This is a genomic window from Winogradskyella sp. (assembly GCF_025210595.1).
In the GTDB taxonomy this organism is placed as follows: Bacteria; Bacteroidota; Bacteroidia; order Flavobacteriales; family Flavobacteriaceae; genus Winogradskyella.
This window is the reverse complement of sequence record NZ_JAOARH010000066.1, coordinates 1-45,084: the sequence shown is the minus strand read 5'-3', so window position 1 is coordinate 45,084 and position 45,084 is coordinate 1. Positions and strand designations below refer to the sequence as shown.

The 45,084-nt window shown below is 30.3% G+C and carries 40 protein-coding genes and 3 tRNA genes; 23 read left to right on the top strand and 20 right to left on the bottom strand.

Translation table 11 applies throughout. The annotated features are described in order from the left end of the window. Both N4A42_RS07140 and N4A42_RS07135 read right to left on the bottom strand, forming a co-directional pair. On the bottom strand, nucleotides 1-1,034 hold a 1,034-nt coding region (locus tag N4A42_RS07140; RefSeq protein WP_294071935.1), incomplete at its 3' end, for a hypothetical protein. Between the two features lie 204 nt (nucleotides 1,035-1,238). Further along, nucleotides 1,239-2,576, bottom strand: coding sequence for a microtubule-binding protein (locus N4A42_RS07135; protein WP_294071932.1), 1,338 nt, complete (start codon nucleotides 2,574-2,576; stop codon nucleotides 1,239-1,241). Between the two features lie 610 nt (nucleotides 2,577-3,186). Between N4A42_RS07135 and N4A42_RS07130 the strand changes: the two genes are divergently transcribed. Beyond that, entirely contained in the window at nucleotides 3,187-3,354 is a 168-nt protein-coding gene (locus N4A42_RS07130) for a hypothetical protein (RefSeq protein ID WP_294071929.1), read from the top strand. A gap of 6 nt (nucleotides 3,355-3,360) precedes the next feature. Continuing rightward, complete coding sequence (locus tag N4A42_RS07125; RefSeq protein ID WP_294071926.1) at nucleotides 3,361-3,561, top strand: hypothetical protein; 201 nt, start codon at nucleotides 3,361-3,363, stop codon at nucleotides 3,559-3,561. A 47-nt stretch (nucleotides 3,562-3,608) separates the two neighbouring features. Here N4A42_RS07125 and ettA read toward each other — a convergent pair whose 3' ends face one another. The 6 genes from ettA to N4A42_RS07095 all read right to left on the bottom strand — a co-directional run bounded on the left by ettA (nucleotide 3,609) and on the right by N4A42_RS07095 (nucleotide 7,950). Beyond that, nucleotides 3,609-5,300: an energy-dependent translational throttle protein EttA gene (ettA, locus tag N4A42_RS07120; RefSeq protein ID WP_294071923.1), complete on the bottom strand. Its 1,692-nt coding sequence runs from the start codon at nucleotides 5,298-5,300 to the stop codon at nucleotides 3,609-3,611. 35 nt (nucleotides 5,301-5,335) lie between these two features. Beyond that, nucleotides 5,336-5,518, bottom strand: coding sequence for a CAL67264 family membrane protein (locus tag N4A42_RS07115; RefSeq protein ID WP_294071920.1), 183 nt, complete (start codon nucleotides 5,516-5,518; stop codon nucleotides 5,336-5,338). Nucleotides 5,519-5,700: 182 nt separating this feature from the next. Continuing rightward, nucleotides 5,701-6,573 carry a pirin family protein gene (locus tag N4A42_RS07110; protein ID WP_294071918.1) on the bottom strand — a complete coding sequence of 291 codons (873 nt, stop codon included), beginning with the start codon at nucleotides 6,571-6,573 and terminating at the stop codon, nucleotides 5,701-5,703. A gap of 41 nt (nucleotides 6,574-6,614) precedes the next feature. Next, nucleotides 6,615-7,061 (bottom strand): MarR family winged helix-turn-helix transcriptional regulator, encoded by a 447-nt coding sequence (locus N4A42_RS07105; protein WP_294071915.1) that lies wholly within the window; start codon nucleotides 7,059-7,061, stop codon nucleotides 6,615-6,617. Then, the gene (locus N4A42_RS07100) at nucleotides 7,054-7,590 is read right to left on the bottom strand and encodes an NADPH-dependent FMN reductase (protein WP_294071912.1); all 537 of its coding nucleotides are present in this window, start codon (nucleotides 7,588-7,590) and stop codon (nucleotides 7,054-7,056) included. The genes N4A42_RS07105 and N4A42_RS07100 overlap by 8 nt, the downstream gene beginning before the upstream one ends. 6 nt (nucleotides 7,591-7,596) lie before the next feature. Continuing rightward, nucleotides 7,597-7,950 (bottom strand): DoxX family protein, encoded by a 354-nt coding sequence (locus tag N4A42_RS07095; RefSeq protein ID WP_294071909.1) that lies wholly within the window; start codon nucleotides 7,948-7,950, stop codon nucleotides 7,597-7,599. Between the two features lie 186 nt (nucleotides 7,951-8,136). On the opposite strand from N4A42_RS07095, the gene N4A42_RS07090 reads away from it, so the two are divergent. Next, entirely contained in the window at nucleotides 8,137-9,780 is a 1,644-nt protein-coding gene (locus tag N4A42_RS07090; RefSeq protein WP_294071906.1) for an acyl-CoA carboxylase subunit beta, read from the top strand. 66 nt (nucleotides 9,781-9,846) lie between these two features. On the opposite strand, the gene N4A42_RS07085 is transcribed toward N4A42_RS07090, so the two are convergent. The 6 genes from N4A42_RS07085 to N4A42_RS07060 form a co-directional block, all read right to left on the bottom strand. Continuing rightward, the gene (locus N4A42_RS07085; protein ID WP_294071903.1) at nucleotides 9,847-10,029 is read right to left on the bottom strand and encodes a hypothetical protein; all 183 of its coding nucleotides are present in this window, start codon (nucleotides 10,027-10,029) and stop codon (nucleotides 9,847-9,849) included. Nucleotides 10,030-10,129: 100 nt separating this feature from the next. Beyond that, on the bottom strand, nucleotides 10,130-10,492 hold the full coding sequence (locus N4A42_RS07080; RefSeq protein WP_294071900.1) for a methylglyoxal synthase: 363 nt from the start codon (nucleotides 10,490-10,492) through the stop codon (nucleotides 10,130-10,132). Further along, nucleotides 10,493-11,356: a BadF/BadG/BcrA/BcrD ATPase family protein gene (locus tag N4A42_RS07075; RefSeq protein ID WP_294071897.1), complete on the bottom strand. Its 864-nt coding sequence runs from the start codon at nucleotides 11,354-11,356 to the stop codon at nucleotides 10,493-10,495. A gap of 76 nt (nucleotides 11,357-11,432) precedes the next feature. Further along, complete coding sequence (gene gap / locus N4A42_RS07070; RefSeq protein WP_294071894.1) at nucleotides 11,433-12,434, bottom strand: type I glyceraldehyde-3-phosphate dehydrogenase; 1,002 nt, start codon at nucleotides 12,432-12,434, stop codon at nucleotides 11,433-11,435. 70 nt (nucleotides 12,435-12,504) lie between these two features. Next, a complete protein-coding gene (gene pfkA / locus N4A42_RS07065) occupies nucleotides 12,505-13,491 on the bottom strand; it encodes a 6-phosphofructokinase (protein ID WP_294071891.1) in 987 nt (328 codons plus the stop codon). A gap of 135 nt (nucleotides 13,492-13,626) precedes the next feature. Continuing rightward, nucleotides 13,627-18,027, bottom strand: a complete 4,401-nt coding sequence (locus tag N4A42_RS07060) for a translocation/assembly module TamB domain-containing protein (protein ID WP_294071888.1) — start codon at nucleotides 18,025-18,027, stop codon at nucleotides 13,627-13,629. Between the two features lie 169 nt (nucleotides 18,028-18,196). Here N4A42_RS07060 and tsaD point away from each other — a divergent pair, with 169 nt between their 5' ends. From tsaD to N4A42_RS07015, 9 genes are all read left to right on the top strand, one after another. Next, nucleotides 18,197-19,219, top strand: a complete 1,023-nt coding sequence (gene tsaD, locus N4A42_RS07055) for a tRNA (adenosine(37)-N6)-threonylcarbamoyltransferase complex transferase subunit TsaD (RefSeq protein ID WP_294071885.1) — start codon at nucleotides 18,197-18,199, stop codon at nucleotides 19,217-19,219. A 106-nt stretch (nucleotides 19,220-19,325) separates the two neighbouring features. Further along, entirely contained in the window at nucleotides 19,326-19,955 is a 630-nt protein-coding gene (locus tag N4A42_RS07050) for a peptidylprolyl isomerase (RefSeq protein WP_294071882.1), read from the top strand. After that, on the top strand, nucleotides 19,955-20,659 hold the full coding sequence (locus N4A42_RS07045) for a 16S rRNA (uracil(1498)-N(3))-methyltransferase (protein ID WP_294071879.1): 705 nt from the start codon (nucleotides 19,955-19,957) through the stop codon (nucleotides 20,657-20,659). Before N4A42_RS07050 ends, N4A42_RS07045 begins: the two co-directional genes overlap by 1 nt. Before the next feature lie 208 nt (nucleotides 20,660-20,867). Beyond that, nucleotides 20,868-21,659, top strand: a complete 792-nt coding sequence (locus N4A42_RS07040; protein WP_294071876.1) for a hypothetical protein — start codon at nucleotides 20,868-20,870, stop codon at nucleotides 21,657-21,659. Nucleotides 21,660-21,675: 16 nt separating this feature from the next. Then, on the top strand, nucleotides 21,676-21,864 hold the full coding sequence (locus N4A42_RS07035; RefSeq protein ID WP_294071873.1) for a hypothetical protein: 189 nt from the start codon (nucleotides 21,676-21,678) through the stop codon (nucleotides 21,862-21,864). Nucleotides 21,865-22,006: 142 nt separating this feature from the next. Next, on the top strand, nucleotides 22,007-22,648 hold the full coding sequence (locus N4A42_RS07030) for a DUF4159 domain-containing protein (RefSeq protein ID WP_294071870.1): 642 nt from the start codon (nucleotides 22,007-22,009) through the stop codon (nucleotides 22,646-22,648). A 66-nt stretch (nucleotides 22,649-22,714) separates the two neighbouring features. Further along, a complete protein-coding gene (locus N4A42_RS07025; RefSeq protein ID WP_294071867.1) occupies nucleotides 22,715-23,224 on the top strand; it encodes a TrmH family RNA methyltransferase in 510 nt (169 codons plus the stop codon). A 29-nt stretch (nucleotides 23,225-23,253) separates the two neighbouring features. Next, entirely contained in the window at nucleotides 23,254-24,348 is a 1,095-nt protein-coding gene (locus tag N4A42_RS07020; protein WP_294071864.1) for an AI-2E family transporter, read from the top strand. Nucleotides 24,349-24,355: 7 nt separating this feature from the next. Further along, on the top strand, nucleotides 24,356-25,537 hold the full coding sequence (locus N4A42_RS07015; protein WP_294071861.1) for a class I SAM-dependent methyltransferase: 1,182 nt from the start codon (nucleotides 24,356-24,358) through the stop codon (nucleotides 25,535-25,537). Here the strand turns inward: N4A42_RS07015 and N4A42_RS07010 are convergent. Together N4A42_RS07010 and N4A42_RS07005 are read right to left on the bottom strand one after the other, a co-directional pair. After that, nucleotides 25,524-25,937, bottom strand: a complete 414-nt coding sequence (locus N4A42_RS07010; protein WP_294071858.1) for a hypothetical protein — start codon at nucleotides 25,935-25,937, stop codon at nucleotides 25,524-25,526. The genes N4A42_RS07015 and N4A42_RS07010 overlap by 14 nt on opposite strands. A gap of 127 nt (nucleotides 25,938-26,064) precedes the next feature. Continuing rightward, a complete protein-coding gene (locus tag N4A42_RS07005) occupies nucleotides 26,065-26,658 on the bottom strand; it encodes a hypothetical protein (protein ID WP_294071855.1) in 594 nt (197 codons plus the stop codon). A 139-nt stretch (nucleotides 26,659-26,797) separates the two neighbouring features. Between N4A42_RS07005 and N4A42_RS07000 the strand changes: the two genes are divergently transcribed. The 11 genes from N4A42_RS07000 (at nucleotide 26,798) to N4A42_RS06950 (ending at nucleotide 40,803) form a co-directional block, all read left to right on the top strand. Continuing rightward, nucleotides 26,798-26,881, top strand: a tRNA-Ser gene (locus tag N4A42_RS07000). Between the two features lie 26 nt (nucleotides 26,882-26,907). Further along, a tRNA-Pro gene (locus N4A42_RS06995) sits at nucleotides 26,908-26,982 on the top strand. A gap of 7 nt (nucleotides 26,983-26,989) precedes the next feature. Further along, nucleotides 26,990-27,063: transfer RNA gene (locus tag N4A42_RS06990), tRNA-Arg, on the top strand. 503 nt (nucleotides 27,064-27,566) lie between these two features. Continuing rightward, nucleotides 27,567-29,645, top strand: a complete 2,079-nt coding sequence (locus N4A42_RS06985) for an AAA family ATPase (protein ID WP_294071852.1) — start codon at nucleotides 27,567-27,569, stop codon at nucleotides 29,643-29,645. Beyond that, entirely contained in the window at nucleotides 29,630-31,633 is a 2,004-nt protein-coding gene (locus N4A42_RS06980; protein WP_294071849.1) for a UvrD-helicase domain-containing protein, read from the top strand. Before N4A42_RS06985 ends, N4A42_RS06980 begins: the two co-directional genes overlap by 16 nt. A 35-nt stretch (nucleotides 31,634-31,668) precedes the next feature. Then, nucleotides 31,669-32,988, top strand: a complete 1,320-nt coding sequence (locus tag N4A42_RS06975; RefSeq protein ID WP_294071846.1) for a hypothetical protein — start codon at nucleotides 31,669-31,671, stop codon at nucleotides 32,986-32,988. Then, nucleotides 32,961-33,611, top strand: a complete 651-nt coding sequence (locus N4A42_RS06970; protein ID WP_294071843.1) for a hypothetical protein — start codon at nucleotides 32,961-32,963, stop codon at nucleotides 33,609-33,611. The genes N4A42_RS06975 and N4A42_RS06970 overlap by 28 nt, the downstream gene beginning before the upstream one ends. Next, a complete protein-coding gene (locus N4A42_RS06965) occupies nucleotides 33,608-36,820 on the top strand; it encodes a hypothetical protein (protein WP_294071840.1) in 3,213 nt (1,070 codons plus the stop codon). The genes N4A42_RS06970 and N4A42_RS06965 overlap by 4 nt, the downstream gene beginning before the upstream one ends. Nucleotides 36,821-36,822: 2 nt before the next feature. Then, a complete protein-coding gene (locus tag N4A42_RS06960; protein ID WP_294071837.1) occupies nucleotides 36,823-37,779 on the top strand; it encodes a hypothetical protein in 957 nt (318 codons plus the stop codon). 35 nt (nucleotides 37,780-37,814) lie between these two features. After that, nucleotides 37,815-39,491, top strand: a complete 1,677-nt coding sequence (locus N4A42_RS06955; protein ID WP_294071834.1) for a PIN-like domain-containing protein — start codon at nucleotides 37,815-37,817, stop codon at nucleotides 39,489-39,491. A gap of 304 nt (nucleotides 39,492-39,795) precedes the next feature. Next, complete coding sequence (locus tag N4A42_RS06950; RefSeq protein ID WP_294071831.1) at nucleotides 39,796-40,803, top strand: hypothetical protein; 1,008 nt, start codon at nucleotides 39,796-39,798, stop codon at nucleotides 40,801-40,803. A gap of 151 nt (nucleotides 40,804-40,954) precedes the next feature. Here N4A42_RS06950 and N4A42_RS06945 read toward each other — a convergent pair whose 3' ends face one another. The 4 genes from N4A42_RS06945 to N4A42_RS06930 all read right to left on the bottom strand — a co-directional run bounded on the left by N4A42_RS06945 (nucleotide 40,955) and on the right by N4A42_RS06930 (nucleotide 44,734). Beyond that, a complete protein-coding gene (locus N4A42_RS06945) occupies nucleotides 40,955-42,370 on the bottom strand; it encodes a hypothetical protein (RefSeq protein ID WP_294071828.1) in 1,416 nt (471 codons plus the stop codon). Then, nucleotides 42,360-42,680: a helix-turn-helix domain-containing protein gene (locus tag N4A42_RS06940; RefSeq protein ID WP_294071825.1), complete on the bottom strand. Its 321-nt coding sequence runs from the start codon at nucleotides 42,678-42,680 to the stop codon at nucleotides 42,360-42,362. The genes N4A42_RS06945 and N4A42_RS06940 overlap by 11 nt, the downstream gene beginning before the upstream one ends. A gap of 74 nt (nucleotides 42,681-42,754) precedes the next feature. Then, nucleotides 42,755-43,408 carry a hypothetical protein gene (locus N4A42_RS06935; RefSeq protein WP_294071822.1) on the bottom strand — a complete coding sequence of 218 codons (654 nt, stop codon included), beginning with the start codon at nucleotides 43,406-43,408 and terminating at the stop codon, nucleotides 42,755-42,757. Nucleotides 43,409-43,432: 24 nt separating this feature from the next. Continuing rightward, a complete protein-coding gene (locus N4A42_RS06930) occupies nucleotides 43,433-44,734 on the bottom strand; it encodes a phage integrase SAM-like domain-containing protein (RefSeq protein WP_294071819.1) in 1,302 nt (433 codons plus the stop codon). Nucleotides 44,735-45,084 lie beyond the last annotated feature (350 nt).

Genomic DNA, 45,084 nt, shown 5'->3' with positions numbered 1-45,084 from the left:
TTTAAATCAGAAATCTGAACAGGTGGAATTGCCAACTTATTCATAACCTCTGGTGTTTTATTATATAGCAATTGTATAATTCTGTGTGGCGCAAACACATAGCGTTGTCTAAAAGGGCTAGCCCATTTTTGAAAGGTTTTCTTATTAAAAAAGCCACCTTCCTTAAACTCGCTTTGAGACTTTAATTCATCTATTTTAAATGATACTACAAAAGATTCTAAAGGAATTGTTTTCCTGGTAATTCCATCTAAAATAGCATGTGTTATTTCATTTTCATCTTTTGCGAACACATTATGAATTGGTCCTAAATCTATTCGCTTAATTAACTTAGGGAATACTTTAGGTAAACGCTTGTCTATACCATAAGCCATAGTACCTAAATCCATTTCACGATCTGACGTGTTTTTTAAAACTGTATAGATTTCGTCTTTATAAGCTTGTACATCTCTTCCGTCATAATTAAAATACATGTAACAAATAAATGGTCTGTTATGTGTTACATCATAAAAACTCCAACTCACCAAATGCTCTGCTGGTGATCCATTGGGAGCATTTATAATTTTGCCCTGTACAAATCGATTAAAAATGTATTCTTTCTTAGCAGAAGTGTAATATACTATCGATGAAGCCTGAAACAATTTGCGCTTAGAAATAGATTCTTTTTTACGCATTAGCGTATCTAAAAACTCATCTTTTAAAACATCTATATCTGTAAGTCTGCTTAAAAATTCTTCTCTAAGTTCTAAATCATTAAATAAATAGCGAAATTCTAAATAATTAGGAAAACCAGAATCTGTAAGATCTATTTTCATATTCTCCTCATCATCATACATATACTTAACACGCATAGCTTCTATTGAATATAATAACAAGTCTGTATATTGCTTAAACAATAAAATTTCTTGTTGATTAAGTATTTGTTTTTGCTGTACAGCAGTGATTAGCTCCTTGAGTGAAAAGTCTATCATTTTATGATAGAAAATATACTGATCTTTAGAATCTAATATTGCGGAATCTAATGGAGTTACAATCATTGATTCTGATTATTTGCTTTAAAGATTAAATTTTTCTTTACAGATATGTCTTTGGGTATTAACCTTGGTTAGTCCATCTTTTGAAATTGTGTTTTCAATAATATTACTACATTCAGAATGGTCATTTGAATTATTAATAAACAAAACTATAGTAAGGGTAATGCTTATTATTGCTAACACAAAGAATATTGTACTTTTCATTTACTATCCTAACAAATCATCTTCATTAGCTTCTGGTTTAGGCTCACTAGCTGGTTCACCATCAGAAGGCACATTAGGATCTGCGTTATAATATTCGTCAAAAATTTCTTTCATATCTATACCATAACGATCTGCAAAGTTTTTCTGAATTTCGGCATCTTTAGATCTAATATCTTTTAAAGCTTCTGCATAGCTTCCGTAAATACCTTGCATCACTTTTTCGTGAACTGGTATATTATCCATCATTTCTTGACGTGCCTTAGCACTAGCTGTATGCATAGCTGCTAATGTTTCGCCAATATGTTCATCTGTTTTAACACCTAAGTGTTCTAATATTGCTGCAAACTCTTGATCTGTACGAGCTTTTAGTGCTACCACATAACCATCATAGTATTTTAGACGTTCGTCTGTATCTGATTTTAACTTGGCACGATGCGTTTGTAAATTACTGCGTAAAGACGTTAAAACTTTAATCGTTAAGTTATGCTTGTGTACAAAACTATCTTTAGAGGCTGCTAATGTGGTATAGGCATTTTTAAGTCCTTCTAGTTCTTCTACTTTCTGCTCTAGTTGTGTCACTTTTTCTAGTGCTTCAGAATATTCTGGCGATTGCTTATCAGCAACTTCTTCTAAGGCTTGTCTAGCTTGTTTTAATAAAGCATACTGTTCTTCGAGCCTAGCTTCAACTTCTTCTTTTTTCTGTAGTGCTTTAGTATGATTATTACTTGCCTCTACTATTGCTGTTTTAAGACTCTCTTCAACTTCTTTGATTTCTAGTTCTCTGTCTTTTAAACGCTTAATTGCGGCCTGACTTTTAAAAGACAATTCATTTAACAAAGTTTGCACATCAGCAGTTTCAATTCTTTCTTGAAACATAGCTTTTGCTCTATTATCTGCACCATCGCGTTGTTTTTGTGCAGCTTTTAATTCGTCTTCTGCTTTTTTAATTTTAGATTTTCTTCCCCAAAGATTATTCCACCAAGTGTCTGGTTTTGCGTTTGCATCCTCTAATTCTACTTTAGCACGCTCTAATCGTTTAACGGCATCATCAATTATTTTTTGCTCAGCTGCATTAAGCGCAGAGAACCCTTCAAACATAATACCCACTTCATCTTGATAGTCTGTTAAATCTTTAATAGCATCTAACAATGTTGTTCTGTCCTTCTCTGCCATATCCACAACATTATCTAAAGTAGCATTTAATATCTTTTGACGACTTTCTGGATCATCTTCTTGAGCCAATTTAGACTTCATTTGGTCTATGGCTTTTCCCCAGTTTACATCAACTTTTTCTGCTTTTTCTTGTGAGTTGGTTTCTAATAAATCAAAATCATCAGACATATTGTATAGTGTTATTTAGTTGAACAATTTTTTCGGATAAGCAATTTCGGTATTTTTTTAAGACTTTAAAAACTTTGTCTGTAAATTATAGGTATGATTTGCATCAAAAATGTTACAATATAGTATTGCACTTATAAACAAGTTATAAAATTGCTAATTGTTTGGCAGTAGATCCTTTATAATTGCTTTGGATTACTAAACTTCATTACTTAGCCTGCTGTTATATATTTCTAACTTTCTTAAAAGTTACTTCCACTATTAACATTTAGTGTAATTAATCTAGTTATAATCTCATATTTACATTTAAGATAACTTAACAAAAACTAAAAATTAATATAATAATGAATTAACAATGTTTATATGTTAAATTTTTATGCAACTTATAAATTAACAAACCTTGTCTTTCACCCTAAAATACTGCGTTTTACCGAACATATTAATCATTTAAACGGAATATTCATTTAAAACAAAATTGTAATTTATTTAAAATTAAGCTTTTAACTTCATTTTTTTTTCTATATTAGCATCATAGAACCCAAATCTAATTATATTAACCATGCTTAACAGATTGCTTTCCAAGGCTTTAATAGTAACTACCACTCAATTAACTATGATACTTATAGCCGTTGCATCTATTTTTATTATTTTCATTATAATCGCTATTATAAAAATGTATAAGTTAAAAGCTGAGAATAAGAAATTAATGAATACTAATGCATTTAAGGAGTTTGAAGAAAATGACCAAGAATATACAGGTCATCTATATGGTGAAAATTAAAGAATAATGGAATATATTTTTCTATTTATTTTTTTGATATTATTTGCTGTTTTCGTCATTTTTTCAAAATCTGATTTATATGCACATCAACACGATGCTGCTCACAAAAAAGAATTGGAAAACTTTAATTCTAATTATAAAGCATTAGAAGAACTAGACGTTAGCAAAAACAACTATAAAATTAACAACAATCATTTATACCAATAAAAAAGCCAGCTAATGCTGGCTTTTTTCATATAACAAGTTCATTAAAATTACCTTACTAACTTTTTATATTTTATACGTTTTGGCATTAAATCACCACCCAAACGTTTCTTTTTATTTTCTTCATAATCACTAAATCCACCTTCAAAGAAATAAACTTGTGAGTCGCCTTCAAATGCCAAAATATGTGTACATATACGATCTAAGAACCATCTATCGTGGCTGATTACAACTGCACAACCTGCAAAGTTCTCTAAACCTTCTTCCAATGCTCGTAGTGTATTTACGTCCAAATCATTGGTTGGCTCATCCAATAACAATACGTTACCTTCTTCTTTTAGCGTCATTGCTAAATGCAAACGATTACGCTCACCACCAGATAATAGGTTCACTTTTTTGTTTTGTTCGCTACCAGAGAAATTGAAGCGACTTAAATAAGCTCTGGAGTTTACTTGTTTTCCACCCATCATTACTAGCTCTTGCTCATCACTAAAGTTTTGCCAAATGGTTTTTTCAGGATCTATATTAGCATGCTTTTGATCTACGTATGCTATCTTAGCTGTTTCACCAACTTTAAACTCACCTTTGTCTGGTGTTTCTTCTCCCATTATCATTCTAAAAATTGTGGTTTTACCAGCACCATTTGGTCCAATAACACCTACAATTCCTGCTTGTGGCAAATTGAAGTTTAAATCATCATACAATAATTTATCATCATATCCTTTTGCAACACCTTTGGCTTCAATAACATTTGTACCTAATCGTGGCCCATTTGGAATATAGATTTCTAGCTTCTCATCTAATTGTTTTTGGTCTTGACTCATTAATTTATCATAGTTCTTCAAACGTGCTTTTTGCTTTGTTTGACGACCTTTTGCACCTTGACGTACCCACTCTAGCTCTCGTTCTAAAGTTTTTTGACGTTTTGAAGCTGATTTACTTTCTTGTGCTAAACGTTTAGATTTTTGATCTAACCAAGACGAGTAGTTTCCTTTCCAAGGAATGCCTTCTCCTCTATCTAATTCTAAAATCCATCCTGCAACATTATCTAAGAAGTATCTATCGTGCGTTACTGCAATTACAGTACCTTTATATTGAGCTAAATGATGCTCTAACCAATGTACAGATTCTGCATCTAAATGGTTGGTTGGCTCATCTAATAATAGTACATCTGGTTCTTGTAATAATAAACGACATAAAGCTACACGACGACGCTCACCTCCAGAAAGTACGCCAATCTTTTTGTCACCATCTGGCGTACGCAAGGCATCCATAGCAATTTCTAACTTGGTATCTAATTCCCAAGCATTAGACGCATCTATTTGATCTTGTAATTCTGCTTGACGATTCATTAGCTTTTCCATTTTATCAGGATCACTATACACCTCTTCTAGACCAAACATATCGTTTATTTTGTTGTATTCATCAAGAATAGCAACCGTTTCTGCGGCTCCTTCCTTTACAACTTCTAAAACTGTTTTTTCTTCATCTAATTGCGGCTCTTGCTCTAAATAACCAACAGTATAACCTGGCTTAAACACCACATCTCCCTGATAATTCTTATCAACACCTGCTATAATTTTTAACAATGTTGATTTACCAGAACCATTAAGTCCTAGAATTCCAATTTTAGCACCATAGAAAAAACTTAGGTAAATATTTTTTAATACTGGTGTATTTGCAGATTGAAATGTCTTGGTTATACCAGACATTGAGAAAATTATTTGTTTATCGTCACTCATGTTTTGTTAAAATTTTTGATTGTTAGAGAGAAGAATTATACTCTTCCCTTTAAAGCATTAAATACCCAAGCATTTGCAAAAAAGCCTACACCAACGGCTGCAAATCCCCAGCCTGCAACATCATCATACCTAAAAGCACCAAGTGCTATTAGTCCTAGTCCTACAAGAATCATAATTGTAGTAGCCCATGCCAATACCGTATTTTTATTCATCGCCATTTTCTTATTATTAATTTTAGATAGTTAGTTTGTACAAATATCGTGAAAATAAAGAATTTCTTAAAACCATATTAGCTTAAGATAAATCACAAAAATTTGATAGCTTAATCTTGCAATTAAGATTGAAAAATGGAATTAAACAAAGAGAAGCATCTTAAAAAATAAAATGCTTCTCTTAAATATTAACTAACTGGCAAAAATCCCATTTTACCCATTTGGTAATCTCGCATAGCTTCTAACAATTCTGTTTGTGAGTTCATTACATAAGGTCCATAGGTTGCTACAGGCTCGTTTATAGCTTCACCAGATAAAAAGAGTAGTTTACTATTTGCTTCGGCTTTAATGTGTATGCCTTCACCATCTTGCTGAAACTCCATAAACTGGTTTTTGTTGATTTCTAAAGCTTCAACAGTGTTAACAATTACCTTTCCGTTAAGCAAATACAATAAACTTTGATGTGTATTACTATATGGTATTTTAAATTCACCTCCAACTTTAGCATCAATCATAAAGGCATTAACTCTAGTTTGCGTTAAAATCTTTCCGAAGCTATTATGAAGTTCGCCAGCTATAATAGTCGCTTCAACTTTTCCATCCTCAGAAACTACTGTATTAAATTCATCCTTAGCAACATGTTGGTAATTGGGTTGCATCATTTTTTTATCAGCAGGTAAATTTAACCACAATTGAATGCCTTCTAGCGTACCACCTTTTTCAACAAAGTCTTTTGTTGGCCCTTCAGCATGAATGATACCACGACCAGCTGTTGTCCATTGTACATCACCTGCTTTTACAATGCTTTCATTTCCTAGAGAATCTCTATGCAATTGTTCTCCTTGCACTAAAAACGTTACAGGCTCAAATCCTCTATGTGGATGTGGTCCTAAATCGAAAGGATTATTAGTTTCTGAAATCTCATATGGCCCATAATGATGCAGTAGCACAAATGGATCTACCATTTGAATATGCTGCGTTGGAAAAGGTTGACGTAAGCGCACTGGTCCCATATTTACAAAATGGCTTTTGCCAGCACGTTTAATAGTATTTAGTTTCATTTTTATGTTTTTATTTTCAGAAACCATTTACTAAAATGCAACTAAACGCTTCTAATTTTATCTAGTAAATTGCTAAGTTGCGTTCCTTCGGTTTCTGTTAAGTTATTTAAAAAATCATGTTGATCATCATGCGTATCTATCGTTTTTAAAAGTTCTAAACCTTGATCTGTTATAGAAATATGAACCACACGCCTATCATTAGGGCAAGCAATACGCTCAATCAATTGTTTATCTATTAATTTATCCATTAAACGCGTAACATTTGGTGAGCGCTCTATCATGCGTTCTTTAATCGTCTGCACCTTTAAAGGTAATTTTGCACCACGCAAAATGCGCAAAATATTGTATTGCTGTGGCGACAAACCAAAAGGTTTAAAAAAGGCATTTTGCTTACTATTTATCCAATTTGCGGTATAAATAATATTTAAAAACGCTTTAACCTTATCGTTAGGGAATTTAGAATTAATTTCTTCTGAAAAATTAGCCATTGATTGCTGCCGTAAAGGTCTTTATTTGATTAGACAACTTGGTTTGCAAGTCTGTGTTTTTGAGTCCTTCATCAGAAAAATTCTCTGAAAATGATGGCAAAGAGAATTCCGCTACAATATTTCCTCCCATGTAAGGGAAACGTCCCTTTGCTACTTCTAAAACCGTTGCACCACCTCTTGCACCTGGCGAAGTTGCCATTAAAAGCATTGGAATATCACTCCATAATTTACCATCAATTCTAGACATCCAATCAAATAAATTCTTAAAAGCAGAAGCATAAGCTCCATTATGTTCTGCTAATGATAATACAATACCATTTGATGATTTTATTTTATCTAAAAACAATTGTGCATTCTCTGGAATACCATATTCCATTTCATAATCAATGCCATACATTGGTAACTCAAAATCGTTTAAATCTAAAACTTCTACCTCAGTATTTGTTAATTGATTTGCTGCATAAACAGCGAGTTGTTTGTTTATAGAATTCTTACTATTACTTCCGCCAAAAGCTATTACTTTATTCATTATTTATTAATTTATTCGTTTGTTAAAAATATAAGACACTATCAATAATATTAGAGCTACAACTGCACCTGTTTGTTCTCCATCTCCAATCATGTAATGTGCGAAAAATGCTAATATAAAAGCGAAGAAAAATCCAGCATAAGCCCATTCTTTTAATACTTTAAAATTAGAGTTCCATAAAGCAAATACACCTAATAATTTAGCAATACCATAAGGGTAAATGATATAAGATGGATAACCGAATTTATTGAACATACCAACAACTTCTTCATGGTTAAAAAAATACATTCCTGCTGAAAACAACATTAATAAACTCAATAAACCTGTAGCAACGTAAAATATAATTTTGTCTCGTTTCATTTTAATTTGTTTTTAAATTATGGTACAAATATATAGAAATTCAATTTATATTCCAAGGAATATATTTCCGTGTAATGTTTATTTTGAAAAATTAAGCACAAATATTTTATACAATGTTTTGTAAATTCGTGCAGATTAAATAATAAATCAAAATTTAAAAAGACACCCTGATTACAGGTAATTTGTATGGATATTGAATTCAATAAAAACGAAGATCACAATAAACTTCTACTTTCAGATTTAAAAAGACGTTTGGCTAAAGTTAAACTTGGCGGAGGTGAAAAAAGCATTGAAAAGCATCATAGCAAAGGAAAAATGACTGCCAGAGAGCGAATAGATTATTTATTAGACCCAAAATCTAAATCTATAGAAATTGGTGCGTTTGCTGGTGAAGGTATGTATAAGGATTATGGTGGTTGTCCATCTGGTGGTGTGGTTGTAAAAATTGGTTATGTAAAAGGGAAACAATGTATCGTAGTTGCCAATGACGCTACTGTAAAAGCTGGAGCTTGGTTTCCTATTACTGGTAAAAAGAATTTGAGAGCTCAAGAAATTGCAATAGAAAACAAACTTCCTATTATCTATTTGGTTGATTCTGCAGGTGTATTTTTACCAATGCAAGACGAAATTTTCCCAGACAAAGAACATTTTGGTAGAATATTTAGAAATAATGCCGTGATGAGCAGTATGGGAATTACCCAAATTGCTGCCGTTATGGGAAGTTGTGTTGCTGGTGGTGCATATTTACCAATTATGAGTGATGAAGCTTTAATTGTGGATAAAACTGGTAGTATCTTCTTAGCAGGAAGTTACCTTGTAAAAGCTGCAATTGGCGAAACTATAGATAACGAAACACTTGGTGGTGCAACAACGCATTGCGAAATTTCTGGTGTAACCGATTATAAAGCTAAAGATGATAAAGATGCTTTAGATACCATCAAAAATATTGTAGATAAAATTGGAGATTTTGACAAAGCTGGTTACAACCGTATAAAATCTAAGAAACCAAAAGAAAATCAAGAAGATATCTATGGTATTCTACCAAAGAGTAGAGCTGATCAATATGATATGAATGATATCATTAAGCGATTAGTTGATAATTCTGAATTTGAAGAGTACAAAGCTGGTTATGGGCAAACTATAATTACAGGTTATGCACGTATTGATGGTTGGGCTGTTGGTATTGTTGCTAATCAAAGACAAATTGTAAAAACCAAAGGTGCAAAAACCAAACCTGCCGAAATGCAATTTGGTGGAGTCATTTATAATGATAGTGCTGATAAAGCTACACGTTTTATTGCCAATTGTAATCAAAAGAAAATTCCATTAGTATTCTTACAAGATGTTACAGGCTTTATGGTAGGCAGCAAATCTGAACATGGCGGCATTATTAAAGATGGTGCTAAAATGGTAAATGCTGTTAGTAATTCTGTAGTGCCAAAATTTACTATTGTTATTGGTAACTCTTATGGCGCAGGTAACTATGCCATGTGTGGAAAAGCTTATGATCCTAGATTAATTGCAGCATGGCCAAGTGCTGAGCTTGCTGTTATGAGTGGTAAATCTGCTGCAAAAGTTTTATTACAAATAGAAACTGCTTCGCTAAAGAAAAAAGGAGAAACTATCACTAAAGAAAAAGAAGAAGAACTCTTTAATAAAATAAAATCGAGATACGATGACCAAGTGTCTCCTTACTATGCTGCTGCTAGAATTTGGACAGATGCTGTGATTGACCCTTTAGATACCAGAACATGGATTAGCATGGGAATAGAAGCTGCCAACCACGCTCCCATTGAAAAACCTTTTAATTTAGGTGTGTTACAGGTGTAACAAAACATAAACAACAAAAAAAAGAGCGCATATAATGCGCTCTTTTTTTTATCTAATAAAACTGAATTAGTGTGTTAAACTTTCTCTTTCAGCTTTCTTTTCTGCTTTAATTTCTTTAAAACGCTCTATTGCTGATCCAAAAACCCAATAAGGGATTACAAAAGTTAAAAGGAATATCATTAACCAAAATCCTATTGTTAATATGGTTAAAAACGCTAAAAATCCTAAATACTGGTCAAATTCGAACATAATTACGTGTCATTTTTAAAGATTGTACAAAGATATAACCAAATAATAAGTTTTACAATAGCCAAATTGAGATTTATTAACATTTAAATGAACAAAATATTTAAATGCTTTTAATTAATAACTCAGCAGTAGCTGGGTTTGTTGCTAGCGGTACATTATGCACATCGCATAAACGCATTAGCATAAGAATATCTGGCTCATGAGGGTGCTTATCTAATGGATCTCTAAAGAATAAAACCATATTACAACTCCCTTCTGCAACTCTTGTTGCTATTTGTGCGTCTCCTCCTAAAGGTCCTGATAATAAAACATTAACTTTAAAGCCGGCTTCTTTAACCTTTTTACCTGTTGTACCTGTAGCTATTAGAGAAATGTTTTTTTGATGCAACACTTCACTATGCGAATTTAAAAACTGAACCATCTCAGCTTTTTTACCATCGTGAGCAATAATGGCTATTTCCATCTATAAATTGTTAATATGATAATCTACTAAGCCTTCAATAGGTCTTCTTACAAAATTTCCAACTTTAAAATCATACTCTTTAGCGACCTCTTCAATCTCTTCTTTTGAAAAATAAGCAATAGAACCTGCAAAATGTACTGGTATTCCTGAGCTTAATTCTTCTTTAAACTGAAGTATCATATGCTCAGTAAATTGACGCAATCCTTTTTTAATTAATTCTTTAATATAATCGGAATCCTTATTAAGAAACATAAACTCAGCAAAACTCGCTAAATATGCATTAGGATTAGGTTGTTTGTATAAATTATATTTTATGTAATCTGCATCTACATTATACTTATGATCGAATGCTAACTTTAATGTATGTGGCATAACATTAAAATAATAATCACGAATCAATTCCTTACCGTAATAATTACCACTTGCCTCATCCATTATGGTATAGCCCAAGCTCTTAACACGTTGGTACAAAATATTACCATCAAAATAACTACAGTTAGAGCCTGTTCCTAAAATACAAACTACGGCTTCTTCATTAACAGAATTAATTGTTGCTCTTACCGCAGCCATAGTATCTTCTTGTACATCTGCTTTTGCATTAGGAAATATTTCTTCTAAAATATTCTTAAGCATAGCTTTTGGCTTATCGGTACCACAACCAGCCCCATAAAAAAACACATGCTCTACTTCATTACTCATAGACATGAGTTCGTCATTATCCCGAATGATTTTTTTAAGCTTTTTTTCGGTTAAAATTGCAGGATTTAATCCTTTGGTTCTCATCTTTTTGGTTTCAAGATTGCCATTTTTATTTATTGCAATCCAATCACATTTTGTAGAACCACCATCGGTAATTAAGATCATAAGGTTAAAATTAAAAATTCCGTAAGATTATTAATAAAGTTAATCCTACGGAATTTCTGAATTAATAATATAAGATTTATAAAGAATTTATCTTCAATGCTAAATCTACTAATTTATACGAATATGCAAATTCATTATCGTACCAAGATACAAGTTTGAAAAATTTTGAATTTAATTCAATTCCTGCACTAGCATCAAAAATACTTATACGTGTATCACTAACAAAATCTTGAGACACAACTGGTTCTTCTGTATAACCCAACACACCTTTCATTGCTCCTTCTGATGCTTTTTTAAATGCTGCTTTTATTTCTTCTAGAGATGTTTCCTCTTTAGTTCTCACAGTTAAATCTACAACAGAAACGTCTGCGGTTGGCACTCTAAATGCCATACCAGTAAGTTTACCGTTCAATTTTGGAATTACTTTACCAACAGCCTTTGCTGCACCTGTTGTAGTAGGTATAATATTATTAATAGCTGATCGTCCTATTCTATAATTTTTACGTGAAGGACCATCTACTGTTAATTGTGTTGCTGTAGCTGCATGTACGGTAGTCATTAAAGCTTCTTCTATACCAAAATTATCGTCGATAACTTTTGCTACAGGCGCTAAACAATTTGTAGTGCACGATGCACAAGATACAATTGTATGCTCTGCTGTTAATTCATCATCATTAACTCCCATTACAAACATTGGCGCATCTTTACTTGGCGCAGATATTGCAACTTTTTTTGCTCCAGCATCGATATGATATTGTGCTGTTTCTAGTGTTTTAAAAATTCCTGTACACTCAGCAACAACATCTGTATCTACCTCATCCCATTTTAAATTTTTAGGGTCTCTTTCTGCTGTAACACGAATTGTTTTACCATCTACAACTAAATTGCCATCTTTTACCTCTATTGTTCCATCAAAACGGCCATGAACAGAATCATACTTTAGCAAATATGCTAGATGCTCTACATCTAATAAATCATTAATAGCAACTACATCTACATCTGGACGTTTTACTGTTGCTCTAAATACTATTCTACCTATTCTTCCGAATCCGTTAATTGCTAATCTTAAATTTGACATTTTTTTTTGTTTAAAGTTTTTTAAATTCAAGGTTTATAATTGATATAAACATTAAATTTTGAATTTTGAATTATATTGTCATTATATCTGAAACTCTTAGTAGTTCCATATCAATTTTTGATTGTCCTTTTATGGCCTGCTCAAATGGTGTTAAATCCATAGTATCATTTTTTAAACCAACCATATAGTTGCTTTTCCCTATGATAAGGCTTTCTACCGCTTTAACTCCCATTCGACTCGCTAAAACACGATCGAAACAAGATGGGTTCCCGCCTCTCTGCATATGTCCTAGTACAGAAACACGAACTTCATATTCTGACATATTTTCTTCCACATAATCTGCTAGCTCAAACACATTTTTACCAATTTTATCTCCTTCAGCAACCACAACTATACTCGAAGATTTACCAGACTGTTTACTTCGGCGTAAAGATTCTAATAATCGATCTAAACCCAAATCTTCTTCAGGAATTAAAATTTCTTCAGCACCAGCACCTACACCAACATTAAGTGCTATATGACCTGCATCTCTTCCCATAACTTCAACAAAGAATAATCTGTTATGCGAACTGGCTGTATCTCTTATTTTATCAATTGCATCTACAACTGTATTTAAAGTTGTATCATACCCAAGCGTATGTGTTGTTCCGTAGATATCATTATCTATTGTACCAGGAATACCAATTACAGGAAAACCAAACTCTTGGTTAAAAACCATGGCACCTGTAAAACTTCCATCACCTCCTATAACTACAAACGCATCTATACCTGCTTTTTGTAATGCATCATGTGCTTTTTGTCTACCTTCTTTTGTCCTAAATTCTTTAGAACGTGCAGATTTTAACATGGTACCACCCTTATTAATAATTCCTTTAACACTACGAGCATCCATTTTTTCAAAATCACCTTCAATCATTCCCTGATAACCTCTATAAATACCGTAACATTCTAAGCCATGGAAAGCACAAGTCCTTACCACAGACCTTATTGCAGCGTTCATGCCTGGTGAATCTCCACCAGATGTTAAAACACCTATTTTTTTTATTGTACGTAGCATATTTTTTTTATTCTATACAGTAAAATTAATAAACTATAAACGGAATATAATGACTATTGTCATAAAAAAAACAGACTCACAAAAACTCAAACGTTTTCGTTAATAACTATTTCTGAAAAATTGAAAAAAGTGATATTAAGACTTAGATTTTGTCTTCTTTTTTTTCATTGTAATGTAGTCTGGCATAAGGTCATCATCCTCTTCTTTTTCTTCTTCTTTCTTTACCGGTTTATCTTTTCTATTTTTTCCAGAGAAAATAATATCGATAAGTTCTTTAAACGTATCAAACTCTACATTATAAGACAAACCAACCCCTTGTGTATAACCAATTTCTTCCCCAAAGTTTCTAATTGTATTTTCTCTATTAAAAACTTTTGCTCTAAAGGTACCATCTTCATTTAACAACCAATCTATTTGTACATCTCCTCTAATTGTAGTTTGTTGTGCACTGCCAAAAGGAACACCTACTTTACCATTTATTAATATTTTATCTGATATTTTGGTTTGTAATGTAAGACCTACTCTACTATTGGTTTGCAACTCTGGTGTGTCTTGACCTAATTCTACATCAATACCAACCTTTAAACCATCATTATCACTCCCTAATAAATTATTGACAATACCTGTTAATCGTTCGGCTATAGTGCCCGAAAAATTAACACCTGCTAAACCACTAGCGAAACTCCCTGTTGTTAAAAAATATAAAGCTTGGTTATCGCGCTCATCTTTAGAGGACAATCTGTAATCTAGCTCTGATTTCACAGTTGAATTTACTGTTGGGAACCTAAAATTAAACTCAGGATCTGGTTGCTCTAACTGACCTGTAAGGTGTATTTCTACTTCAACTGGTATGGTTTGATTAATAGGATTATCTAATAAAACTGAAGGGTTTGCAGAACCTTGATAAACCGCTTTAATGTCTATTTGTGCTTTCATAGGATCACCTTCCCATTCTAAAACACCACCTGGCTCTACATTAAATCTTTTTTCAACCAGTCCACGATATTTAAAATTATAGGTTCCTTCATATACTGTAAAATCTCCCCACATATCAAAAGTACCATTGGTATTAATGAAAAAACCTAAGTTACCTTCTCCTTTTCCTTTTATTGTACTTCCTGAATCTTTATCGATAACAATTTCTATTACGGCATCTTGTGTTACATTTAAATCAAAATCTAACACTAATCCTTTAACTGAAATTTGTTCTTGTATTTCTCCATTAATCCTTGCCATTTTTTCTTCAGGTGTAAGGAAATGGATGAATGAATTATCACCAAAACTCTCAGAATCATTTAAGGGTATAAAAAATTCTGTTCCAGCTTCGGTTTTACCATCATCTACATCAATCACTAATTGATCTGTAGGACCTTTTATCTCTGCTGTACCAGATATAAAACCTGTTCCGTAATATAATTCGTCTTCAGATTCTTCTGTGTTTAAAACTAACAAACGATCTGTACTTAGATCTAAACCCAATTTCCAGTCAGAAAAATTATTATGTTCTATAAATCCATTAAGGTAACCTCTAGAGAAATACTTAGAATCTGTCATGGCTACATTATTGAAAATAAACTGCTGGTTTCGTAATGACACCTTAGAGTCAAAATCGAAACCATAATCTACATTAAGATATGGTATGGATAAACCTGCTCTATCTAACAATAACTCACCATCAATACTTGGCTTTTTAAGACTACCTGTTACTTTAGCATTACCAGAAACCAAACCTCTAATATTACTAATAACTCCTTCCCCTAAAGGATTTAATGGGTCTAATAAAAATTCTTCGAATGCAACATCTAAATTAATGGTAGGGTTTTGTTTGACTACATCAACGCTTCCTCTGGCTAAAAAAGAGGTTAGATTATCATTAACCAAAGAAACATCTACCTTATAATTTGTTATGGAATTGTTGCCTTCTAACTTTGCATTTAATTTTCCAAGATTGTAATCATTTACATTAAGATTATTTACTTCTATATTAGATTTAGGTAAATAAATTCCATCGTTTTGTAAAACGCTTAGTTTTCCGTTAACAGTACCATCTAAAGCCAAACTATCTATATGTGGTGTAATCTTATCTAGCTCCACATCTTTAAAATCTACTTTAAGATTTTTGTTTTCTTTATCAGTAATAGTACCCGAAAGTTCTATTTCTTCATTACCTTGATTTATGGTTATAGGAAAAATATCGAAAGCTGTTAGAGTCCTATCAAACCTAACTTTATTAAAATTATTCTTTTCTGAATTAATCATCCAATCATGCCCTTTAAAAAGCATATCAGATTTTCTAAAACCTAAAATAGATTTATTGGCTTCGTCTATTGTATAAAAAAGATTAAGGTCAAATCTGTCTTTATTGCTTTTTCCGCCTTTAAACTCAGTTTTTATAAGAAGTGTATCTCTTTTGGTTACATTGATTAGTGTAAAATCTGAAGCATCATATACACCAGCACTTAAACTGTCTATTTCTATAAATGTGTTATACAGAGGGTTGCTATTATCTACACTAACATTAATATCATTTACAAAATAATCCTGAAATTTTATCTCAGGTGAGTTAAAGGTGAGTTCAAATCCTTTTTCGTCGGTTTCTATTCTACCTTCAACAAAGGTGTTCTTACCCAAATACAAATCTTTAAAGAATACAGCAGCAATTTTTGAATAGATATTAAATCTAAAATCAATGTACTGTCCCTCATCAACTTCAAAAGGAATATAGTTAGCATAGATACTACCTATCGAATTTTCAGCGAGTTTTAAAACATCTTCAATCTTAAATTTTCCTTTTACACTTCCGTTAACAATATCTGGTGAATTAATAGAGATTGTACGTTCATCACCCTTAAATGAAGACACAATATCAAAATCTTGAAAACTATATCTGTTATCCTGATTTTTATAGGTAGTGTTCTTTATGTTTATTGCACCACTTACATCATTATAAGTAGAACCTGTTGCGGTTATATTAACCAGTCCTCTAAATTCAGATATACTATCTCTTGTTACAAAATTGAGTGCTCTTAAATCTGCATAACCAACATTAGCTTTAAAATCGAATTTCTTTTCCGCTTCAACAAAATCAACTAACCCGTTAAAGTTTAATTGTAGATTAGGATCATCTGCTAATAGTTTTCCATTAAAAATCTTATTGCCAAGATTACCAGAAACATGCACACCTTGATAAGTGTAATCGTTATATTCTAAACTAAAAACGTCACCTTCAATATCTGTACGTAAATTGTTTAATACAAAACCTTTACCATCTACATCGAGGTTAGCAGAAACAAATTTTGCCTTAGGATCATTTATAAGCTGACCAATATCAAACTGATCAAAAACAACATTACCAATATAACTTGCTTCATCTATATCATCTATTTCGGTTAATTTTAAATCAGATTTCACAAATCCTAAGTCTGTATCTATTGCTAGATCTGCATCAATACGATTTGCTGTTATATGAGATGTTCCTCGAGCTCTAAAATTACCTACCTTAGAAAAAAATGATGGTATAGCATTACCCAAAATTTTAGGAAGCAACGCTGTTAAATCGTTATAATTTGAAGCTAAATTTTTAAAATTACCATCTAAAGAAAAACTATCTTCTTCTCTATTAAACAAACCTTTAAAATTAACATCTCCTATAATTCTTGTATTTCTTGTAGTACTAACATTAAGGTTTTTGGCAGTAAGATTATTTAACGTACCTGATAAATCTGCATTAAAACTTGCACGCTGATTAACACCAAATTCATCAAAAAACACATTTAGTTCTGTGAGTGAAACTTCAGAATCCTTAAAACTTGCTGTTACATTTACCTTATCTGTAAAGTATTTTAAGTCTTCTCGTTTATAATCAAATCTTAAGTCGCCTTTTAATTCAGAATTCTCAGTCTTTATCTTAAGATCGCCAAAATTCATATGATGCAAAGTGTACTCAAAATTTGCCATTAAATTATCTACAGCAATACCTCTACTATCTTTAAAACTGAATTTATTAATACGAGAACTTACGTCTGGTCCATAAATTAAAAAATTAGTTGTATTTGCATTGAGCTCTGTAAATACAAAGATTTTAGGATTTTCAAGATTTTCATCTGTGAGCTTAAAAATACCATCTTCTATAGACACATCGCTAGACGACAACAAGAACTTACTAGGTCCTACTCTTGGGTTATCGTCATCGAATTTTTCTACAAAAACATCTAGATTGGTGTCTCTTTTTCCTTTATAGGTCTTTAAATTGAAAACCAAATCATGAATATCTATATCGCCAAAGTTGAGTTTGCTATTGTAAAGGTTTTTAAAACTTATAATAGAACTGTTTAGCTCACCAATACTAATTAAAGTATCCTTTTTGTAATCTCTAATTAAAATTTCTTTGAGCTCTATATCACCATTGAGCTGAAGACCAACTTTACCAATATTAATATCGGTTTTAAAATCTTCATTTAATCTTTCGGTAGCGTATTTACCAAGTTTGGTTTGTACGGCAGGAATCCCAACAATTAAAAAAACAATAAGAAACAACAACAGAATTATACCTGCTATTTTACCTATTATTTTGAGTATTCGTTTGATAGAATTTATACTTATTAATTGATGAAATCTTCACTACCTTTGCCTATACAATACGTTAACAAGTATTGTTTTAGACTACGTCTGGTAAAATTAACAATTATTGTGCCCTTTTTAGTTAATGAAAAAAGAAAATATTTACATTCTTGGTATTGAATCTTCTTGCGATGATACATCGGCTGCTGTATTATGTAACGACACCATTTTAAGTAATGTTGTAGCAGACCAAAAAATACATACAGAGTATGGCGGAGTTGTGCCAGAACTAGCATCTAGAGCGCATCAGCAAAACATAGTTCCGGTTGTGCATCAGGCATTAGAAAAAGCTGGTATTACTAAAGATCAATTAAGTGCTATTGCTTTTACTCGTGGTCCTGGTTTAATGGGTTCGCTTTTAGTTGGCACTTCTTTTGCTAAATCTTTAGCCTATGGATTGGATATTCCGTTGATTGATGTTAACCATATGCAAGCGCATATTTTGGCACATTTTATTGAAGAAGAAGACCATAAAAAACCACCCTTTCCTTTTTTAGCAATGACTATTTCTGGTGGACACACACAAATTGTAAAAGTTACCAGTCATTTTGAAATGGAAGTTTTAGGCGAAACCATTGATGATGCTGTTGGTGAAGCTTACGATAAAAGCGGAAAAGTATTAGGATTGGGTTATCCTGCTGGTCCAGAAATTGACAAACGTGCACAGTTAGGAAACCCTAAAGCTTATAAATTTACCAAACCAAAAGTAGATGGTCTTAATTTTAGTTTTTCAGGATTAAAAACCGCAATCCTTTATTTTGTACAACGCGAAACTAAAGCCAATCCAAATTTTGTGGAAGAAAACCTAAATGACATCTGTGCTTCCATTCAGTATACTATTATTGGTATTTTAATGGATAAACTAAAACTTGCCGTAAAGCAAACAGGCACAAAACACATTGCTATTGGTGGTGGTGTTTCTGCCAATTCTGGTATAAGACAAGCCCTTAAAGATGCTGAAAGCAAACATGGCTGGACGACTTACATTCCTAAATTTGAATATACTACAGACAATGCTGCTATGATAGCTATTGTTGGTTATTTAAAATACTTAGAAAAAGATTTTTCAGATTTTGATGTGATGGCTACAGCTAGGTTGAAGATATAAATTGTTAAAACATCTGTTAATAAGCTCTAAGGTTTTAGTTCAATTCAGTTTTAAAATTTAGTTGTTTTGTAAGTACTCCAAATCTTACTAAACACATATATTTATTATGAAACAGTTATTACTAGCATTATTATTAGTTCCGTTGTTAAGTTTTTCGCAAGAATCTTTAGAAAAAGAACTCGATTCTATAAACTCTATTGAAGAAGCAAAATCCTTTGCTAAAACCTATAAAAAAGCTAACAAGAGTAAAGTATTTACTTTTAACAAAGAAAAGCATAAAACACGCTTGGCAGATGATTTATTTAAGCTCTCTGAAGGAAACACAAAAACTGTCAAAAACGAAAACAAAAAGACAGTATATAAAGTTATAGCTAAAAGTAAAACACCTCATTACAAAGTACGATATATCTTTTTTGATGGTAACAAATTGACTTTAGAAGAAATTAATGCTAAACGCTATAAAATTATATCTCAATACCAAAAAGGCTATACATTTAGTAAACTAGCAAAAATTCACTCTATGGACATAAACGCTAAACGAGGCGGAGATTCTGGCTGGTTTCCTGAAGGAAAAATGCATCCAAAATTTGAAGAAGCTGTTAAAGAAAATGACAAAAACACTATTTTTACTCTAGATATAGAAGATAAAAAATGGCACTATATTATTCTTAAAACACAGCCAAAAAAAATAATAGAAGAAATTACAGTTTTACAATATTCTGAAGCCATAGATTAATGCAATTATTCTACAACCCAAATATATCAGAAAATGACAATATGTTCAGCTTCGATAAAGACGAAAGCAGACATATTGTAAAAGTACTTCGTAAAAAAATTGGAGATCAATTACACATTACTAATGGAAAAGGCTGGTTATTTAACGCTGAATTAACCTTAGCTGACACCAAACATTGTGCTGTAAATATTTTATCTAAAAGCCTTCAATCAAAAAAAGATTATACTTTACATTTAGCGGTAGCTCCAACAAAAATGAATGATCGTTACGAATGGTTTTTAGAAAAAGCTACCGAAATAGGTATTGACGAAATTACACCAATCATTTGTGATAATAGCGAGCGTAAAATGGTGAAATTAGAACGTTTTGAAAAAATCATTCAATCTGCAATGAAACAATCTTTACAATGTTATTTGCCAAAACTAAATACTCCTATTTCGTTTAAGAATTTTATACGTCAAGATTTTTCTAGTCATAAGTTTATAGCGCATTGCGAAGACACAGACAAAAGATCTTTAAAATCACAGTTGAGAGCAAACGAAGATTATATTATACTCATTGGACCAGAAGGCGATTTTAGCGTTAAAGAAATTGAAATAGCTTTAGCAACTGAATACACACCAATAACCTTAGGAAATACACGTCTTCGTACAGAAACAGCTGCAATTACAGCATGTCATTCGGTGGCTTTTATTAATGAATAATAAATAAAAATCTTATCGTCGATTATTTCCACTCCATTACTTAAAAGCCTCTTTATTTTTGTAAAAATATTAATAACAAAAATGAACAAATCATGGCATTACACAAAGACTACGAGTACACACAAGCAGATTTAGACAATCACGCAAATCAACTAAATCCTAATAACGACGAATATTGGAATTCTAGAGAAGAAAATTAAAATACATTATGCCTCAAAAAAAATCTTTAAAGGAAAATGACGTTTATGAGTCCTTATTAAATCTAAAAATTAAAAATCCATACTATTACAAACAGCATGGCATTACTTTAAAATTTGTTATTATCTCGTTTTTTTGCTCAAAAATTGAAAGCATAGAACGAAACATCATTTACATTCTTTATATAGCTAATGTTATAAAGCATGAAGAATTAAAAGTATATAAAGATAAGATTAATCAACAGGTTTTAAAAAAGCTTTTAAAACATCTTATTGGGAATGAAAAAATCATGTATAAAAAAGATTTTAGAGAAATGATAGGCATAAAAAGCTCAGAAACTTTTAAAAATTATTTCGATGATTCATCAGCTTACAAAACCTACGTTACTGAACACTCTAAATATTTAAAAACTTTAGACCCTAAGACGCGTAAGCTTACTTTAAATGAAATTTTAGAACTCTTAGAATTTTGGCAAGGCATAGATAAAAAAGGGCGTATTCAAGCTTATACAAAAGAAGAACTAGGTGAACGCCTTTTTGAAAATTACAGTAAAAGCTATCAAAAAGAACAACTAGAGTTACTCTTAGACGAACATATTACAAATCATACTTATAATGAAGAATATTCTAAAACTGAATATTACAAAGCTCATGATTTCATAAAACCAGAAATAGTAATCAATTTTCTAAATGAACTACGTTACGAAACAGATATAAACCTAGAAGAAGACACTTATGGAGAAGAGCACGAATTATTCTTTTTATTCGGATTATATATTATCAAAACTTTTAAACTCAAATAAAAATATAAACTTAAAAATGAAAAAACAAAATCATAACGCAGATATAAAAAACCCTAATAAAGGCACAACAGGCACTAATATAACATATAAAAAAATGCTCATAAACAGAGAAAAACAACTAAAATTACACAAAGAAAAACCTCAAGATATTATTGACGAAGGTGAATATTTAGATGAAGGTTACTTTGCTTTTCGTGACGAATAACCCTCTAAATTGTATCAATTAAAATCGCTATTCAGTACAAAAATGTGCTTCTAGCGATTTTTTCTGTTAAAGAAAACAAATAAGCGTTTTAGTTTAAATATATTCCTTTAACTTTGAATAATACACCTACGCACCAAGTAATATGAAATTTATAGTTACAATCTACTTTATACTAACTACTACAGTACTTTTAGCCCAAGATGTAGCTGTTTTAAAATACAAAGGTGGTGGTGATTGGTACAGTAATCCTACCGCATTACCCAATTTGGTAAAATATTGTAATGACAATATAGACACCAACATTAACGAAAACATACAGACTGTAGAAGTTGGTAGTACAGATATTTTTCAATTTCCGTTGTTGCATATGACAGGTCATGGCAATGTATTTTTTAGTGATGATGATGCCGAAAACCTAAGGAATTATCTGATTTCTGGTGGATTTCTTCATATCGATGATAATTACGGAATGGAGCCTTATATTACCAAAGAATTGAAAAAAGTATTTCCAAATAATGAATTAAGAGAAATCCCTAAAGATCACGAAATATTCAATACGGCATTTAACTTTCCTAACGGTTTACCAAAAATCCATGAGCACGATGGAAAAGCACCACAAGCATTTGGTATTTTTCATGAAGATAGACTTGTTTTATTATTTACTTTTGAAAGTGATTTAGGTGATGGTTGGGAAGATGCAGAAGTACACAATGACCCAGAAGAAGTACGTGAAAAAGCTCTTAAAATGGGTGCTAATATTGTGAAGTATGCTTTTACTAATTGACGATTATAGATTGACTAATGTCGAATAATGTAAATCTAAAATTGTAATTCTAAATCAAAAATCTATTTGCAACTCACCCACTACACTTCTAACTTTAAAAAACAAAAGCATCCTATTACATTAGTTTGCGAAAACATTACTAATGCACCAAATATTGGCTCTCTGTTTCGCACAGCTGATGCTTTTAATATTGAAGAAATAGTATTTTGTGGTAATAATATTCCAATAGGAAAACGCATGAGCAAAACATCGCGTTCTACTGAGAAATATGTCAATTTTAAAGCGGAACAAGATATAAATGACACCATACAACAATTAAAAAACACACATTACATTATTGCCTTAGAAATTACTGAGAACAGTATTGAATTGGGCAAATTCTCATTAAGCAATAATAAACCAATAGCGTTAATACTTGGTGATGAAAATTTTGGTGTTTCAGAATCTGTTTTAAAGCTATGTGATGCCATAATACATATTAACATGTATGGCAACAATAGTAGTATGAATGTGGTACAAGCTACAAGTATTGCGCTTTACGAAATTACCAATCAACTTAATTCTAAAAATTTGTAACGCTGAATTAAATTCAGCATCTTTGAGTTATGAATTCAAAAATCATTGCAAACGGTATTCTTAGAGCTTTAGGTATTCTTTTAGCTATTGTATTGATTTTATTTTTTCTTTACAAAATACAATCTGTAATCGTTTATATTGCTGTAGCTGGTGTTATTTCGTTAATTGGGAGACCTATTGTATTATTTTTAAGACGCAAACTTAAATTTAAAAACACATTAGCTGTAGTAGTAACTATGTTACTATTTATAGGATTACTAATAGGCTTATTATCTCTATTTATTCCACTTATAAAAGATCAAGGTAAAAGTTTGGCTCTGTTAAACTCTGAAGAGTTCAATAAAAACATCAATTATATATATGAGCAATTGATAGATTATTTTGAATTTAACAATATAAATATTGAAGAGTCGATTAAGAAATCTGGCCTTTTATCTAAGTTTGATTTTTCTGCTATACCATCGTTTTTAAATAGTATTATTGGAGGTATTGGAAGTATTAGTATTGGTTTATTTTCGGTACTCTTTATTAGTTTTTTCTTTTTAAAAGACAGTAAACTTTTTGAAGATGGAGTTATGATATTTGTGCCAGACAATAAAGAAATGCGTTCTAAACGCTCATGGAACAAAATTAAAGATTTACTTTCTCGCTATTTTGTTGGGCTTATATTTCAGATTTCAATTCTTTTTATCATTTATACTATAGTATTACTAGTATTTGGTATTCAAAATGCCATTGTCATAGCATTTTTATGCGCACTACTTAATTTGGTACCGTATGTAGGTCCTTTAGTTAGTGCATTTTTAATGTTATTTTTAAGTATGACAAGCGGATTAGTTCAAGAATTAGATTTTAGCACATCAATACTACCAAAAACCACCTATGTAATGATTGGTTTTATTATTGCGCAATTGGTAGATAATTTTTTTAGCCAACCGTTTATTTTTTCGAAAAGTGTAAAATCTCACCCTTTAGAAATCTTCTTAGTTATCATCATTGCAGGTATTTTATTTGGTATTGTTGGTATGATTGTCGCCGTACCTGCTTACACAGCAATTAAAGTAATTTTAAAAGAGTTTTTATCTGATTATAAAATAGTTAACAAACTCACCAAAGGGTTATAATAATAATTTGAACAAAACCATACTACATACTGAAATTCAAGAATTTATAAACTCAAATTTAAATTCAGATATTTCGAATTTATTACTAAAAGGTATTCATTTTGAAGACATAGATTCTAAAACGATTATAGAACAGATTGAAGCCAAAAAGCGTTGCGAAAAGAAACTACCGACTTGGTTTAACACAGAAAACATCTACTACCCAAACAAACTGAATATTGAGCAAACTTCTTCTGAAATTACAGCTAAATACAAAGCTAATTTAATATCTGGAAAATCCTTAATAGATCTTACGGGAGGCTTTGGTGTTGATACTTATCATTTTTCTAAAAAAGCTGAAAGTGTGACCCATTGTGAGGTTGATACAGAACTTTCTGAAATTGTAAAGCATAACTACCAAGTCTTAAAAGCAAAAAATATTAATTGCTTAAATGAAAATGGAATCGACGCTCTTAAGCGTATAGACAAACCATTTGATTGGATATATATTGATCCATCACGTAGAGATAACTCAAAAAATAAAGTATTTCTACTTTCGGATTGTGCACCAAATATTAAAACATTTAAAGATCTATTTCTAAAATATGCCAAAAACGTGATGGTAAAAACATCACCTCTATTAGACATAACTGCAACTAAACAAGATTTAAAACATGTAAAAGAACTTCATGTTGTTGCTGTCAATAATGACGTAAAAGAATTACTCTGGATTTTAGAGCAGAACTACAAAGATGATTTTCTCATAAAGTCCGTTAATATTACTAAATCTAAAAATGAAACTTTTGAGTTTTTCTATAATGAGGAACTATCTTCACCTGCAGATTATTCAAAGCCACTCACCTACCTATACGAGCCAAATTCAGCCATTTTAAAGGCAGGCGCATTTAATATACTAAGCCGTAAACTCAATAGTTTTAAACTTCACAAACATTCACATTTATATACTACCGAAAAACCTATTGATTTCCCTGGTAGACAATTTGTTATAGAAAAAGTTATTCCTTTTAACAAAAAAGAGTTTGCTAAAAAACGTATAACTAAAGCAAATGTAACCACTCGTAACTTTCCGTTATCTGTAAATGAGATAAGGAAAAAACTTAAAATAAAGGACGGTGGCAACATTTACCTGTTCTTTACAACAGATGTTAACAATTCTAAAATTATTCTATTGTGCTCTAAAGCGAAGTAGGCGTATAAGATACAATTTGATTATTGCTATTAATCTCTATCTCGTAAGCCATACAATTATCCATAAGTAATACAACCTTATCATCTCTCACAGATGCTTGATTGCTGTCTAATGAAAATAATACTTCTCCTTCATTAAAACTAGCCCAAGATGTTGTGGTATTAGCCGGAATATTAGGAATATCAATTATAACAATACCATCACTATCAACTACTTTAAAATCAAAAGCAATTGTACCATTGTTAACCACTCTGGTAATAGGATTTTGGTCAATACAAGGTTCGTTTAATTCATTTGATGTTGGCTGTGACGAAATATCATTTTCTAAAGATTCTGAAGTACAGCTTAATAATGACATAGCAAGACCCATTACAGGTGCAAATTTAAGTAGGTTTTTCATCGGTTAATAGTTTCGTTGTCATTGAAAATTCAATAACAATCAATTTGGGACTACAAAGTTACGAAACAGATTTTCAGCACCGACAAAAAGTTTTAATTATTCGACGAAATACATGATTTTGAATCATTTATAAATATCCCTTCTGTGCAATAAGCATATCATCACCCCAAAGTTTTACCAAATATGAAATATCTATAGGAAAGAAAGATGAGGAACCATCTGTATTATATTTAACAGGGCACTGTATGCGTTTTCCATCTATGATTTTGCATGTATTCTCGTTATTATCTACAATGATTATTTGCTCAGAATCTAGCTTATGATATACTTTTTTCAAATCTATGACAGCATACTTTATAAAATCATTTGCTTTTTTTATTTGAGATTTAGAACTATCTATTACCCCATAAGTAAAATAATGCGCTTTCATTTTATAGTATTCAGACTCATGACGCGATTTTATTTTATTTGAATCTCGTCTATATCTTATCGTAAAATCATTAAAGTCTTCATACTGTTTTTCTCTAAATCGTTCTTGAACAGTCATTATATTATCACCTTTTCTAAAGACATAATCAATACCATTCATCATATCTATATATTTTGCATAATCTTTTCGTAATTGTACTTGTGTCCAATTTAAAGACTGATAAATCAACGGAATAGCTAGATTTTGGTGTACATAATCAGTAAAGGCTCTATCTTTTGAATACTTAGACATTATCTAATAAATGTAACCATATATTTATGTCTATCAAAGGAATATGAAATAAGATGTAAAAAACTCAAAAAATTGTTGCGTTCTTTAATATGAAAAGTTACATTTGCATCCGCAATTTAGGATACGTTCTTAATTTATTGGAGAGGTGCCAGAGTGGTAATGGAGCAGATTGCTAATCTGTCAACGCGTAAGTGTTGCCCGGGTTCGAATCCCGGTCTCTCCGCAAAAAACAAATTGATAACCAATTTTCGGGGTGTAGCGTAGCCCGGTTATCGCGCCGCGTTTGGGACGCGGAGGTCGCAGGTTCGAATCCTGCCACCCCGACTTTATTGGTCGCGTAGCTCAGCTGGATAGAGCATCTGCCTTCTAAGCAGACGGTCACAGGTTCGAATCCTGTCGCGATCACTGAGTTGAAAACTCAACTAATTGTTAATCAATTGGTTGGGTTTTTTGTTTTTGTAAAAGTGCCACTTTTTGTGTCACTTTTTTGTTTTACTTCCCCAAGCTCTTATTTATTTTCAGGTTTAGTAAAGTTTTATAATGTTGTAGAATTAAGAAAATATTTTATTCCCAAAAAATTCTCAAAAATTTCTTATATATAATTATACGTTTCTTTTATAGACTATAAAGATATTCATTTATAGCTTTTGTTAGATGCTTATAAATGGGGGGGTATCCCAAAAAAAACATTACGGGGTACCCTTTATACGAGGTGGTAGTCTTGTATATGAAATACTTATTATTAAAGTCTCTAAATGATTTAAAACTATGTAATTTATTTCTTATAAAAGTGAAAAGTAGTATCTTTAGACCTCTCTCCCTTATAATGATTAATAGCAGCTTATTAAGCCTAAAAGTAAGATACTTTTTAAAGGTCAAAATATTAATATGAACGATATAACCTATTTATGATAATTAAGAAAATTAAAGTTGAGAACTTTAGATTGCTCAATGACTTCTCAATAGATCTTGAGGAAAATTTGTCACTAATAATTGGAAAAAATAATACTGGAAAGACTTCATTATTATCGGTGATGGAAAAATTCATCAATGAAAAAAGTCAATTTAGCATTAATGACTTCACAATAGATAAACAATTAGAACTAAGTAAGCTTGAGAATAAGAACTCTATCGCGATTCCTGAGGATTTGGATTTTACTATTAAGCTTTTACTAGAAATACATTATGACAATAATGATAATCTAAAGAATATTTCTCCTTTGATTCTGAATTTAGAAGAAGAAAATGTAGTTGTTATAGGTTTTGAACATTCGTTGAATTCGAACTTATATGAGTTGCTTCAAGAAGAGTTTAGAAAATTTAAAGCTGATAATAAGAATAAGAATATTATTGATTTTCTAAAAATAGATCACAATGGACGCTTTTTTATTAATCAAGTAAAGACTATAGAATATAAAGCTGATGGTACTTATGGTATATCTCAACTCATAAAGGATAAGAAAACTTTAACTAGAATTATAAACTTCCAAAATATAAAGGCCAAAAGAGAAGTAAACAATTCAGACACTAATAGATCAGATAATACATTATCAAAATTGTCAGCAGATTATTATGAGAGTATTGAGAATACACCAAAAGAGGAAAAGACAATTAAGAAATTAAAGAAAGAATTAGAAAATACTGATGACGAATTAAATAAAATTTATCCTGAAGTATTTGAAGAAGTATTAAAAAAGGTAGAAATATTTGGAGGTAAGGAAGAAGGTGAGTCAATAATTGGAGTAATATCTTCACTACAGAGTAAAAATATATTAAAAGAGAATACTTCAGTAGTTTATAAGCATATTGATCATCATTTACCTGAAGACTACCATGGTCTTGGTTATTTGAATTTATTTGCCATGATCTTTGATATAGAATTAAAATGTAGAGAGTTTAGAAAGGAAAAGGAGATTCTTGAAAATCAGATTCCGGCAGATATAAATTTACTCTTTATTGAAGAGCCTGAAGCGCATACCCATCCTCAAATGCAGCATGTATTCATAAAAAATATAACTAGAATACTTGAGAATGAGAAAAATGGACTCGATTCTAAGGGTGAAAAAGTAGATGGTAAAAAAACTTTTATACTTCAAAGTATTATTACCACACATTCATCTCATATAACGGCTGAGAGTAATTTTGATGATATAAAGTATTTTTTAAAAGAAGAGAAGGAGAATAATATAATTTCTAAGAATTTAAAAGACCTTAAAAAAGCATATAGTGTAGAAACTGATCAATATGCTTTTTTAAAACAATATTTAACAATAAATAGAGCAGAGCTATTTTTTGCTGATAAAGCAATCTTAATTGAAGGAGATACGGAACGTATTTTACTGCCAGTTATGATGAGGAAGTTAGATTTAAATGAAAAATTATCTCCTGCGTTATTATCCCAAAATATATCTATAGTTGAAGTTGGGGCTTATTCACACATTTTCGAAAAGTTTATAGATTTTATAGGAATTAAATCACTTCTAGTAACTGATTTTGATACTTTTAAACTTGTGGATAATGGAAAAACTGATAAGCAAGATAATCCTATATTAGAAAGAGAGAAATGCAGAGTTGGAGATAAAGAAGCTTCGGGAACTTCGAACAATTCATTAACTCACTTTTTAAGCTCATATAAATTTGATGACCTTAAGAATTCTGTAAACAATTATATTATAAAAAAAGGCAGTTTATGCGTGTCATATCAGCATATGGAGAAGGGGTATCATGCTAGAAGTTTTGAAGATGCTTTTATTCATCTTAATAGAGAATTTATTACAAAAAATAAGACTACGTTTCAAGGACTTAAAAAAGAATCAAATTTTGACTTAGAGGGAGAAGAAAAAAAGGATGCTTATTCTTTAGCAGAGGATTGTATAAAAAAGAAGACTCATTTTGCATTAGATATTGTATATCATAGTAATGAAAGTTATAGTAATTGGGGAATTCCGTCATATATTAAAGAAGGTTTGTTATGGCTTCAGAAATAGACTCAATAACAAAACTTGTAAAAGGTAAAAGTAATTTTCTATTAAGTGGAGGCGCGGGGAGTGGTAAGACTCATACATTGATTGCCTTATTAAATCAAGTTTACAAAGAAAAGCCTCACGCAAATATCGCATGTATAACCTTTACAAATATTGCAGCAGATGAAATTAAAGAACGGGCAAATCACGAGAATCTATATGTCTCAACAATACACGATTTTTTATGGTTTAACATTGGCAATTATCAAATAAATTTAGTTGAAGCATTTTTCGATTTGTATAAAGAAAAAGTTGTTAGGTCTGATGATATTACAAAGATTGAATACAGAGAATATAAAAGCTTTAAAAAGGGAGTAATATCGCATGATGAAGTTATTAGCCTTTCGAAACATTTATTCGAAAAATACCCTTTGTTAAACAAGATCCTGGATGATAGATATGACCTTATACTTGTTGATGAATATCAAGATACGTTTGAAGAAGTATTGGATATACTTCTTAAGTCATCAGATAAGTTAACAAAAAACACTATTGTTGGCCTTTTTGGAGATAGTATGCAATCAATTTTTGAGAAAGGTATTGGGGATTTATCTGATTACCTAGGAATTAAAGAAGAAACGGGAGTAAAAATATCTTTACCAGTTGAAGTTCAGAAAATTGTTAATAGGAGAAACCCACAGAGTGTGATTCAATTAGCAAATAAAATTAGGTTAGATGGGCTTGAGCAAAAGGCTGAAAAGAATAGTAATGCTCCTAATAATGAAGAAAACGGTAATATAAAGGAAGGAAAGATATTATTTCTTTATTCAGGCAGTAATTCTAAGAAAATTGAAGACGTTAAAAGTTTATCCTTTTTTGATAATTGGGATTTTAAAAATTATGAGGAAACAAAGGAATTGTATTTGTCTCATAGTTTGATAGCAAAGCAAGCTGATTTTCAATCCTTAATGGATATTTACTCCAAAGATAAAATTGTAGGTAGTAGTAGTTATTTAAAAAGAATTAAAGACTATATCAAGAAATATGAAATAATAGAAAACTATGATGAATATACTTTCGGTCAGGTTATAGAGTCATTAATAAAAGGTATAGATAATCAGTTATCATATGAAAAAGCAATAGGTAAGCTATTAAAAATTAAAGATGAAGAGAATTTAACATTTTTAAAAGCTGCTAATTTATTGAATAAGGAGTACCCAAAAATAAAAGAAGTATTGCCTACAGAGAGCCTATTTAATTTTATCAATGAGAATAATAATATTTTCGAAAAAGCTTTAAAATCATCATTTGAGAATATAAAAAGAATTTATTTAGATAGGAGTAAGCTAATTGGAAAAAAGAAAAGTAGTAATGAAGAATCAAATAGGAGAAGTGATGAAAGGGATATTTTAATCAGACATCTACTTAAGATACAGGAGATACTTTTTTTATTTAACCAAGAAAGGTTTTATGAGCTAAAGGATTTAGTGGACTTCAAGATTCTTTTCGCTAGGAATAAGATTGAGCTGAAGGGGAAACTAATTGAATTAAATTCAATTAAAGATTCAAATATAGAAGATGTTATAGATAAAGCCGATGAACTCGGAATTTGCTTTATGAGTGACAAACTTGAAGAATTCATACAAAAAAATGAATATTTGTTTGAGAGAGTTAAAAAAGTAAAATTCAGTGAAATTGAAAATCTATATAACTATGTGGAAGGTTATACAATTTATTCAACCCAACATGGTGTAAAAGGGGCAGAATTTACGAATGTGCTAATAAGTTTGGATCCAAGTGGAGATAAAAAATTAAGCTACAAGTATTTATTTGAAGATACTATTGGTAAGGTGGAAATAGTCAAAAGAACTCAAAAGTTATTTTATGTAAGCTGTACAAGAGCTATGGAAAATCTAATTGTTTTCTACAATGAAGCGTATTCTAAAGAAGCAATTAATAAAGCCTCCAATTGGTTTGGTAAAGCAAATATTATTGATATAGATACTTTATGATGAATAAAAGTCAAATACAAATAATCAAGTAGGTTTTGAAGGAAGAAGAATCACAAATTTTTAATTTTATTGATGAAATATCAAAGCCAGAGATATACAAGCAGTTGTACCCGGATGAAAAGGAAGGTATTGTAATCGCTCATTTATACGAGAGTGTAAAAGCCGGAAACTATGAGAATGATGCTTTTAGTGCCAATGAGATTCGTAATATATTTGAATCTACTCTAAATGAAGGAGAAAAAAGGGTGTTTCATTTAAAAGAACGTATCAATAAACTTCAAAAATTTTTTATTAAGTATGATGATGAAACGCAGCTTTATTCTTTTCAAGAATACGGTGTGAAATTTTGTAGAATAGCAGAAGAGACTTTGAAAGGTTCCTTAAAGCCTACAGAAATAAAGATAATATGCTCTCAGCTAAAGCATAAATTGAAGGAATGTCTTGGAGATGATATTAAAATAGAAGAATGGTTTACAATAGATTTTAAAAATTTTCACCCAAACCTTAAACAGCAAATAGATTTTCTAGATAGACAAATTGATGAAGCAGTTCAGAAACTTAGAAATGATACACTTGCCGAAAAACAATTACCAATACAATTATTACAAACAGTAAGTGATGATCTCGAAGATATACAGAAAAAAAATGAAGAATTACGTGCTGCATTTTCAGAAACCTATTCCATTAGCACTCTATTAATAGAAATAGAGACAGATCAAAAAACAATATTAGATTACATAAAAAATACTACTCGGTTTTTTGATAATGTACAAAGTAGGTTGAGAAATACAAATAGGAGATTGGATAAAATACAGCCAAAGATAAAGCAACTTTTCTTTATACTAAGTCAACCAGAATATAGTGCGAAAATAGACAGATTCATACGTTTTTTACTAAAATATTCAACATTAGAGGTAAATGATAAAAAGATAATATTACCAAAAGAAATAGAAGCTAAAACTACAAATTACAAACGTTGTAAATACATTGTAATTGACAGGGATCGTAGTTTATTTCCAACGCAAGCAAAGCCAAGAAAGAAATATGAAAGAAACCCAAAAATAGAGACACAAAATAAAGATATTCTTGAAGCGGCATTCCGAGAAACACAGGTTATCGAAGATTGGGTACAATTGTTTTTTGCGCAACTACAACAACGTAAGGAATTAGACATTTCTAAAGGATTTTTTTCAGTATTAGACGAGACCAATAATTTTACGATAGCTACAAAAGTGACTTTTAGAGTAATAGAAGAAGCACATAATAGCAATAAATATAGTGTAAACATTGATAACACTAATTTGGTAGAAAAAGCAAACACAGCATTATGGAAAACAATGATAGTTCAGAAATAAAATATCTAACATTTTTAAGAGATGAAGATGCAATGCAATACTTTGGGAAACTAGATTATGCTTTAAAAGATGGGGAACATTTTCAAAATTATGGAAGCCAAATACCGTATTACCGATTTTTAAAGAAGCATAAGAACTCTATAAACTCATATTATGAACGTTTCTATGGAATAAGTTTAAAAGAAGAAAATATGCAAGCAGACTCTTTCTTTTTTCTAGATTTTAATGATTCGAGTAGAGGGAGTATATCACAAGCATTTAGAGACCACCTAAAAAATGAGTTTATCATTATCGGGTTGATTATGTACAAAATCTTATTTCTTGAAGGAAACTTAGAATTAAGTTCTATTCAAAAATTAAAACAAACTATAAGGAATGATTATGATGAGTTTAAACCTGGTTTAAGAAAGCTTATTGCTCAATCTTCTGCCGATAAAGATAATTTTGAAGATGACGAAGCTATTGATAATACTATAGATAGAGCTTTAAAGCATTTTAGAAAATTGGCTTGGTTGGATTATAAAGGGGATGAATTTGAACTCAGAGTCTCCTTTCATAGAATTATAAACCTGTATGAAGATGTGATCCCTAAAATTGACACAATAATAGAAAGTTATCAATGAAAAAATACCCACGTATATACAGTTTAGGAGCCATTAATATTATACATCATCAAGAATTTGATTATAAATTTCATCCTTTTAGAACCGATTTTACAGGAGAAAGCGGTGTTGGTAAAAGTATTATTACCGATTTGATACAACTTATTCTTATAGGCTCTACAAAATATCAATCTTCAACACAAGGGCAGGATGATAGACCTTATACTAGCCTTATTATAGAAACACCCGATAAAGGAGAATATGGTTATGCCTATCTTAATGTAGAAGTGGCTAAAGAAAAATTTGTATTAGTAGGCTGTTATATAGAAAGGAGGTCTAAAAAAACACAAGCATTTATTGTTCAGAAAAGTTTAGATTTTGAACAAGATATGCTCACACCATTTGATCAACCAATAACAGTAGCAACTTTTGAAAAAGATAATAAATGGCTCACTTTACCAGAGTTTAATAGACACATAAACACAAGTGATAATTTAGGATGTAAGATATTTAACTTATTTAAAGACTATCACGAAGTCCTTTATAAGAGCAAGATACTACCAATAGATCTATTTAGTAATAATGGTGATTTAGAAGATTATGCAAAAATATTACAAGCATTTGCTCGTAGAGGAATCAATGTGAAAAATGATGTGGATTTGCAAGAGTTTTTACATGGAAAGCATACTGGAACAAAGTTTTACTATCAATTTCGGGAAGCAGAAAAGCAGATGGAAGACTCCATAACAAGCCACCGAAAAAATCATCAGGAATATCTAGATATAAAAGAAAAAAATGCATTATTAAAAAAATTAAGAGACCTCAAAGTTGTTAAAGACAATACTGCAATAAAATTTCATAATGTAGAATATAACTTTAAAACTAATAGACTAAAAGAACTAAATAGAAATATAAAACAAGCCTTAAATAATTATTTTATAGCTAAAGAGAGTATAAATGCTTTAAACAAGCTAAAAGAAACTACACTTCTGGAGTGTGATTCTAAACTTACTGAAGTCACAATACAAGAAAAACCACTTAAGATAGGAAGTGATAATTTGCAAATTACTATAGACTTCATTAATCACGTTGATAATGCCTTAGAAAAGTTAACACTTAAAAATGAAACAGAATTAAAAACTGTTTATTTAAAGTATATAGAGAATAAAGACCAAATATCCAGGTATCAAGAAATAAAGAACCAACTACAATTACAGGGGTTAGAAGACGATTTTAATACACTCGATCACCAAAAAACATTTAAGGAAATAGTAGATACTTTAAATAAGGAAATTTTAGATAACACAGCTCAGATAAAGCAGTACAAAGAGTTGATAAATTTTAATGATTACGAAAACCCAAAATCAATGGCATATTGGGTATTGAATCAAAAAAGAAACTTCAATATACGAGAAGAGAGTATTCTAAGGTATTTTTTTGATGTTGAAACTAGTAGGCCAGAAGAAATTAATTCAGATAGTAAGTATTTGCCAGATCCTAATGAGATTCTAAAAACACTAAAAGATGAAGGGGGTAATTCTGATGAAGCTGGTTTTTGGATAGATCTTTCTGGTCTTCAAATCTTTATAGAGAGAAAAAAGCCTCCAATTTTTAATACGGCTAATATTGATGAATTAAAAGAAATATTTCAGTCTAACAATAGAAATCTAAGTTTAAAACTGAAAGAGAAAGAAAAGGCTTTAAAAATTCAAAAACATCTTTGTGATTTTCTTTTGAAGCATTTAAGAGAACCAGAAATAGATTTAAAGGTATGGCATAATCGAAATAACTTACAGCAAGAAGTAGAATTAGGAAAGGAAGTGTTTCTTTCTTTTGAAGGTTTCAATTTCAATATAGAAATAGAAAAATATGCTAAAAAAGAAAGTGTCCTTTTAATGTTTGCAAGAAAGGAGAAAGAATTAAATGATGTGCGTAAAAAAATAAGACAGTATGAAAATCTACAAGAAAATTTAAGTGTTTTTGAAACTAAGTCCATACAAGGGAATAAAACTCGTATTGTAGAAATAGCTAAAGAGGAAAAGATAGAGATTGAACCTATAGCAAATATTTCAGTCGACAATAATAAATTTATTATAGACTTTACAGAAAAATATAGAAAAGCAAACGATAATTTAAAAGCTGTAAATGAAATAGAAGAAGTTATACGAAAAAGAGATGCATACAAAACAGAATTAGAAACCTTAGAACTGAGATATCCTTATGTAAAGGAAGTGGATTTGGTTGAAAAATTGAGTGATGAAGATTATAATAATAGTTATGAAATTTACAATAAAGCTAATAGAAATTATTGGGAAGAATTGAAGGCTATATTAATTGCTTACAAATTAACAGATAAAGAAGAACAGTTAAAAGGTGATCAATCTTTTGTGCAATTGGCTAAGTTGTTATTCCCTTCAGAAATTTTTAAAAGTATATCATTTAATGAAGTAGCAATATTAGACGGAATAGAGAATTACTTGGAAAAAATAATTGAGATTAACGCCAAAATCAACCAAAATAAACTAATTGCTATAAAAGATATACTTGATGCCTTAAAAGTAGAAGTTAGTAATCAGATAGAAATTAATAAATCTATTAAGCGTTTTTTTAAGGAAGACTATACTAGAATAACAGGAGATAACAATGCTTCATTAATGATAAAACAAAGCACTACTGTCTCATTACAATGGATTGGAGAATATTTAAAAAAATTGGCAACTGTCGATATAGGTTTGTTTGATTATCAGGAAAGTTTAAATGCAAAAAATGAAAAATTACCCTCTTTAGAAGATAAACTATTATATGCTTATCAAGAGTTTAGCAAAACACCTGAGCCTAATATCTCACTAAGAAGACTCTTAAACCCATTTTCTTATTATGAACTAGATTATAGCATCGTGACCAAAAGTGGAAAACGAAACTCTGGGAGTACAGGGCAAACCTATACCTCCATTGCATTATTGTGTATTGCTAAATTATCTCTAAAGAATGAAAGTTACACGAATACAAAATTAATTCCAGGACTACGTTTTATGGGTATCGATGAAGCAGAAGGTATAGGTTCTAATTTTGATATGTTAAGCAAAATAGCCGAGCGTTTCGATTATCAGATAATTTCCTTGTCTATAAGCCCTAACAAGCTTAAAAAAGAGAATCAATATGTCTATAGGCTTACCAAAATAGCAGATGAAGAAAGAGCCAATCACCATCCGTCAGTAATATTCACTTAAATATGAGAGAAGAACTAACCTGGAGAGAATTAGAAGGACTTTATAGGCTGTATAAGGGTAAAACTACGCGTTTAAGACTGATGAATAATGTGTATGTTAAAAAGGTTTTGTACGAGATAGAAAGGGTAATAGATTACAAAAATGGAAACCTAAAAATTATTGAAAAGCAAGATGGTTTTGATGTGTTTTTTGAACAAAAATTACTAGATCATTATTTATATTATGCTAGTTTTTTTGAAAAAGTAGGTATTGAGATATCTGCTTTGCGCAAATATCCTGAGGATATTTTAAAATCTCTAATACTTATTCATAAAAATAAGGAAGAATTAAAGGATACACTGTCAACACCACATATGTTTTCAAGTAATTTTTTTAAAGAAAAAGATTCAAAGTTTTTAGATGATAATAAACGACTACGAAATGATATTTTAACAATTTTAGGAGTAGATAAATTTCCAATGCAGTCTCCGAAATCTCAACAATGGAGATTAGTTGTTGACTGTAAAACTCCTAAGTATGTTTTATTATGTGAAAATATCGATTTTCTAAAAGATCCATGGCTTTTTAGAGAAAATCATATAGAACTATGGTATTTGGGAGGTAGTAATACAAAAAAACTTGAAGAACTTCCCCCAGAGAAAATCTTGTATCCAGTATTTTATGTTTGTGATTGGGACTATCATGGGTTAGATATATATGCAAGGATTAAAAAAATACTAAAGGGAAAAGGCAAGAAGATTAAATTAATAATACCTAAAAACCCAATGCTTAAGCCAATGAAATCTGGTAAACATAATAGTGAATGGAGAAAAGAAAAATTTACAAATTTAGAACGAGAATTATTTTCTGATGAAGCACAAGATTTGATTGAGTTATTAATCAAAGAGAATAAATGGATAGAAGAACAAACGATTAAACCGATACCTGAAATTGTTGAATTTAGTATTAATTCAAGATAGTTTAAAGTTCTAACTAATTATATAAAATAAAGAAAATGGATAAAGAATCAATTAAGCTATACCGCATAGATGAGCCGAAAGAAACTTATTTATGGGAGAATGCCGATTTTGTATTTGACTCCTCAGCTTTACTGGACTTGTATTTTTCACCAAAACCTGAACGGGAAAAAATATCAGAAGAAATTTTTAAAAAGTTAACCGGGAGGTTGTGGCTTCCGTTTCATGTGCAATATGAATATTTGAAAAATAGAGAAAAAACTATCAAAAAGCCTATAAAAGAAAAATATGAACCATTAAAGGTAAAAATTAAGAAAATTGAGAATACTGTTAAATCAGAGGTTTTAAAAAGGGTTGAGGAAATCACACGTGAAACTAGTAAAGGAGATAAACATCCCCATTTGCGACAAGACTTATTAGATGGTTTCAAAAAACAAATTGAAGATTTTATTGAGCAAAATAAAACTTTTGAAAAAGAAATACTTAAAGAGGTTTCTAAAGTTGAAAAAGAAATAATAAGTGTTGAAGATGACGATGATGTTTTAAAATCTTTAGAGGCTTATTTTGGAGTTGGCAGGGAGTTTACATTTGATGAGGTTATTGAAATTACTAAAGAAGGAAAGCACCGTTATGAATTTAAAATCCCACCGGGATATGGAGATCTTAATAAAAAAGAAAAGCAAGGAACTCAGATTTTTGGAGACCTAATAATCTGGAAACAGATATTAGAATATTCAAAAGAGAGGAAAAAACCAATTGTATTCATAACAAATGATATTAAAAAGGATAATGATTGGTGTTATTTAGATGAAAAAGCAACTGAATCAAGAATTTATAGTCCTAGAGAAGAACTTATAAAGGAAATTAAAGATCACTCTTCCGTTGATTTCTGGATGTATAACCTGCCTCAGTTTCTATACCAGGCTAATAAACGTATTAATTCTTCCATCCAAGAAGAAACTATTCAGAATTTATATCAATTTATTAATAATAAGAATTCAAAAAGTAAGTATTTAAGTTTTAAGTGTAGTAATTGCGAGGAAATTCACAGATACCATGAATCCTCTATCAATTTGGATTTTGATTGTGTAGGTGGTTCGGAAAGAAAAATGGGGGCTGAAAATCAGTACTTAGCAGAGGAGTATTTTAAGTGTGATTGTGGGAATGATATAAATGTAAAATTTGAAGTTTGGGAATATCCAGAGGGAATACATAATTACGATAGTGTAAAAATAGATGGAGCTGAATTAATGGAATCTTTTTATTTTACGGTTGACTTTTATGATGATATGCCAGACTTTATTACTTGTCATATCTGTGATGGAAACAAAGAGGGAATGGGGAATTTTGTTAGATTTGATCGTAGTCTTGATTTAACAAATGAATTTAAGCCTGATGACAAACCTAATGGTGAATATAATTCAGTTACAAGTGGCAATTGTGACTGGTGTAACAGTTTGCATATTGAGTGCCCTGATTGTTTGAGTATTACCTTAATGGACTCACATTCATATAATGAAAATATTGAATGCGAAGGAGGGTGCGGTTTAACTTTTAAAATAGACACAAGTAATGATATAGAAGGTCTGGGTGAGTTTGAATTAAAATTAGTGGATCTTAGAATCAAAGAGTGCTCATCGTGTGGGACGGAATTTGTAGATAAATCAAATATTGAAATTTGTGAAAAATGTGAGGAAAAATATAATGAAGAATAAAAGATTATATTTAACTATGAATGAGAATTAAACTTATTTTTGTTAGTCAATAAAAATGATTGTTAAAATAAATCTATAAGGAAAAACAATTTTTAAAATATAATTAAGCGTTAGCTATTTAACTTGTTCAAGAAAACTGGTAATTTTTAGTCCACAAGGTAAATAGACTTAATGCTCATGCAATGGCGTGGGCTGAGTTTATTTGTGGACAGGTATACCAGTACCTCTTGAACGATAAGCTTCAGTTCCACGCTTATTTTTTGATAATATTCACTTTGGAGCTGGGTGAGCAAAAATTACCCAAATGAAGAATTTTTTTCAAGTTATAATATTATTATTATCAATTACGACGATAGCTCAAACATCTAAATTCGATATAGGTTATCAAAAAGGATATGAGGAGGGATATTGTTATCAAGATTATGGTTGTATCCCACCAATCCCACCAATAAGCCCACTACCAACAATTAATGAAAGTTCAAATAGCTATAAAGATGGTTATCAACGTGGTTTTATAGATGGAAGGTCTGTTAAAAAAGGAAATAAAAGTACGGCAAATAACTATGTAAATAAACCAAGAGAATACCCTGAATATGTAGAGCCTTATGACTTTAATTTATTATACAAAGCTCTAGAAGCGAAACAAAAACAATATGAGGCTAAAAAAAAGAGTTTAACCACATATTATAAAACTGAAGTTAAAAGAGTAAGAGAAGAAGCCTTTACTTATTATAACGAAGCTATTGAGTATGCAAGTGAGCATAAAGACATAATAAGAGATTTTAAAGCCTTTGAAATTTATGTAGAATCACTCATTCCGTTTAAAATAACAGAAAAGTATCCTGATAATTTATCATACGATCAAGCTGAAAAATTAATAAAAGAATTAATTACAAATAGTAAAAAAATTAAATCTCTAATGGAGCAGGCTAACAACGTTGTTAATTACTATTTAGATAGACCTAACAACCTCATTAAGGGAATCTATAAAACAAATAAAATTGCCGATTATGAATATAATTCTGAATCAAAAGAATATGATCTTTCTGAGACATTAAATGAAAAATCGTTTATTATTTTATATGAACATGTCATTGTATACAAAAGAGCAGATAGCGATAAACTTGTAAAAAGAGCTTTAAGGTATGAAGGAATTAAAAATGGAGCTTTTGCTTTTTACGATGGATGGGAAAATTTAATCGTAATAGATAGGGAATTGAAAAATGTTCATGTGTATCATAATGCAAATTCTGACAATACTCAATACTTAAACAAGACTACATATCATGATATAATTAGAGAAAGATATTAGCTAAAATGTGCAAAACCTTAAAAAATCATCTAAATTTTAACATTTAAAAAATACAAGGTTTAGTAATATATTTATCGCGTATAGAGAAAAAATCTTTTAACATTTTAAGGCTAAAAACCTGGATTATGGACAGGGAGCGTTTGTCAAATACTCAAACCCAAACCTCAGATTTTATTTTAGGTAACCAATCAAAAAAATTGAGATAAATATTTTTGATCTCGCTTAGGACTATTTCTTCATGCTTTGAAAGTGTAACTATACTATCGTGAATTGTATAAAGTTGTATATTCTTATCAATAAGAGAAATATTCTTTGTAATGATATCAAGAATTAAACCGGCTTCAATGTTTTGTAAAAGAATTGCAAAATCTTCTTTGTACTTAGATTTAAATAAATCAATAATTTCATTAACTAATGCTGGAAACATATTTCGGATTTCTTTCTGTCTTCGTTTTCTTTTTTTGGATGGAGAACAATACAAGTATTCTAGCATTATAGCCTTTGAGTAGTCCCTTAAGTTGTCAAAGTGTTTGTATTTATTTTTTTTTACATTCTTACAATAAAAATAATCACCAATTCCAATCGGAGTTTCTATTTCATATTTGAGTTTTTCCGTGAAATTTGAAGAAATATAATTATAAATGTCTTTTGTTTCAACTAAATTTATAAACTCTGAAATCTCAAGTATATCCGTGTATTCAAGATTTTTATGAATCATAATAGATATAATAGAAGACACCCTCTGCCTAATATTCTTATCTTTAATTAATTTATATAGCCCCTCTATTTTAATTAAGTCTTTATCTATGAAAATCAATTTAAGCAAGGCTGCAAATAAATAAGGTTGAGAAGACTTTATATCTAAAGCCATTAATTCTTCATTATTGGATGTTTTTATGAACTTTCTCATGTCTTTGGGCAAGTGGGTTAAGATTGAATGCAATCTATTATCTCTGCCTTCTCTAGAATAGTCTATTAATCCAGTTCTTATTATTTCTACAGCAAATTTTCGTATTTGCTTTTGTTTAGGAAGACCTTTATAGTTTTTTAAATATTGTATAGCATTGTCATAGTCTATTGATAAATGGTCAATATTTAGCCATTTAGTTAAATGATAAGTTGTTTTATCAGCCGTTTGCATTCTTTTTAAATTTAGTTTAGTTAGTTTCTTTCTAAATGAGAAATCTTTAACTTCATAGCAATCAAAATCACTGCAATCTAGTTCATGCTTTATTCTATATCCTTTAGAATAATGCTTCGGTCTATAAGATCTAGTAGATTCAACGAGTTCTATTTTTTCTAAAAATTTGAAATAAACTGTATAGTTAGCATGATATTTCTTTAGGTATTCAGCTTTTAGGTTTACATAGCCGTTTTTTAATTTATCCTTTCTTTGTAGAGATTTGTGGCAAATAAGATGAATAAAGTAAGCAGCTATATCTAGCTTAATATGATATTTGCCTTTTTGGTGAATTGTATTATTGGCATGAACCTGGAATTTTAATTTTTTATAAAGTTCTTTGTTAATTAGGAAATAATAATAGCGATTGTTTAATTTAGCTTTCATAAGAACCTCCTATCTGTTTTAAGTCATTACAAGGTCTCAAAGCTGAAATCACATCACTTTTCCTATAATAAATTCGATTACCGATGGAAAAGGGGACTAAAATCCCTTTTTTTGACCAATTATGAAGTGTTTGAAGTGTAACCTTCAAAATTGTAGCCGTTTCTTCTCTTGTAAGGAGATTTAGATGATCATCTATTGGAAGCTCTTTGTTGGTAAGTTTATCAATGTAAGGTATTATAGCATCAACTACCTGTGAAACTAATTCACTTGAATTTGTGCTTTCAATTTGTATTATTTTGTTTGTAGCCATAACGAATATTGTTAATGACCACAAAACTGGTTTAGGGAAAAATTAGGGAGTCCCTAGAAGTTTAAATTCTATAATTATTTGGAAAAGCCTCTTGTAACTATTTTGCTTCTAATGCTTTCAACTTTTCCACTCTTTCGATATGGTGATTTTGGGTCATCAATATCATTTTTGTTTAACAGTGGATTTAAGTATGACTGAATAGATGTTTGCTTTTCGCCAGTAATACCGCTGATGATGGAGGCTAATGCATTAACACTATAGTTTTTGTATTCTTTTTGCAAGAATTCAAGAATACCTAATTCATATAAATAAATTATTTTAGAAGCTATGTCTGATTCACTTAAATCCAAAAAAGAACTTTCAGTTGATTGGGTTTTTCGCAGATCATTAATTGTTGTGAAGGTTTCCTTAAGGCCAAGATAAATATTGGTTCTTTCTTCTTCATTTTTGCTAATCTTATCAATAATTTCCCTTGTAAAGTCTTCAGGTTTGGGGTCAAAAAAATAATCTCTAGAAGCTTTCGGGTTTATTAGTTCTTTCTTTTCATATAGTTCCTCAACATTGTTTAAGTATTTTAAATATCGGGATAACTCATTTTCAAGAAAGTCATCAATTGTGGCTTTTGGATATTTCTTTTTAAACTTTTCAAAATAGTTTTTGTAGTTATCTAAATAATCTTTTCCAGAATAATTAATTGGAAGATCGTTAAAATCAAATTTTATATACATTCGTATCTTTTTATATAATTAAACTTAATTAAAAAACTCATAGTCACTTATTTTTTGTACTCTTTCAAGTTTTCCTACCTTGATGTAGTTTCTAAAGACTGCAATAGTTGAATGTCCACTTATTGTCATAACTTCTGATTCTGGTATGCCAGACATATAGGCATTGGTACAAAAACTCCTGCGACCAGTGTGATTTGAAATAAGTTCATGTTTCTTATAGTCTTTTTTAATAAGTTTACCTCCAATAGTTCTTTCAATTGTTACACGATCATCAATTTTTGCAAGTTTACCTATTTCTTTCAAAGCATAATTTATATGTTGGTCTGGCATATTACTTGGAGGATTATTGTCATATTTATTTAAAATAGCTTGGACAGTTGAGTTTATAGGAATAAATAATGGTTTACTGTTCTTTTTTGTAATCAATTTAAAGAAGGATTTTCCGTCCTTTTCTATTCTAGAATTTAACTTATGAAAATCACTAACTCTTAAGCCTGTATTTGCTGAAATTAAGAATAAGTCCCTTGCATTATTTAACTTATCAGGTGTTAAATAAAGGGATTTACTTATTCTAATAGGCTTCGTATTCGTAAAATCCAAACTAAAAATTTTATTTAGTTCTTCATTATTTAGATAAATATGGTCAATTTCCTCAACAGGCTTTTTAAAATACCTTCTTTTATGTTCAAGATTGTTGTGATGTTCAAATTCTAAACTAGCATTCAACATCGTTTTTAAAATTTTTATTTGCGTCCCAATGTAATTGTTTGAATAGTTTTGAAGATACAACCAGTTTAAAAAATCTTGATAAAAAGCCATATTGATTTTTCTGTAACTTATCTTGTAAACTTCATCATTGAATCTCTTAAGAATGGTATAGGCATTTTTGTATGTTTTAGCTGTTCCTTTTTTTAATGGTCGTCCTGTAGACATTAAAGGATTTTGGGAATAGTTTTCAGTGAACCATTTATAAAATGGAAGAAGTTCTAAAAATTCAATTTTGTTTTCAGCTATTACTCTTCCTAAACAAAGGTCACATATCTCAGTTAAAATGTCATTATTGATGATTTCTTTGTTTACAAGCAATTCAGTATACTTGTTTTCAAGAGTTGTTTTAAGATCATTTAGTTTATTGTTTATCAAATGTCTGTCTAGTTCATCAGCTACATTTCTGACCCTCGAATTATCTTTATCCCAATTTTTGAGCTTCTTAACTTTGAACTTTGTTGAGTACCGGAGTCTTTTGTTTGTTCCATAGTTAAAATATAACTGAATAGTGCCTCCACCATCTTTTGTTTCTCGGATATTGTATGAAAGCTTTGCCATAAAGTATTTTTTATAAAGTTAAACAAAAAGTGACACAATATAAAAAATACATGTCATTTTATGTGTCACTTTTTGTTTTATATTAGTAAATTGATAGGGCTAATAAAAAAGGTGCTTTCATTGCATAGATGTATTATATATGGCATATTTAAAAGGTGTTTGATGTATAATTGAGTAAAATAGAATAAATACTAATAAATAAATTCGATATCCTGTCGCGATCACAAAAAGCCTTACTAGAAATAGTGAGGCTTTTTTGTTTTGTATATTATTTGTTATTTTTAATCAAAAATTTATAGAACTGAAACTATAAGATCAACTTTATCAAAACTATCTCAAGTATTTTGTAT

Bases quoted from the DNA above. Each gene is read 5' to 3' on its own strand.
- N4A42_RS07135 (WP_294071932.1), bottom strand. From the start codon at position 2,576: ATGTCTGATGATTTTGATTTATTAGAAACCAACTCACAAGAAAAAGCA.
- N4A42_RS07130 (WP_294071929.1), top strand. From the start codon at position 3,187: ATGATACTTATAGCCGTTGCATCTATTTTTATTATTTTCATTATAATC.
- N4A42_RS07125 (WP_294071926.1), top strand. From the start codon at position 3,361: ATGGAATATATTTTTCTATTTATTTTTTTGATATTATTTGCTGTTTTC.
- ettA (WP_294071923.1), bottom strand. From the start codon at position 5,300: ATGAGTGACGATAAACAAATAATTTTCTCAATGTCTGGTATAACCAAG.
- N4A42_RS07115 (WP_294071920.1), bottom strand. From the start codon at position 5,518: ATGGCGATGAATAAAAATACGGTATTGGCATGGGCTACTACAATTATG.
- N4A42_RS07110 (WP_294071918.1), bottom strand. From the start codon at position 6,573: ATGAAACTAAATACTATTAAACGTGCTGGCAAAAGCCATTTTGTAAAT.
- N4A42_RS07105 (WP_294071915.1), bottom strand. From the start codon at position 7,061: ATGGCTAATTTTTCAGAAGAAATTAATTCTAAATTCCCTAACGATAAG.
- N4A42_RS07100 (WP_294071912.1), bottom strand. From the start codon at position 7,590: ATGAATAAAGTAATAGCTTTTGGCGGAAGTAATAGTAAGAATTCTATA.
- N4A42_RS07095 (WP_294071909.1), bottom strand. From the start codon at position 7,950: ATGAAACGAGACAAAATTATATTTTACGTTGCTACAGGTTTATTGAGT.
- N4A42_RS07090 (WP_294071906.1), top strand. From the start codon at position 8,137: ATGGATATTGAATTCAATAAAAACGAAGATCACAATAAACTTCTACTT.
- N4A42_RS07085 (WP_294071903.1), bottom strand. From the start codon at position 10,029: ATGTTCGAATTTGACCAGTATTTAGGATTTTTAGCGTTTTTAACCATA.
- N4A42_RS07080 (WP_294071900.1), bottom strand. From the start codon at position 10,492: ATGGAAATAGCCATTATTGCTCACGATGGTAAAAAAGCTGAGATGGTT.
- N4A42_RS07075 (WP_294071897.1), bottom strand. From the start codon at position 11,356: ATGATCTTAATTACCGATGGTGGTTCTACAAAATGTGATTGGATTGCA.
- gap (WP_294071894.1), bottom strand. From the start codon at position 12,434: ATGTCAAATTTAAGATTAGCAATTAACGGATTCGGAAGAATAGGTAGA.
- pfkA (WP_294071891.1), bottom strand. From the start codon at position 13,491: ATGCTACGTACAATAAAAAAAATAGGTGTTTTAACATCTGGTGGAGAT.
- tsaD (WP_294071885.1), top strand. From the start codon at position 18,197: ATGAAAAAAGAAAATATTTACATTCTTGGTATTGAATCTTCTTGCGAT.
- N4A42_RS07050 (WP_294071882.1), top strand. From the start codon at position 19,326: ATGAAACAGTTATTACTAGCATTATTATTAGTTCCGTTGTTAAGTTTT.
- N4A42_RS07045 (WP_294071879.1), top strand. From the start codon at position 19,955: ATGCAATTATTCTACAACCCAAATATATCAGAAAATGACAATATGTTC.
- N4A42_RS07040 (WP_294071876.1), top strand. From the start codon at position 20,868: ATGCCTCAAAAAAAATCTTTAAAGGAAAATGACGTTTATGAGTCCTTA.
- N4A42_RS07035 (WP_294071873.1), top strand. From the start codon at position 21,676: ATGAAAAAACAAAATCATAACGCAGATATAAAAAACCCTAATAAAGGC.
- N4A42_RS07030 (WP_294071870.1), top strand. From the start codon at position 22,007: ATGAAATTTATAGTTACAATCTACTTTATACTAACTACTACAGTACTT.
- N4A42_RS07020 (WP_294071864.1), top strand. From the start codon at position 23,254: ATGAATTCAAAAATCATTGCAAACGGTATTCTTAGAGCTTTAGGTATT.
- N4A42_RS07010 (WP_294071858.1), bottom strand. From the start codon at position 25,937: ATGAAAAACCTACTTAAATTTGCACCTGTAATGGGTCTTGCTATGTCA.
- N4A42_RS07005 (WP_294071855.1), bottom strand. From the start codon at position 26,658: ATGTCTAAGTATTCAAAAGATAGAGCCTTTACTGATTATGTACACCAA.
- N4A42_RS06985 (WP_294071852.1), top strand. From the start codon at position 27,567: ATGATAATTAAGAAAATTAAAGTTGAGAACTTTAGATTGCTCAATGAC.
- N4A42_RS06980 (WP_294071849.1), top strand. From the start codon at position 29,630: ATGGCTTCAGAAATAGACTCAATAACAAAACTTGTAAAAGGTAAAAGT.
- N4A42_RS06970 (WP_294071843.1), top strand. From the start codon at position 32,961: ATGGAAAACAATGATAGTTCAGAAATAAAATATCTAACATTTTTAAGA.
- N4A42_RS06965 (WP_294071840.1), top strand. From the start codon at position 33,608: ATGAAAAAATACCCACGTATATACAGTTTAGGAGCCATTAATATTATA.
- N4A42_RS06960 (WP_294071837.1), top strand. From the start codon at position 36,823: ATGAGAGAAGAACTAACCTGGAGAGAATTAGAAGGACTTTATAGGCTG.
- N4A42_RS06955 (WP_294071834.1), top strand. From the start codon at position 37,815: ATGGATAAAGAATCAATTAAGCTATACCGCATAGATGAGCCGAAAGAA.
- N4A42_RS06950 (WP_294071831.1), top strand. From the start codon at position 39,796: ATGAAGAATTTTTTTCAAGTTATAATATTATTATTATCAATTACGACG.
- N4A42_RS06945 (WP_294071828.1), bottom strand. From the start codon at position 42,370: ATGAAAGCTAAATTAAACAATCGCTATTATTATTTCCTAATTAACAAA.
- N4A42_RS06940 (WP_294071825.1), bottom strand. From the start codon at position 42,680: ATGGCTACAAACAAAATAATACAAATTGAAAGCACAAATTCAAGTGAA.
- N4A42_RS06935 (WP_294071822.1), bottom strand. From the start codon at position 43,408: ATGTATATAAAATTTGATTTTAACGATCTTCCAATTAATTATTCTGGA.
- N4A42_RS06930 (WP_294071819.1), bottom strand. From the start codon at position 44,734: ATGGCAAAGCTTTCATACAATATCCGAGAAACAAAAGATGGTGGAGGC.